54 protein-coding genes and 1 riboswitch (1 of these 55 running past the window's edge) are annotated in these 57,239 nt (G+C 56.9%); of the genes, 24 read left to right on the top strand and 30 right to left on the bottom strand.

Annotated features, from left to right (window positions below):
* Positions 1 to 65 precede the first annotated feature (65 nt).
* A complete protein-coding gene (locus CPJ18_RS15500; RefSeq protein ID WP_103659269.1) occupies positions 66 to 977 on the bottom strand; it encodes a PhzF family phenazine biosynthesis protein in 912 nt (303 codons plus the stop codon).
* A 209-nt stretch (positions 978 to 1,186) separates the two neighbouring features.
* Between CPJ18_RS15500 and CPJ18_RS15495 the strand changes: the two genes are divergently transcribed.
* Both CPJ18_RS15495 and CPJ18_RS15490 read left to right on the top strand, forming a co-directional pair.
* Positions 1,187 to 1,960 carry an NAD kinase gene (locus CPJ18_RS15495; protein ID WP_103659344.1) on the top strand — a complete coding sequence of 258 codons (774 nt, stop codon included), beginning with the start codon at positions 1,187 to 1,189 and terminating at the stop codon, positions 1,958 to 1,960.
* A gap of 11 nt (positions 1,961 to 1,971) precedes the next feature.
* Entirely contained in the window at positions 1,972 to 2,460 is a 489-nt protein-coding gene (locus CPJ18_RS15490; protein WP_407026471.1) for a hypothetical protein, read from the top strand.
* Here CPJ18_RS15490 and CPJ18_RS15485 read toward each other — a convergent pair.
* From CPJ18_RS15485 to CPJ18_RS15470, 4 genes are all read right to left on the bottom strand, one after another.
* Positions 2,457 to 2,927 (bottom strand): isochorismatase family protein, encoded by a 471-nt coding sequence (locus tag CPJ18_RS15485; protein WP_103659342.1) that lies wholly within the window; start codon positions 2,925 to 2,927, stop codon positions 2,457 to 2,459. The genes CPJ18_RS15490 and CPJ18_RS15485 overlap by 4 nt on opposite strands.
* A 75-nt stretch (positions 2,928 to 3,002) precedes the next feature.
* Positions 3,003 to 4,134, bottom strand: a protein-coding gene (prfB, locus tag CPJ18_RS15480; protein ID WP_167397914.1) for a peptide chain release factor 2 whose coding sequence is annotated in 2 segments (ribosomal slippage) — positions 3,003 to 4,064 and positions 4,066 to 4,134 — 1,131 coding nt in all. Because the reading frame shifts where the segments join, the coding sequence is not laid out codon by codon here.
* A 111-nt stretch (positions 4,135 to 4,245) separates the two neighbouring features.
* Complete coding sequence (locus CPJ18_RS15475; RefSeq protein WP_077100694.1) at positions 4,246 to 6,681, bottom strand: penicillin-binding protein 1A; 2,436 nt, start codon at positions 6,679 to 6,681, stop codon at positions 4,246 to 4,248.
* A 333-nt stretch (positions 6,682 to 7,014) separates the two neighbouring features.
* Positions 7,015 to 8,172, bottom strand: coding sequence for an N-acetylmuramoyl-L-alanine amidase (locus CPJ18_RS15470; RefSeq protein ID WP_244554088.1), 1,158 nt, complete (start codon positions 8,170 to 8,172; stop codon positions 7,015 to 7,017).
* Between the two features lie 761 nt (positions 8,173 to 8,933).
* Here CPJ18_RS15470 and CPJ18_RS15455 point away from each other — a divergent pair.
* Both CPJ18_RS15455 and CPJ18_RS15450 read left to right on the top strand, forming a co-directional pair.
* Complete coding sequence (locus CPJ18_RS15455; RefSeq protein ID WP_103659267.1) at positions 8,934 to 11,876, top strand: Rne/Rng family ribonuclease; 2,943 nt, start codon at positions 8,934 to 8,936, stop codon at positions 11,874 to 11,876.
* 404 nt (positions 11,877 to 12,280) lie between these two features.
* Positions 12,281 to 12,664, top strand: coding sequence for an NUDIX hydrolase (locus CPJ18_RS15450; RefSeq protein WP_342588096.1), 384 nt, complete (start codon positions 12,281 to 12,283; stop codon positions 12,662 to 12,664).
* 181 nt (positions 12,665 to 12,845) lie between these two features.
* On the opposite strand, the gene dksA is transcribed toward CPJ18_RS15450, so the two are convergent.
* A complete protein-coding gene (gene dksA, locus CPJ18_RS15445) occupies positions 12,846 to 13,265 on the bottom strand; it encodes an RNA polymerase-binding protein DksA (RefSeq protein WP_067644141.1) in 420 nt (139 codons plus the stop codon).
* A 307-nt stretch (positions 13,266 to 13,572) separates the two neighbouring features.
* On the opposite strand from dksA, the gene CPJ18_RS15440 reads away from it, so the two are divergent.
* From CPJ18_RS15440 to CPJ18_RS15425, 4 genes are all read left to right on the top strand, one after another.
* Positions 13,573 to 14,043 carry a SixA phosphatase family protein gene (locus CPJ18_RS15440; protein WP_245445417.1) on the top strand — a complete coding sequence of 157 codons (471 nt, stop codon included), beginning with the start codon at positions 13,573 to 13,575 and terminating at the stop codon, positions 14,041 to 14,043.
* 104 nt (positions 14,044 to 14,147) lie between these two features.
* A complete protein-coding gene (locus CPJ18_RS15435) occupies positions 14,148 to 15,623 on the top strand; it encodes a YcjX family GTP-binding protein (protein ID WP_103659340.1) in 1,476 nt (491 codons plus the stop codon).
* On the top strand, positions 15,620 to 16,693 hold the full coding sequence (locus tag CPJ18_RS15430) for a YcjF family protein (protein ID WP_103659266.1): 1,074 nt from the start codon (positions 15,620 to 15,622) through the stop codon (positions 16,691 to 16,693). The genes CPJ18_RS15435 and CPJ18_RS15430 overlap by 4 nt, the downstream gene beginning before the upstream one ends.
* Positions 16,694 to 16,822: 129 nt before the next feature.
* Positions 16,823 to 17,377, top strand: coding sequence for a hypothetical protein (locus tag CPJ18_RS15425; RefSeq protein WP_077100682.1), 555 nt, complete (start codon positions 16,823 to 16,825; stop codon positions 17,375 to 17,377).
* A 14-nt stretch (positions 17,378 to 17,391) separates the two neighbouring features.
* On the opposite strand, the gene folK is transcribed toward CPJ18_RS15425, so the two are convergent.
* Genes folK through folP form a run of 3 tightly spaced genes read right to left on the bottom strand, consistent with a single transcriptional unit; the run spans position 17,392 to position 19,065 of the window.
* The gene (gene folK, locus CPJ18_RS15420; RefSeq protein WP_103659339.1) at positions 17,392 to 17,907 is read right to left on the bottom strand and encodes a 2-amino-4-hydroxy-6-hydroxymethyldihydropteridine diphosphokinase; all 516 of its coding nucleotides are present in this window, start codon (positions 17,905 to 17,907) and stop codon (positions 17,392 to 17,394) included.
* Positions 17,908 to 17,911: 4 nt separating this feature from the next.
* Positions 17,912 to 18,277 (bottom strand): dihydroneopterin aldolase, encoded by a 366-nt coding sequence (folB, locus tag CPJ18_RS15415; RefSeq protein WP_077100680.1) that lies wholly within the window; start codon positions 18,275 to 18,277, stop codon positions 17,912 to 17,914.
* On the bottom strand, positions 18,274 to 19,065 hold the full coding sequence (gene folP, locus CPJ18_RS15410; protein ID WP_103659265.1) for a dihydropteroate synthase: 792 nt from the start codon (positions 19,063 to 19,065) through the stop codon (positions 18,274 to 18,276). The genes folB and folP overlap by 4 nt, the downstream gene beginning before the upstream one ends.
* Positions 19,066 to 19,313: 248 nt before the next feature.
* Between folP and CPJ18_RS15405 the strand changes: the two genes are divergently transcribed.
* Positions 19,314 to 19,940, top strand: a complete 627-nt coding sequence (locus CPJ18_RS15405) for a DUF922 domain-containing Zn-dependent protease (protein WP_103659264.1) — start codon at positions 19,314 to 19,316, stop codon at positions 19,938 to 19,940.
* A gap of 282 nt (positions 19,941 to 20,222) precedes the next feature.
* Here CPJ18_RS15405 and CPJ18_RS15400 read toward each other — a convergent pair whose 3' ends face one another.
* On the bottom strand, positions 20,223 to 20,543 hold the full coding sequence (locus CPJ18_RS15400) for a 2Fe-2S iron-sulfur cluster-binding protein (RefSeq protein ID WP_103659263.1): 321 nt from the start codon (positions 20,541 to 20,543) through the stop codon (positions 20,223 to 20,225).
* A gap of 122 nt (positions 20,544 to 20,665) precedes the next feature.
* Entirely contained in the window at positions 20,666 to 21,034 is a 369-nt protein-coding gene (locus tag CPJ18_RS15395) for an Hpt domain-containing protein (protein ID WP_077100672.1), read from the bottom strand.
* Between the two features lie 480 nt (positions 21,035 to 21,514).
* Here CPJ18_RS15395 and CPJ18_RS15390 point away from each other — a divergent pair, with 480 nt between their 5' ends.
* Complete coding sequence (locus tag CPJ18_RS15390; RefSeq protein WP_103659262.1) at positions 21,515 to 28,414, top strand: apolipoprotein A-IV repeat region-like domain-containing protein; 6,900 nt, start codon at positions 21,515 to 21,517, stop codon at positions 28,412 to 28,414.
* Positions 28,415 to 28,595: 181 nt separating this feature from the next.
* Positions 28,596 to 29,033 carry a PACE efflux transporter gene (locus tag CPJ18_RS15385; RefSeq protein ID WP_103659261.1) on the top strand — a complete coding sequence of 146 codons (438 nt, stop codon included), beginning with the start codon at positions 28,596 to 28,598 and terminating at the stop codon, positions 29,031 to 29,033.
* A gap of 103 nt (positions 29,034 to 29,136) precedes the next feature.
* Here CPJ18_RS15385 and CPJ18_RS15380 read toward each other — a convergent pair whose 3' ends face one another.
* The 4 genes from CPJ18_RS15380 to CPJ18_RS15365 form a co-directional block, all read right to left on the bottom strand.
* Positions 29,137 to 29,700: an ABC-type transport auxiliary lipoprotein family protein gene (locus CPJ18_RS15380; protein ID WP_371479339.1), complete on the bottom strand. Its 564-nt coding sequence runs from the start codon at positions 29,698 to 29,700 to the stop codon at positions 29,137 to 29,139.
* A gap of 70 nt (positions 29,701 to 29,770) precedes the next feature.
* Positions 29,771 to 31,141 carry an MlaD family protein gene (locus CPJ18_RS15375; protein ID WP_077120957.1) on the bottom strand — a complete coding sequence of 457 codons (1,371 nt, stop codon included), beginning with the start codon at positions 31,139 to 31,141 and terminating at the stop codon, positions 29,771 to 29,773.
* Between the two features lie 3 nt (positions 31,142 to 31,144).
* Complete coding sequence (locus CPJ18_RS15370; protein ID WP_077120955.1) at positions 31,145 to 32,005, bottom strand: ABC transporter ATP-binding protein; 861 nt, start codon at positions 32,003 to 32,005, stop codon at positions 31,145 to 31,147.
* Positions 31,986 to 33,146 (bottom strand): ABC transporter permease, encoded by a 1,161-nt coding sequence (locus tag CPJ18_RS15365; RefSeq protein WP_103659260.1) that lies wholly within the window; start codon positions 33,144 to 33,146, stop codon positions 31,986 to 31,988. Before CPJ18_RS15365 ends, CPJ18_RS15370 begins: the two co-directional genes overlap by 20 nt.
* A 143-nt stretch (positions 33,147 to 33,289) precedes the next feature.
* Here CPJ18_RS15365 and dgcA point away from each other — a divergent pair, with 143 nt between their 5' ends.
* A complete protein-coding gene (dgcA, locus tag CPJ18_RS15360) occupies positions 33,290 to 34,273 on the top strand; it encodes an N-acetyl-D-Glu racemase DgcA (protein ID WP_103659259.1) in 984 nt (327 codons plus the stop codon).
* A gap of 3 nt (positions 34,274 to 34,276) precedes the next feature.
* On the opposite strand, the gene CPJ18_RS15355 is transcribed toward dgcA, so the two are convergent.
* Entirely contained in the window at positions 34,277 to 35,104 is an 828-nt protein-coding gene (locus CPJ18_RS15355; RefSeq protein ID WP_103659258.1) for a UDP-2,3-diacylglucosamine diphosphatase, read from the bottom strand.
* A gap of 216 nt (positions 35,105 to 35,320) precedes the next feature.
* Between CPJ18_RS15355 and CPJ18_RS15350 the strand changes: the two genes are divergently transcribed.
* Positions 35,321 to 37,636: an NADP-dependent malic enzyme gene (locus CPJ18_RS15350; protein ID WP_103659338.1), complete on the top strand. Its 2,316-nt coding sequence runs from the start codon at positions 35,321 to 35,323 to the stop codon at positions 37,634 to 37,636.
* 119 nt (positions 37,637 to 37,755) lie between these two features.
* Positions 37,756 to 38,916, top strand: coding sequence for a DUF2865 domain-containing protein (locus CPJ18_RS15345; protein WP_245445416.1), 1,161 nt, complete (start codon positions 37,756 to 37,758; stop codon positions 38,914 to 38,916).
* A 256-nt stretch (positions 38,917 to 39,172) separates the two neighbouring features.
* Here CPJ18_RS15345 and bluB read toward each other — a convergent pair whose 3' ends face one another.
* Positions 39,173 to 39,859 carry a 5,6-dimethylbenzimidazole synthase gene (gene bluB / locus CPJ18_RS15340; protein ID WP_103659257.1) on the bottom strand — a complete coding sequence of 229 codons (687 nt, stop codon included), beginning with the start codon at positions 39,857 to 39,859 and terminating at the stop codon, positions 39,173 to 39,175.
* 74 nt (positions 39,860 to 39,933) lie between these two features.
* Positions 39,934 to 40,114: riboswitch (cobalamin riboswitch) on the bottom strand.
* A 103-nt stretch (positions 40,115 to 40,217) separates the two neighbouring features.
* On the opposite strand from bluB, the gene CPJ18_RS15335 reads away from it, so the two are divergent.
* The 3 genes from CPJ18_RS15335 to CPJ18_RS15325 all read left to right on the top strand — a co-directional run bounded on the left by CPJ18_RS15335 (position 40,218) and on the right by CPJ18_RS15325 (position 42,697).
* Complete coding sequence (locus CPJ18_RS15335; RefSeq protein WP_077120932.1) at positions 40,218 to 40,406, top strand: hypothetical protein; 189 nt, start codon at positions 40,218 to 40,220, stop codon at positions 40,404 to 40,406.
* Between the two features lie 113 nt (positions 40,407 to 40,519).
* Positions 40,520 to 42,022 (top strand): phospholipase D family protein, encoded by a 1,503-nt coding sequence (locus tag CPJ18_RS15330; RefSeq protein ID WP_103659336.1) that lies wholly within the window; start codon positions 40,520 to 40,522, stop codon positions 42,020 to 42,022.
* Positions 42,023 to 42,106: 84 nt separating this feature from the next.
* Positions 42,107 to 42,697, top strand: a complete 591-nt coding sequence (locus CPJ18_RS15325) for a carboxymuconolactone decarboxylase family protein (RefSeq protein WP_103659335.1) — start codon at positions 42,107 to 42,109, stop codon at positions 42,695 to 42,697.
* Between the two features lie 58 nt (positions 42,698 to 42,755).
* Here the strand turns inward: CPJ18_RS15325 and CPJ18_RS15320 are convergent, their stop codons facing one another.
* The 4 genes from CPJ18_RS15320 to CPJ18_RS15305 form a co-directional block, all read right to left on the bottom strand.
* Positions 42,756 to 43,592: a response regulator gene (locus CPJ18_RS15320; RefSeq protein WP_077100639.1), complete on the bottom strand. Its 837-nt coding sequence runs from the start codon at positions 43,590 to 43,592 to the stop codon at positions 42,756 to 42,758.
* A gap of 137 nt (positions 43,593 to 43,729) precedes the next feature.
* Entirely contained in the window at positions 43,730 to 44,107 is a 378-nt protein-coding gene (locus CPJ18_RS15315; RefSeq protein WP_103659256.1) for a response regulator, read from the bottom strand.
* Positions 44,108 to 44,282: 175 nt separating this feature from the next.
* Positions 44,283 to 44,987 (bottom strand): SDR family oxidoreductase, encoded by a 705-nt coding sequence (locus CPJ18_RS15310; RefSeq protein WP_103659255.1) that lies wholly within the window; start codon positions 44,985 to 44,987, stop codon positions 44,283 to 44,285.
* Between the two features lie 87 nt (positions 44,988 to 45,074).
* Positions 45,075 to 46,232, bottom strand: a complete 1,158-nt coding sequence (locus CPJ18_RS15305; protein WP_188348541.1) for a pyridoxal phosphate-dependent aminotransferase — start codon at positions 46,230 to 46,232, stop codon at positions 45,075 to 45,077.
* Positions 46,233 to 46,402: 170 nt separating this feature from the next.
* Here CPJ18_RS15305 and CPJ18_RS15300 point away from each other — a divergent pair, with 170 nt between their 5' ends.
* The 6 genes from CPJ18_RS15300 (at position 46,403) to CPJ18_RS15275 (ending at position 50,743) form a co-directional block, all read left to right on the top strand.
* Positions 46,403 to 47,170 (top strand): DsbA family protein, encoded by a 768-nt coding sequence (locus CPJ18_RS15300; protein WP_077120927.1) that lies wholly within the window; start codon positions 46,403 to 46,405, stop codon positions 47,168 to 47,170.
* A gap of 180 nt (positions 47,171 to 47,350) precedes the next feature.
* Positions 47,351 to 47,788 (top strand): type II 3-dehydroquinate dehydratase, encoded by a 438-nt coding sequence (gene aroQ, locus CPJ18_RS15295; RefSeq protein WP_077100629.1) that lies wholly within the window; start codon positions 47,351 to 47,353, stop codon positions 47,786 to 47,788.
* Between the two features lie 26 nt (positions 47,789 to 47,814).
* Positions 47,815 to 48,294 carry an acetyl-CoA carboxylase biotin carboxyl carrier protein gene (accB, locus tag CPJ18_RS15290; RefSeq protein WP_077120923.1) on the top strand — a complete coding sequence of 160 codons (480 nt, stop codon included), beginning with the start codon at positions 47,815 to 47,817 and terminating at the stop codon, positions 48,292 to 48,294.
* Positions 48,295 to 48,305: 11 nt separating this feature from the next.
* Positions 48,306 to 49,649, top strand: coding sequence for an acetyl-CoA carboxylase biotin carboxylase subunit (gene accC / locus CPJ18_RS15285; RefSeq protein WP_103659253.1), 1,344 nt, complete (start codon positions 48,306 to 48,308; stop codon positions 49,647 to 49,649).
* 3 nt (positions 49,650 to 49,652) lie between these two features.
* Complete coding sequence (gene aat, locus CPJ18_RS15280; protein ID WP_103659252.1) at positions 49,653 to 50,282, top strand: leucyl/phenylalanyl-tRNA--protein transferase; 630 nt, start codon at positions 49,653 to 49,655, stop codon at positions 50,280 to 50,282.
* Between the two features lie 74 nt (positions 50,283 to 50,356).
* Positions 50,357 to 50,743 carry a hypothetical protein gene (locus tag CPJ18_RS15275; protein ID WP_103659251.1) on the top strand — a complete coding sequence of 129 codons (387 nt, stop codon included), beginning with the start codon at positions 50,357 to 50,359 and terminating at the stop codon, positions 50,741 to 50,743.
* Between the two features lie 19 nt (positions 50,744 to 50,762).
* Here the strand turns inward: CPJ18_RS15275 and CPJ18_RS15270 are convergent, their stop codons facing one another.
* The 5 genes from CPJ18_RS15270 to gatB form a co-directional block, all read right to left on the bottom strand.
* A complete protein-coding gene (locus CPJ18_RS15270) occupies positions 50,763 to 51,206 on the bottom strand; it encodes a DUF2155 domain-containing protein (RefSeq protein ID WP_103659250.1) in 444 nt (147 codons plus the stop codon).
* Positions 51,207 to 51,334: 128 nt separating this feature from the next.
* On the bottom strand, positions 51,335 to 51,733 hold the full coding sequence (locus CPJ18_RS15265) for an NADH:ubiquinone oxidoreductase subunit NDUFA12 (protein WP_103659249.1): 399 nt from the start codon (positions 51,731 to 51,733) through the stop codon (positions 51,335 to 51,337).
* A 111-nt stretch (positions 51,734 to 51,844) separates the two neighbouring features.
* Positions 51,845 to 52,318 (bottom strand): GNAT family N-acetyltransferase, encoded by a 474-nt coding sequence (locus tag CPJ18_RS15260; RefSeq protein ID WP_103659248.1) that lies wholly within the window; start codon positions 52,316 to 52,318, stop codon positions 51,845 to 51,847.
* Entirely contained in the window at positions 52,315 to 52,812 is a 498-nt protein-coding gene (locus CPJ18_RS15255; RefSeq protein ID WP_103659247.1) for a GNAT family N-acetyltransferase, read from the bottom strand. Before CPJ18_RS15255 ends, CPJ18_RS15260 begins: the two co-directional genes overlap by 4 nt.
* Before the next feature lie 70 nt (positions 52,813 to 52,882).
* Positions 52,883 to 54,385: an Asp-tRNA(Asn)/Glu-tRNA(Gln) amidotransferase subunit GatB gene (gene gatB, locus CPJ18_RS15250; protein ID WP_103659246.1), complete on the bottom strand. Its 1,503-nt coding sequence runs from the start codon at positions 54,383 to 54,385 to the stop codon at positions 52,883 to 52,885.
* Between the two features lie 149 nt (positions 54,386 to 54,534).
* On the opposite strand from gatB, the gene CPJ18_RS15245 reads away from it, so the two are divergent.
* Entirely contained in the window at positions 54,535 to 54,867 is a 333-nt protein-coding gene (locus tag CPJ18_RS15245) for a DUF1294 domain-containing protein (RefSeq protein ID WP_103659245.1), read from the top strand.
* Here the strand turns inward: CPJ18_RS15245 and CPJ18_RS15240 are convergent.
* The 4 genes from CPJ18_RS15240 to CPJ18_RS15225 all read right to left on the bottom strand — a co-directional run.
* Complete coding sequence (locus CPJ18_RS15240; RefSeq protein ID WP_103659244.1) at positions 54,849 to 55,358, bottom strand: GNAT family N-acetyltransferase; 510 nt, start codon at positions 55,356 to 55,358, stop codon at positions 54,849 to 54,851. The two genes, CPJ18_RS15245 and CPJ18_RS15240, sit on opposite strands and share 19 nt — an antisense overlap.
* Before the next feature lie 71 nt (positions 55,359 to 55,429).
* The gene (locus tag CPJ18_RS15235) at positions 55,430 to 55,849 is read right to left on the bottom strand and encodes a DoxX family protein (protein ID WP_103659243.1); all 420 of its coding nucleotides are present in this window, start codon (positions 55,847 to 55,849) and stop codon (positions 55,430 to 55,432) included.
* A gap of 24 nt (positions 55,850 to 55,873) precedes the next feature.
* Positions 55,874 to 56,344 (bottom strand): SRPBCC family protein, encoded by a 471-nt coding sequence (locus tag CPJ18_RS15230; RefSeq protein ID WP_103659334.1) that lies wholly within the window; start codon positions 56,342 to 56,344, stop codon positions 55,874 to 55,876.
* Positions 56,345 to 56,433: 89 nt separating this feature from the next.
* A protein-coding gene (locus CPJ18_RS15225; protein WP_103659242.1) for an RNA polymerase sigma factor crosses the window boundary here: on the bottom strand, positions 56,434 to 57,239 show its 3' portion. The gene runs 442 nt beyond the window's last position; the window shows 806 of its 1,248 coding nt (coding positions 443–1,248); its start codon lies beyond the right edge, outside the window; its stop codon occupies positions 56,434 to 56,436.

Below are 57,239 nucleotides of genomic sequence, written 5' to 3'. Positions count from 1 at the left end.
CGCCGAAAATCGTTAACGGACCTTCACAAGCCCGTTACTCGATCCGCTGATGGCTGTGAAAGCCTTCAAATATCGAAGGTGCCGGTTGCGACACGTATGGCATGACCGCCTATACGAGCCCGGGCAATCTCTCTTTCCTTAACATCCATGTTGAGATGGATATGGGAAGGTCTGCCCATTTCGATGCCTTGCTCGATCAGGATTGGGTAATGCCCATCCGCCAGACTATCGAAATGATGGATAGCACCGGAAAAAGCCGCTGCGGCAGCACCGGTGGCCGGATCTTCCGATATGCCCATGCTGGGCGAAAACATCCTCGTATGAAACTTCGCTGCGTGATTGACGCCGCCTCGACAGTAAAGATAAGCCGAAACCAGACGGCCTTCCACCAAGGGTGCCAGCTTCAGCCATAATGTTGGGTCGAAATCCACCTCCTGCATTGCGGAGAGGTTTTGCACTGGTATCGCCAGAAAAGGAACGCCAGCCGTCCATATCGACGGGACGTGATTTTCGAAACCAAGCTGTGACTCTGCCAGGCCGATGGCATCGGCAATTTGTGCATGGTCGAGCGGCAGGCTCACGCGCGCGGATTTTCTGGGCAGATCGAATTCGGCAAAGCTTGCTTCGCCGGTGCGAATGCGAATGGCGCACCGCACCGGTCCAACCAACTCCTCCAGTACCGAGACCATGTCGGCCTCACCGTCTGTATGATTGCGCTCCGCGATCGCGATGGCAGCGCCGACCGTTGGGTGACCGGCAAAGGGCAATTCGGATGCGGGTGTGAAAATGCGCAATGACGCTACATAAGCGGGATTATCGGATTTTCTGACGAAGACTGTTTCCGACAGGTTCATTTCCCGAGCAATGGCCAGCATCGTCGCATCGTCGAGGCCATCTGCGCCAAACATCACGGCCAGCGGGTTGCCAGCCAGTTTTTGGCGCGTGAAAACATCGTAGATACTGTAACTTATCGCCACGCCTCACACCTTCCGCATCGATGTTGGTTTTTGCAAACTGCCCGACCTCACCGACCTCCGCAACCCCGATTCATCAGGTGCCGCCAAGAAGCTGTGGACTTTGCCGCAGCGAAGTCTCGGGGCGAGGCCTGACGATGCCTGCTCCTGTGAAAGAGCTTGTCCTGACCGGACTTCTTCATGTACCACAGACCGTCAACAGGGGTGACGGCATGTCGCGTTCAACTGATCATCTATGTTTCGTAGCCTCGACCACCGATGAAGCGCAAGCTGCGCGGGACACGCTCATCCAGCAATATGGGAATACCTCTTTTGAAGAGGCAGGCATCATCATCGTTCTGGGTGGTGACGGGTTCATGCTGCAAGTGCTGAATGAAACGATGAATTCCGGCAAGCGGATCTATGGCATGAACCGCGGTTCGGTCGGCTTTCTGATGAATGATTACCGGGTCGAGGGTCTAGCCGAGCGCGTGGCCAAGGCGACCGCAAATGAATTCCACCCTTTGCGCATGACGGCCATCGATGCCAATGGCGAGGAATTCACCGCCCTTGCCATGAACGAGGTCAGCCTGTTCCGTCAGTCGCATCAGGCTGCAAAGCTGAGAGTGGATGTGGATGGAAAGACGCGGCTGGAGGAACTGATATGCGATGGCATGATGGTGGCAACGCCCGCCGGTTCCACCGCTTACAACTTTTCCGCCCATGGCCCCATTCTGCCGCTCGAATCGCCTTTGCTGGCACTCACGCCTGTCAGCGCCTTTCGCCCTCGCCGCTGGCGTGGTGCGCTTCTGCCGAATAAGGTAACGGTCGATATCCACGTTCTTGAGAGTGAAAAACGCCCCGTTAACGCCGTGGCTGACCACATCGAGGTCAAATCGGTGCAGATGGTGCGGATTGCGCAATCCAAGGATAGAACCGCAAAAATCCTGTCGGACCCGGATCGGTCATGGTCGGACAGGGTGCTTGCCGAACAATTCTCGAATTGATGAAGACGATGATGATCAAAACGCTCCTCGCTACCACGTTTCTTGCAGCCAGCATCTGTTGCGCACAGGCGCAGACATCCGACATCGATACCCTGCCCGCCTCGGTGATTTTCGTTGCCAGCAGCGGAATGTGGGAGCAGACGGCCAAGGTGCCGGAAGGTGCGACAGCCCCGCAGACGAATAGCGGCGAGCCGACTCGCGGATATTACAAGGTCGTTGCCGTTCGTCAGGGTGATGGCACTGCAAAGATCTATCTTCAGCAGCTTGCCTATACCGCCAACGGCCCGAGCCTCGTGGAGACGGTGGAACTGGAAGAATTTACCCAGATGAAGGCCTATGTTACAGACATCAGGCCCGAAAGCTCATCTGGCGCATCCGATGTTCCGGGCCTTTTCATAACCGTCCATCTCAAAACTAACCCTACCCAGAAAGAAGCGGATGCCTGGACGGTTCTGATCGATGAGTTGGGTGATATGAAGATCGAAAAAGCCTCGAATTAAAGGCCCAAGTCTTCAGGACTATCAAGCACGGCACCAAAATGATGCTTCCAGAGGCGTGCACCCAGAGCGCCGGAACGGTCTAGGCTCGAGCCAACCGTCAACCATGGAACGAGTGTCGGCTGTAATCCGGCATCGAAGAACGAAAATCCGGCAGCCAGTACGCAGGTATCGGCCTGAATACCGCAAACCAACACCCGGTCGACGTTGAGCGACCGCAGATAGTCCACAGCCTCTTTCGGCGGTGCATAGCCGTGTTTGATGAAAATGCGATCTGCGGGAACGAGAGAATCGTCTGATGGTCCCGGCTTCCAGCCAAGCTGACGCTCGAACGGTGTGACGCTTTCATTGTGCCGCTCGACGCTGGCAACGCTCGGTAATTGTCTGGCAAGGGCCGTGATCTCAGTAACGAGTTTAGCGGGTGGGCTGAAACTCGGCTGGACGTCGACAATATAAAGCACCTGCTTCACGCTCACCTCCAAAACAAAAAGCCTCCCGCAAACCTAATGCGAGAGGCCAATCTTTTACCGACGTTTCCCGGGGGATCAGTCGATATCGGCAACCTCGACATCCGCACCACCGCTGATGCGGTGGGCAAGGGCTGCTTCCATGAATTCGTTCAGTTCGCCGTCCAGCACATTGCCTGGAGCCGTGCTTTCAACGCCGGTGCGCAAATCCTTGACCAACTGGTAAGGCTGCAACACGTAGGAACGGATCTGGTGACCCCAGCCGATATCAGATTTGGAGGCAGCCTGCGCATTCGCCGCAGCTTCCCGCTTCATCAACTCGGCCTCATAGAGACGCGAACGCAGCATTTCCCACGCCTTGGCACGGTTCTTGTGCTGGGAGCGCTCCTGCTGGCAGGCAACCGCGATGCCGCTTGGAATATGCGTGATACGCACAGCCGAGTCCGTGGTGTTGACGTGCTGTCCACCGGCACCCGAGGAGCGATAGGTATCGATGCGGCAATCGCTTTCGTTGATATCGATCTGGATCGAATCATCGACCACCGGATAAACCCAGATGGAGGAGAACGATGTATGACGACGCGCATTGCTGTCGTAAGGCGAGATACGCACGAGGCGGTGCACGCCTGATTCCGTCTTCATCCAGCCGAAGGCATTATGACCCTTAACCAGAATGGTCGCCGATTTGATGCCGGCTTCTTCGCCATCGTGAATTTCAAGGATTTCCACCTTGTAGCCCTGGCGCTCGGCCCAACGGGTGTACATGCGCAGCAGCATGTTAGCCCAGTCCTGGCTTTCGGTACCGCCGGCACCCGAATGCACTTCGACATAGGTATCATTGCTATCGGCTTCGCCTGAGAGCATCGCTTCCACTTGACGGCGGTTGGCTTCGTTTCTCAGCGCCTTCAAGGCATCTTCGGCTTCCTTGACGATGTCAGCATCGTCTTCGGACTCGCCCATTTCGATCAACTCGATGTTGTCATTGACCTGCTGCTCGAGCAGCTTCACGCCATTGATGGATTCATCAAGCTGCTGGCGCTCGCGCATCAGCTTCTGGGCCTCAGTGGCGTCATTCCAGAGGTTGGGATCCTCGGCCTTGTTGTTCAACCAGTCCAGTCGTCTTATCGCCTGGTCCCAGTCAAAGATGCCTCCTCAGCAGGCTTATGGCCTGCTTGATTTCGTCGACGACGTTCACGATCTCATTGCGCATTTCGCAGATACTTCGCTTTCATTGATAAACTAGGCTTGAAACTGGATGGCTGAATAAATGCGAGGGGCGCGGATGTAAAGACCGCGCCCCTCGTCCTGTCCGCAAATGCGTTTAATAGAGGCCGCCGCCGCCGCCGGTAATGGCCTGCTGGGCCTGCGGCGAAGCACGCAGAATATCTTCCTGAGACATCGCGCCATCCATGCCGATAACCGAGAAGCTGCTGGCCGGACCCGTACCGGGCTTAAAGGCTTCCATGATGGTGTCAGGCTCACCTTCGTTTGCAGCCATACCGGTCTTTCGGTTGACAGCCACGAACTGCATTCCATCAGGCACGATGAACTTGCTCTGCGGCAAATGCTTTGCAGCTTGGGCAATGAACTCGCCAAAGATCGGTGCCGCCAGCGATCCGCCGGTGCCACCACGTCCCAGCGGTGCCGGGCTGTCGAAACCGATGTAAAGACCTGCAACCAGATCTGGCGTATAGCCTACGAACCAGGCGTCCTTTTCATCGTTGGTCGTGCCAGTCTTGCCCGCAACCGGCAGATCGACCTTGATTTTGCCCGCAGCCGTGCCGCGCTGAACGACGCCCTGAAGCATGGATGTGGTCTGATAGGCGGTCATAGGATCGAGAACCTGTTCACGGTTATCGACAATCGTCGGCTCGTCCTGGTTCTGCCAGCTTGGCGCATTGCAGCTCTCGCAACCGCGCTCTTCATGGCGGAAGATCGTCTTGCCGTAACGGTCCTGAATGCGGTCGATCACCGTTGGATTGATCTGCTTGCCACCATTCGCGATAACCGAATAGGCAGAGACCATACGCATCACGGTGGTTTCACCGGAACCGAGCGACATGGCCAGAAGCGGTGGCATCTTGTCATAGATGCCGAAGCGCTCCGCATATTCAGCCACCAGGTTCATGCCCATGTCCTGCGCAAGCCGCACAGTCATGAGGTTACGGGATTTTTCGATGCCGAGACGAAGTGTGGATGGGCCAGCCACCTCCCCGCCGTAGTTCTGAGGGCGCCAGACCTGTCCGCCGGAAACGACTTCCAGTGGTGCATCCATGACCACGGAAGCAGGCGTATATCCATTGTCCAAGGCAGCGGCGTAAATGAACGGCTTGAACGAAGACCCCGGCTGACGCATGGCCTGCGTTGCACGGTTGAACTCCGACTGACCGTAGGAGAAGCCGCCGACCATGGCCAGAACACGGCCGGTATGCGGGTCCATGACCACCATGCCACCCTGCACCTTGGGAGGCTGACGAAGGCGATAATCATCACCCTTTGCAGACAAAGGCTCGACGTAAACAACGTCGCCAGCCTTCAAAACAGTGGCAGGCGACTTGGCCGTCGCGCGCTGGCCCTTGGCATCGCGGTAGGCCCATTTCATGTTTTCAGGCTTGATGCGACCACGGCTGCGCAGATCAGGATTTTCCGCATCGCCATCCGGGCGAAGTCCAATATCGACGCCATCAGCAGTCGCAGACAGAACAACGGCCATTTTCCACTCAGGGACGTCGCGGAGCGGTCTCAGCTTCAACAGCGCTGCAACCCAGTCTCCAGAGGTATCAACCTGATCGATGGCTCCATGAAAACCACGGCGCTCGTCATAATCCAGAAGACCGTCTTGAAGCGCCTTGCGGGCTTCCATCTGGATGTCTGGATCAAACGAGGTACGAACCGAAAGGCCGCCTTCCAGCAATGCCTTTTCGCCGTATTTCTCAACGATCTGGCGGCGCGCTTCCTCGGAGAAGTAATCCGATGCCGCAAGACGTGCGCCGCCGGTGCGGATATTCACGCCCAGCGGCTGGGTTTTGGCATCCGCAGCATCGGCTTGCGTGATGTAGCCATTCTCCGCCATGCGGTCGATAACCCAGTTACGGCGCTCGACAGCTGCCTTTTCACGACGCAGCGGATGATAGTTCGCCGGACCCTTTGGCAGAGCGGCGAGATAGGCTGTTTCGGCAATCGTCAGCTCGGTGACTGACTTATTGAAATAGGTCAGCGCAGCACTGGCGATACCGTAGGAATTTAAGCCGAAGAAAATCTCGTTCAGATAAAGTTCGAGGATCTTGTCCTTGCTGTAGGCCTGCTCGATGCGGAACGACAAAACGGCTTCCTTGGCCTTGCGCTCCATTGTCTGTTCGTTGGTCAAAAGGAAGTTCTTGGCAACCTGCTGGGTGATGGTCGAACCACCTTGTGTCGGGCCACCTGTCACGAATGCCACGGCCGCGCGGGCAAAGCCAGTCACGTCAATGCCGGGATGCTGATAGAAATTCTTGTCTTCGGCGGAAAGAAATGCCGCCTTCACGCGGTCAGGGACTGCCTGGATCGGCAGGAACAGGCGGCGCTGCTTGGCGTATTCCGCCATCAGCGCACCATTGCCAGCGTGAATGCGGGTCGTCACCGGCGGCTCGTAACTGCTCAGGACTGCATAATCGGGGAGATCCTTCGTGATCGTCACCAAATAGATGGCAACACCACCAGCCACCACAAGGAACAGCATGCTGGCCAAGCCGAAGAAATATCCAATAAGTCTGATCATATTAAGCTACCGATACTTCGAATCGCGAAGGGTTGCGCCCGCAGTTATGCGCACATTCTTGCATATAGCGTGCCGTTTTGCACACCGCTTCATCGATGACAAGCTGCCAATAGAGGCATTCTCCGATATGTTATCGCGAACCACCTCTTCTGCTCAATGAAAAGAAGCAGCCCTAACCATCGAATCTCGTCTCCGAATAACGTGGGGAATGTGAGTAAAATAGGGCTTCCGCACCATTTACTCGCAAGGCTGCACAAGAGTTGATTGCTTTTCAAGCGAAGGGCGCATGGATGTCACAGCTCGCGTCGGTTATGCGGAAGCGACATAGTTCCGTCAGCCACCATTAGCCAAAGCTTGCTCTCTGTAACGCGTCACGGCGGTGGCCAGTGTATCGGCAACTTTTGCGCGCCATGTTTCGTCCAGCAACAGTTTTTCATCGTCCGGATTGGACAGGAAACCGAGCTCCAGAAGAACGGACGGCACATCATGGGCGCGCAGCACCTGAAAGCCTGCGTAGCGATGGGGATTATTGATGAGGCCGACCTGCCCTTCGAAGGATTTCACGATGTTTTCTGCGAGCGTCACGGAAAAAGCCTGCGTCTCACGCCGGGTCAAATCGAGCAGAATGTCGGCCACCTCCGGCCTTTCGTGCTGCACGGCCACGCCCGCAATCTGGTCCGATAGGTTCTCGCGCTCGGCCAGAGCCTGTGCCATTCTGTCAGAGGCACGATCGGAAATCGTATAGACCGTCGCCCCGCGAATGCCCTTTTGTTTCAACGTGTCGGCATGAACTGAGATAAAGAGATTGGCATTTTGCTGACGGGCCAATGTCACGCGCTCCGAGAGCGCCAGAAACGTATCATCATCCCGGGTAAGGAATGCTTTGACGCCGGCAATCTTGTTGAGGCGGTCGGCCAGTTGCTTGGCAAAGGTCAGCGTGATGACCTTTTCGTCCGTCCCAGACACGGCACCCTTGGCACCGGCATCGATTCCGCCGTGGCCCGCATCCACCGCGATGACGAACTCGGACTGGCGGGAGGTTTTGGGCATAACATCCGTCGTCACGGAGGCAGTCGTTGCGGGTGCGAGAGCCTGCCAACTCTGATTCTTCAACAGATCGGCGAATTTCTGCTTCGTCGCCATTTCCGTATCCAGCACGAACCGGAAAGTCTTGCCGCCGTCATCTGACTTGCTTTCAGCAATCACCACCTGCGCGGGCTTCTTGGCTGTCAGCACGAGACGCGCACTCCCCTCACCCATGCTGCCGAAGCGGATATCGCTGAAAAGCCCGGTCGGGGCTAGATCGCTGGTCGGAAAGGAAAAGCCAACGGCTGGAAAATCCACGACGATGCGCGCAGGCGAATCCAGATAGTGGACCTCGAATTCCGGTTCCTGATTGAACTCCATGACGATGCGCGTGCGAGCCTCATCGCCGATAATACGTGCTTTGGTCGCGACGAGCGTGGGTGCCTGCTCATTGGCATGGCTCATCTCAAAGCCCGCCAGCACAGCCAGCAACGCCAAGGCGAAAATGCGGCTGATTCGTGCAATCGAAATCCAAATTTGTGACACGTTCATGCCGTCGATCGATGTTTTGATGGTCGCCAAGGTCGTTTCCGTATTTATCGTCTTTTAACAAAACAAGCTGCGCGTTTCAGCCAAATTCCGTCATTTCCACCCGTCAGAATGGCCTGATTTGCACTGCCGCGCAACAATCGCAGCCCTTGGTGAAGCAATTCTTAATTGCGAAATTCCACCAATGATATGGCATATTTAGCCACCCTATTGCTATTATGACGGATAAAACATACAACGTGAATGAGGGTTAAAAGTGTTGACGGGATAGATGCCCGCCGGCTGCCAATCGACAAAGACGCTGGCGCTGTAAATTCGGGCAATCATCTGCCGTCGCTGCATTTTTCTCCTGAAACTGGATCAATTCCGGCCGTGGCTGGAACAATACCCGGTGGCATGCCACCGCGCGCTCGAAGAGAGCATTTTCATCGGACCTTACGGGGTCTATTTATTAAAGTCGTTCTCGCTTGGCCAATGATGTCGTTGCAGCAGCTTTCAAATCAACCGGATACCAAGAGCAGGCATCATGCTTTGCCAGTTATCCGGATGCTGCCAGTTAACAGACGCCGGGCAAGAAACTTCATTTCCGGCACACCCTTGAAAATAGATGAAAGGCCTGTCCTCGCGGCGGGCCTGCTCTCGTATATGACAAGGCTGCGCCGAGGAGCACAGCTTACATGGCAGACAAAATGCTTATCGACGCGTCCCATGAAGAGGAGACGCGCGTTGTTGTAGTCCGTGGAAATCGAATTGAAGAATTCGATTTCGAGTCGGAACACAAGAAACAAATTCGCGGCAATATCTATCTTGCCAAAGTTACCCGTGTGGAGCCTTCCCTCCAGGCAGCTTTCGTGGATTACGGCGGCAATCGCCACGGTTTTCTCGCTTTCGCGGAAATCCACCCCGATTATTACCAGATTCCCCTGGCAGACCGGCAGGCCCTTCTAAGAGCCGAAGCTGAAGATCACCGTCGCAACGACGACTTCGAGTCCGCCAACGACGCGCCAAATGAGCCAACATCGTCAGCGGTCGATCTTTCGCAGGTTGATCAACCCGATATCGGTATCGTTGCGGCAACAGCAGCGGAAACGGCCGTTGAAGAAGCAGTAACCACTGACACTGCGTTAGAACCGGTCGAAACCGAAGTTGAGGCTGTCGAAGCCTTGGCTGAGGACGTTCCAGCCGAAGACGAAAAGCCCAAGAAGCGCGTTCGTCGTCCCCGCACGAAGAAAAAGACAGACGACGTTTCTGCCGATGCGGCCGCCTCTGACGAAAGCTCGGAAGACGATGGCAGCAAGGGCGGCGAAATGGCTGCCATGGTCGACACCGACACGATTTCGGAAGAAGTTGAAGGTCTTGGCCGTCGCGATAATGATGACGACGATGATGATGACGACCATCACGAAAAGGAAGTCATCGAATCCGTTGGTGCCGAAGATGCGATGGAAGAAGTTCCAGACCGCGTTTCGCGCAAGCCACGCAAGCAGTACCGCATTCAGGAAGTCATCAAGCGTCGCCAGATTCTTCTGGTTCAAGTTGCCAAGGAAGAACGTGGCAACAAGGGTGCCGCGCTGACGACCTATCTGTCGCTCGCCGGTCGTTACTCGGTTCTGATGCCGAACACGGCGCGTGGCGGCGGTATTTCCCGGAAGATCACCCAGCCGACGGACCGCAAGCGCCTAAAGGAAATCGCACGCGATCTGGAAGTGCCGCAGGGCATGGGCGTTATCCTTCGCACAGCCGGTGCCAACCGCACCCGCGTCGAAATCAAGCGCGACTTCGAATATCTGATGCGTTTGTGGGAGAACGTTCGCACACTCACGCTGAATTCCACGGCTCCTTGCCTCGTTTACGAAGAAGGTTCGCTGATCAAGCGTTCGATCCGTGACCTTTACAACAAGGACATCAGCGAAATCATCGTGTCCGGCGAAGAAGGCTATCGTGAAGCGAAAGACTTCATGAAGATGCTGATGCCGAGCCATGCAAAGGTGGTTCAGCCTTACCGCGATATTCACCCGATCTTCTCGCGTTCGGGCATCGAAGCGCAGCTCGACCGCATGTTGCAGCCACAGGTGACTTTGAAGTCCGGTGGTTACCTCATCATCAACCAGACGGAAGCGCTGGTTGCTATCGACGTGAACTCCGGTCGTTCGACCCGCGAACACTCCATCGAGGAAACCGCCGTTCAGACCAACCTGGAAGCCGCCGAAGAAGTGGCACGCCAGCTGCGTCTTCGCGACCTTGCCGGTCTCGTCGTCGTCGACTTCATCGACATGGAAGAGAAGCGCAACAACCGCTCCGTCGAGAAGAAGCTCAAGGATTGCCTGAAGAACGACCGCGCCCGCATCCAGGTCGGCCGTATCTCGCATTTCGGCCTTTTGGAAATGTCGCGTCAGCGTATCCGCGCATCGGTTCTGGAGTCGACCACCCAGGTCTGCTCGCATTGCGGCGGCACGGGCCATGTTCGCTCCGAATCCTCCATCGCGCTGCATGTTCTGCGCGGCGTCGAGGAATACTTGCTGCGCAACACCACGCATAACATTACCGTTCGTTGCACACCTGACACGGCGCTTTACCTGCTCAACCACAAGCGCGCGACGATTGTCGATTATGAAGCCCGCTTCGGCGTTGCCATCATCATCGCAGCTGATGAGAGCGTCGGTGCGCAGCACTTCGCGATCGATCGCGGCGAAGCTGTCGAGAATCCGGTCAAGATCGAAAGCCTCATCCAGATGCTTCCTGACTTCGAGGAAGAGGAAGATGACATCATCATCGAAGCCGATGAGGATGAAGATGAGGAAGAAGTCGTTGTAAAGGCTGAGAAGACCGAAGCCCGTCCTGCACAGGCCGATACCGGTGAAGATGGCAAACGCAAGCGCAAGCGTCGTCGTCGTCGTCGGGGCAAGAACGGCGGCCAGAACGGCGCCGAGGCAAACGGTGATGCGGAAGACGATACATCGTCTGACGATCAGGATGATGATGCAGAAGCAGATTCCGATGACGAGGCTTCCGCCTCGACACCGGAAACAGGCGACGGCACGACATCTGACGATGGCAAGCGTAAGCGCCGTCGCCGTGGCAAACGTGGCGGACGTCGCAATCGCGATGAGAACGGCAACATCATCGAAGAGGATGGCTCTGAGCCTGAAACATCCGAGGGTGTTGAAGATGGCGCTGCTGCCGCTGCGATAGAGGGTGTCGAAGAACCCGCTGTTGTCGAAGCAGTTGAAGCCGAAGCACCGACGCCGACCGTGGAAGAAACGGAAAAGCCGAAGAAGCCACGCCGGACCCGCAAGGCCAAGGAAACAGTGACGGAGGAACCCGTAGCACCTGCTGCTGCTGTTCCGACCCATCCTGCCGCTCCTGCCCCTGTTGAAACGGTAGAGCCTGTCGTGGTTGAGGTAACCGTCGCAGACGTTGCTGTCGAAGAAGCTGGCGAAGCTTCTGCCGACCTCGGAAACGACGCAGCTGAAACGACGAAGCCTGCCCGTGCCAACCGCGGTGACAAAGTGTCGTCCTCGGAGCCCGTCGTCACCTCCCCATCCGGTGAAGGTGCAGAAGGCGGCGATCAGTCCAAGCCCCGCAAGGGCGGCTGGTGGCAAAGACGCGGCTTCTTCTAAAAAGCTGCCATCCACGCTGATATGACCAATGATTGAGGCTCCGTTTTACGGGGCCTCTTTTGTTTTGTGGTGGTACAGAGGTGGAGGCGAAGGCTCTACGGAACAGCAGGCAATGATACGAAATACTGGCTTTGCAGCCATGAGAGCGCTTCACATTGTCCCGAGCATAACGCGGGAGCGAAGAATTGATCGACCATCGCTTCGCCCACAGAACGCTTGATCATGAGCTTTTGCGGTGAGTTTATAAGAAAGTTATACTCCCTGAATTCAGCATTCAGGCAAGCTGCGCTGATCTGTTGCGGGAAGGTCACGATTGCGATAGTTGGAAAAAATGACAACTATCTCGAAATCCGGTTTGATCCGCATCAAAGCTCTCGGCCTACATTGGCGAGGCCCCCGGGCTCTTGGCATTTGAGGTTCGCGATCATAACGGGCAGCTAAAAGGGGTTCGTCCGCTTGGCGGTAGCGTCGAGTTTGGCGAGTCCGCAAAAGATGCGGTAATCAGGGAGTTTAAAGAGGAAATCGAGACTGATGTTTCCATTCTCGCAGGGCCTATGGTGCTGGAGAATGTCTACGTCCACGAGGGCGAACGCCGCCACGAAATCCTTTTCATTTTTGATCTGGCATTTCCTGATGGAGCTTTTGAAGGTCAAGAACACATTCGATTTAAGGAAGATGATGGCACCTCGATGGTGGCATCTTGGTATGATCTGCGAGAGCTAGATACTGACGGAAAACCAGAGCTTTATCCACAAGGCCTTAAATCTCGACTCATCAGTCGACGATAGCGCTGGCGCTCTGCGACCATCTCCGTCTTGGCAGCAGTGTTCGAAAAAGCACAATCTACTTGGTCGAGGTGCGAGGGCACGAAGTCCTTGCGAACCACATTTTCCCTGCCTTTTCACAAACTGAAAAGCCGCATCGTTTCCGATACGGCTTTTGAATAAAAGACTTATAGGGACCGATCGCTCACTCGTCGCGATATACCTTTTCACGGCGCTCGTGGCGTTCCTGGGCTTCGATGGACAAGGTTGCAATGGGGCGGGCGTCCAGTCTTTTGATGCCGATCGGCTCGCCTGTCTCTTCACAGTAGCCGTATGTGCCTTCGTCGATCCGCTGGAGCGCTGCGTCGATTTTCGAGATCAACTTTCTCTGGCGGTCGCGAGCGCGAAGCTCGATGGCGCGGTCTGTCTCGGACGATGCTCTGTCGGCAAGATCCGGATGATTGGCGCTTTCTTCCGCGAGATGACCCAGCGTCTCGCGCGCTTCTCTCAGAATGTCGTTCCTCCAGCCGACCAGCTTTGCCCTGAAATAGGCCTTCTGGTTGGCATTCATGAACTCATCGCTTTCCGAGAGCACATAATTGCTAAGATCGATCTTCTCACTCACGCGATTCTCCTCGAAGAACATCTCATATGGCGCGGGTATACTCCAATGCCATACGCCCATTCAAGTCCGCAAAACAGTTTTTAGGCATTTTTAAATCTGTCACAAAATTCAGCTAAATGGTTATTTTTTATGCTTTATTCCCGAATCACGAATTATTTCTTCAATCACGTTATAAGAACTTGGTTATACAGGGCTCCACTTGCGGTGCCGCCGCCTGTTCCTGTAAAGCTTGCCAACGATGTTTACACCTGCATGGGATGCTCCGGAAATGCCAGTGCTCCAACCACCACCATTCCGGATCTATCTGATGCGACATGCGCGCGCGGCGTGGCCGGCTGGCGGTGAGCGGGACTTCGACAGGCACCTGGATGACGTGGGCTATGCGGAGGTCGAAGTTGTCGCCGCACATGCAGCGGACAAGGGCTATCTCCCAGATGTCGTCTTGAGCTCGACAGCAACGCGTTGCCGCGAAACGGCGCAGTCGGTGCGGCGGGCATTCAACGACGCATTCGACATCGCCTATGTCGATGAGATGTACAACGCTCAGCCGGAAACCTATCTCGCATTGATCGCTGCGCAAGCACCAAGCCGTTCCGTGATGCTGATCGGCCATAACCCGACGCTGGATGCGGTTGCTGAGGCATTTCTAGGACAGCGGAAAATGGAAAGCCTGTTGCCATCTGGCTTTCCCACGGCAGGCCTTGCGATACTTGACGCAAAGCTGGACGGTAATGGTAACGTCGCTGAATGGCAGATGCTCGAATTCCTCGGACCGTAAGGCCGAACGTCGCCCGATGAAAACTTTCCATGGCCCGCTTCTTTTTTAAGCAGACGTCAGACCTATATATTTTCATGAAGCGAAATATTTTGTGGAAACGTTCATTGTCGCCATCCCTTACGTCTGTCACCGATAGCGCATTGATTGCCATAGACAATCTCACAGATCGCGCCAGCGCCCTGACCAACCCGACTTTACGGCTGGGCGTCACTGGGCTTTCGCGCGCGGGCAAGACTGTCTTCATCTCTTCCTTGGTCCACAATCTGCTGAATGGTGGCCGTCTTCCCCTTTTCGAAGCGCTTCGCTCCGGCAGAGTATCCAACGTGCGGCTGGAGCCGCAGCCGGATGACGCGATTCCACGTTTTCAATACGAAGACCATATTCAGGCACTGGTGCGCGACCGCATCTGGCCGGATTCGACGCGTGCCATATCCGAATTGCGCATCACGCTGGATTACCAGAGCGCCAGTGGCTGGGGCCGATGGTTTTCCTCTGGTCGTCTCGCCATCGATATCGTTGATTACCCCGGCGAATGGCTGCTTGACCTCCCACTGCTGACGCAGGACTACAAGACCTTTAGCGATAACACGCTGTCACTTGCCACTCAGGGCGTGCGCGCCGAACTGGCGCGAGAATGGCTGGAAATCGCCACCTCGGTCGATATGGATGGCCCTGCCGACGAAATGACGGCGCGACGTCTGGCGGAAAGTTTCGCCACCTATCTTCGTGCCTGTAAATCCGATGAGCGCTCGCTGTCCACTTTGCCACCCGGTCGTTTCCTGATGCCGGGCGACTTGGAGGGATCACCTGCCCTCACCTTTTCGCCTCTTCCCGGCTTGAGCGATGTGAAGGCACCGAAGGGCTCGCTCAGAGCCATGATGGAGCGGCGTTACGAGGCCTATAAGTCCATCGTCGTGAAGCCGTTTTTTCGGGAGCACTTTGCGCGGCTCGACCGCCAGATCGTGCTGATCGACGCGCTGCAAGCCGTTAATCGCGGGCCGGAAGCGGTGCAGGATCTTGAACGGGCGCTGGGTGACGTTCTGGCATGCTTCCGACCGGGCAAGAACAGCCTGTTGTCGTCTCTGGTGCGCCGCCGCATCGACAAGGTGCTGGTCGCGGCAACGAAGGCGGACCATCTGCACCACGAAAGCCATGACCGCCTTGAAAACCTGACGAGACGCCTTGTGGATCGCGCCATCACCACCATCGGCATGAGTGGTGCGGGCATCGAAGTCATGGCTCTAGCCTCCGTGCGCGCTACCAAAGAGGCCAGCGTCCGTCAGGATGGCCACTCGCTTCCCGTCATCGTCGGAACACCGATTGCAGGCGAGAAGATCAATGGCGAAATCTTCGATGGCAATCGCACGACCGCCATTTTTCCCGGCGACCTGCCGGAAGACCCGGAACCCTTGTTTCGTGCACTGGATGCCGAAGGTGAAAAGGCCGACCTGCCAGATGTGAACGTTGTCCGTTTCCGTCCACCCAAGCTGGAAGAAACAAGCGGTGGCATCAAGCTATCCGTGCCGCACATACGGCTGGACCGCGCCATGCAGTTCCTGTTTGGAGACAAGCTCGCATGAAAGACGAGATCAACACGCCCAACCGACGCCCAGCGGCATTTACGCTGGAAAGCGAACCTGCGCCCACTCCGCAAACGGATATCAAGCGATCACCGCGCAGCTTCGACGCGGATATTTCGATGACGCCGGATGAGGAAGACCCGTTTCTGACCCCAGAAGAAATCGACAAGGCTGCCCTGCCCGTCGCGGCGCCGCGCAAGCGCCGTTTTTCCTTTGGCAAACTGGCGATGGGCGCTGTCGGCGTGCTGTTCTCGCTGGCCTTCGGGCTTTGGGCCGACCAGCTCATTCGCAATCTGTTTTCACGTTCGGACTGGCTGGGTTATACCGCCAGCGTCGCGCTTGCCATCGCCGTCTTTGCCGTTTTTGCGCTGGTGGCACGGGAAGCCATCGGCATCATGCGGCTGAACGCCGTTCAGTCCTTGAAATCAGACGCGGAAAAAGCGGCGCTGGAGAAAAAATCCTCTGCTGCGCGTGCCGTCATCGTGCGACTGAACGCCGTGCTATCGCACCGGGCCGAAACAGCAAAGGGTCGTGCCGCGCTGAAGGATACGGAAAACGATGTGATCGATGGTCGACACCTCATCGAGCTTGCGGAGCGTGAGCTGTTAAGCCCGCTAGACCGTCAGGCACGCGCGTTGATCATGAATTCCTCCAAGCGCGTCTCGGTCGTTACCGCCGTCAGCCCACGTGCCGTCGTCGATCTTGCCTATGTCCTGTTTGAGGTCACAAGGCTGGTGCGCACCATGGCAGAGCTTTATGGTGGTCGGCCCGGTACACTGGGAATGCTGCGGCTGCTGCGGGATGTCATTGCACATCTGGCTGTCACAGGGTCGATTGCGGTGGGTGATGGGCTCGCCCAACAGTTACTGGGCCACGGCATTGCGTCGCGGCTTTCGGCGCGGCTGGGTGAAGGGGTTATCAACGGCCTCATGACGGCGCGAATCGGCATCGCAGCCATGGATCTTTGCCGTCCGCTGCCCTTCAGAGCCTTGAAACGGCCCGGCATCAGCGACTTCGTCTCCGACCTCACACCTGATTTGACAAGCCGTAAAACTGATGAGAAGCCCTGAAACATAGGGCTTCTCTATGTCAAAAGGTTACGATCGACGAAGCTAATCTTGGCCAAATAAACCAAGCATTAACCATTCGCGACATAGATTGACCCTACACAAAGCGGCCATTTCGCCAGGGAAAGTATCATGTATTCGCGCTTCTTTTCGCTACTGGGCGGACTTGCCGCCGTTATGTCCGTCAGCGGCGGACTTGCAGTTTCCGACGTTCAGGCCGCCTCTCGCGATGACGTCTTTTTTGGCTCCGTTGCTGGCGTCTGGTCTGGTCCGGGCGAGATCGTCGCCGGAAAATACAAGGGCACGAAATTCACCTGCGACCTCACCGGCGAACCGCTGGGCGACAAGGAAACCGGCATCAAGCTGGGCGGTACGTGCCGCGTCGGCGTGTTCAAACAACCAATGTCTGCCGTCATTGCCAAGAAAGGCAACAGCTATGAGGGCAAGTTCCTCGATGGCTCCGAGGGCAAGGGACTGGATATCGTGTCCGGTCAGGTCAGCGGCGATAAGGTCGTCGTCGGCATCAACCGCGCCAAGCTGAACGGTGCCATGGTGGCCCGCGTCACCAACAACACTTCGATGAACATCACCATCTCCGTCAAGGTTGCGGACCAGATGGTTCCGGTCATCGGCCTGACGCTGGCGCGTAATGTCGACCAGATGGCGGTTGGATCGATCAAGCCATAAGGCTTCCTAAAAAATCATTCGTTTGAGAACGGGAGTGTCCACCACTCCCGTTTTTTGTTTGCGATACGGATGCCGGTCTTATCGGCCTCTTCCAGCCAGTCGGCAACCGGCCTACCATTGACCAACATCTGCGGTGCAATGTCAGCCAGTGGCATGAGTACGAAGGCACGCTCCGTCATGCGTGGGTGCGGAATTTCCACCCGCTCGGTCTGGATCGTCTCCTGACCGTAAGTCAGCACATCGATGTCGATGGTGCGCGGCCCCCAGCGCTCGCTGCGCACCCGCTTCATGCCGCGTTCGATGTCCAGACAGAGATCCAGCAGTTCTTCTGCCGAAAGCGGGGTTTCGACCATCGCGCAGCAATTGAAGAAATCGGCTTGATCCGTCTTTCCCCATGGCGGTGTGCTGTAAAGCTGAGAGACAGCCAACAGGCGACAGCTCTCGTGATTTGCAAAAGCATTGAGCGCCTGCGCCATTGAAGCGGGCGGATCGCCAATATTGCCACCCAAACCCAGCGCCGCAAGAGTCATGCCATCAGCCATGCTGTTCGACGCTCACCTGTGCGTAGTCGAGAATACCCGGTACGGGTGCCGATGGTTTGCGCACGGTGATCTTGACCCGCACGATTTGCGGATAACGTTTGCGCAGTGCGGTTGCGATGTCGTTCGCCAAGGCCTCGATCAGATAGCGACGCTGGCCGACGACGATCTTCTCGATCACCGCAAAGGCCACGCCATAATCAACGGTGTTTTCGATGTTGTCCGTTTCCAGCGCGTTTCCGGCTTCGACGTCCATTTCCGCATCTACGAAAAACCGCTGACCCAGCGCTTCCTCCTGCTCAAGCAGGCCATGACGGGCGAAAAACGAACAGTTCTTCAGCACTATCGTATACAGGCTCATGATCGCCCTTCCCCATTATTTTTCTTTTGTCTCAGAACGGCGTCGGCAATGGCCAAAGCATCTCTGGTCATTGCCACATTGTGTACACGAAAAACGATCGCTCCCGCTAGACGAAGTATTGCGGTGGTAGCGGCAGTTGCGACGTCGCGGTCTTCCGCCTCATCCTGCTGCGTCAGAGCACCGATAAAACGCTTGCGCGACGTTCCCGCCAGAATAGGCAGGCCGAAGCGGGAAAGCTCATCGAAACGCGACATCAACAGGATATTTTCATCCGTGTCCTTGGCAAAACCAAAGCCGGGATCGAGCATGATGGCATTGCGGGAAATACCGGCATGTTTCGCGATGTCCAGAGAGCGGTTGAGAAAGGCGAACTGGTCCTCAATGGCATCTGGCAGTTTCTGCCGCTCACGGCCGGTATGCATGATGCAAACCCCTGCCCCGGTTTCTGCCACCACGCCTGCCATCCCGGCATCTTTTTGCAAGCCGCAGACATCATTGACGATATGGGCACCCGCCTCCACTGCCAGCTTTGCCGTCGAGGCGCGGTAAGTATCGACGGATATCAAGGCGTCCGTCGCAGCAGACAGTCTCTCGATAATCGGCAGGACACGGTCCTGCTCTTCCTGCTCGCTCACGACAGCTGCACCCGGCCGGGTCGATTCGCCGCCGATATCGATGATGTGGGCACCGCCCTCTATGCAGGACAAGGCATGCGAGAAGGCCTGATCGGCAGCCAGATACCGCCCGCCGTCGGAAAACGAGTCCGGGGTTGCATTGACGATAGCCATAATAAGGCCATCCCCATCAAGTTTCAGGGAACGCCCATGCGCGACTTGCCACACATTGTCACTGGCTGTTATCACGTAACATCACGCCTTTTCCGGAATAACGGAGTGCCCGCCATTTATATCGTCTTCACTCCGCCTGCACCACAGACCTTAAAACCGGACGCGATTTTGGCAGAACATTGTGCGCATAGTGGAAGCATTGGCTCTATGGCGCAATCACCTTTCAAGTTCAACTGGAAGGCTGGCAAATGAAGCACCTCTCCCGCATGCTTTGCGCCGTGATAGCAAGTGCTACTTTGCTGTCAGCACCACTGGATGCAAGCGCCGAAACCGTGCTGAGCAAATCCTTCTCCTATTTCAAGGTCGGTGGACGCACGGCTGAAGATCTGGATCGCGAGCTTTCCCACCACGGGCCAATGACAAAATCCACTGGCGCGCGTCATCCGGGCGCCACCGAGATCAAGTTTGGTGGCGAATTGACCTATGTCGAACAGAATGGAAAATGCGGCGTGGGAACCGTCAAGGTGACGCTGAACACCAAAATTCTGTTACCCAGATGGACGAACCGGCGTCGGACCAGCGCAGAGCTTGGCCTGATCTGGGATACTTTGTCCGCCGATATCAAACGTCACGAGGAGCGGCATGCGGAAATCGCCCGCACCTATGCGCGCACTCTTGAAAAGCGGCTGCAATCCCTTCGCCCGCAGGCGGATTGTGAGCAGATGCAGGCGCTTGTCACCAAGACCACACAGCAGGTGATGGCCGCGCACGACAAGGACCAATTTCGTTTCGACGTCGTGGAATCGAAGAATTTCGATGCCCGTATGACCCGCTTGCTGAAATACCGCATTCAGCAGAACACATCGAACCGGTGATGTGCCACTACGAACGCCAAGTCGCGTAAGCTGGGGCGTTTCGTCGGATAATGATCATTGAGTTCTAGTCGTGGATGGAGTGCCGCGACTCGCGTATCATCGCACGTGAAATACCCGAGACCCATGCACTGTGCTTGAGTTCCCTTATCGGCTCTCCCCGGCGCATCTAGAACCGCAGGCGTTTCCTCCATCGCCTGCTGGTGATGTGCCCACCTCGCCTCGCTTGTTCCGCAAAACGGAAGGCGAGGCTTTTTGTGGCTGAGAAGAGCTGACGGGTGCCGATCAGCCCTGACGTTCCGGTACGTGTACGACCAGACCATCCAGCGCATCGGACATCTTGATCTGACAGGACAGCCGCGATGTGGGGCGAACATCGAAGGCGAAGTCCAGCATGTCCTCTTCCATCGGCTCGGGCGGGCCGACCCGCTCCGACCATGCGTCATCGACATAGACATGACAGGTGGCGCAGGCACAGGCACCACCGCATTCGGCGTCGATACCAGGGATGGAACTGCGGACGGCAACTTCCATGACTGTGGAGCCGTTGCTCACATCAAGATCATGCTGCGTGCCGTCGAAGGCAACGATGGTCAGTTTTGTCATGTCAGGCAATCCAGGAACGTGTTGAGAATGTTTCTAAACAAATAGAAAGACCGGCCCCACTTGGCAACCCGTGAATGCGGTTGCCAGGCGAAACCGGCCTGAAAAGATGTGTGCAGATAAGACTAGCGGCAGAGCTTCAGAATGAAATTCTCAGCTTCGATAACCGTCGTCGCCACCTTGGAAAGGGCTGCCACATCGCGACTGCCGTTTTCAATGGCTTCGGCTGCCGCCGCAACCTGAAAAGCGCCCACGGCATCTGCGGAACCCTTGAGACGGTGCGCGACGCCCTTCATCTCAATTTCGTTGACAGAGGCGAGGTCGTGCAGCAGGGTACGCGCATTGCGCGTGAAGAGCTGGAGGATCTCGATCTCCAGTTCCTTGTCACCCATGGTCTGGCGCGCCAGATGGGCGAAGTCTATGGGCTTGCTGCTCATCTGCGATGCACCGCCGAAATTGTCTGGGGCATCAAATGCTATACTCACCGCTGCCATTTTAAAAGTTTCCTCGGTTGGGTCATGTTTCTTGTTTTGAGGCACATATGTGCTGGTTCTAAGCAGATAGGCCTAGGATGAGATGAAAATGGGGCACGGGAACGGTGGAAATCTTCCGCTATGGTTAATTTATGGTAAGCTTATATGAAACAAGGCGTTCGGCCTGCTGTCAGAGTTTAAAAACTGTTAACAAACCGCCACTTGGCCAATGCTCTCTTGTGGCTTAATTGTTTAAAAGCCTCGAATGTGTCACTACGGTACTTCCGTCTCGCATGACCTCAGTCCGGTTACGTGAATTTCGGTGCGTAAATGTGTTTTGTCTGGGTGCCTGAAAACCGGCTCTCAGGGAATTGGTAAGAAACGAGGCACTATATACCGGCAAGGTATCGTGTCTTGAGGCATGATGGCGGATATCCCTGAGCAGGCGGCGATGGGATGCACGGCATGAGGCCGGGCGTATATGTAACGAGGCGTAACCGCATGGCGAACAATAAGATCAGCGACTCGATTGACGAGACTGCGTTCCAGGCACTTGAAGATGCCTTGCAACTCGGCGCGTACGAAACCCAGCCGGAGCCTCGCAAGAGGTCCTCTCCAAAGTCTGCGGAGGCCAGAGTGCCAGAAAAGCCAAGAGCGCCTGAAAGAGAAAAACAACGCGCCGCTGAACCGCCACAGCAACAACGACTTGCCGCTGCCGAGCAAGCACCGAGATCGCCATCTCTCGAAGCTGCCAATGACGGCTCCAAGCGCAGTCCCGCCATGATCCTGAAATCGCTGGATGCTGGCTCCGTGACCGGTGCACTGCGCAATGCGAGCATTGTTTCGGTTTTGTGGGCCATTGCCGGTGCCGGCCTCGCGCACGTTCTTTACGGAAACCTGCTCTGGAACGTCAGCTCCATTGCGGAGCTGTTTGCCGTCCCTGGCGTCATGGCGATCATTGTCGGCGTCATCGTTCCGATCATGCTGTTTTTCGCCTTCGCCCTTATGATGGCGCGCGCCCGCGATCTGCGTAATGCTGCCCGCTCCATGGCCGAAGTCGCCCTTCGCCTTGCAGAACCGGAAACCATCGCGTCCGAACGCATCATGTCCGTCGGTCAGGCCGTTCGCCGCGAAGTGTCGGCCATGAACGATGGCATCGAGCGCACCATTGCCCGCGCCACGGAACTCGAAACGCTCGTTCATTCCGAAGTCAACGCTCTCGAGCGCAGCTATGCCGATAATGAAACCCGCGTCCGCAGCCTCGTTGAAGAACTGAGCGCTGAGCGCGACGCCATCATCAATCACGCAGAGCGCATTCGCTCGTCCATCATGGGCGCGCAGGACCAGATCAAGGAAGAGCTCTCCATCGTCGGCGAAGAGCTTTCGATGCGTTTGGCAACCAGCGGCGAAGCCTTCGCCTCGTTGATCGACACACGGTCTGCCGCGCTGCTCGAAAAGTCGCGCGTATCATCGGAAGCCATGGGTAGCCTCATTGCCTCCAAGACCGACAATCTTCTCAAGGCACTGAATTCTTCCGGCGCTGCCATTTCGAACGAATTCGATCTGCGCCTGCACGATCTCAGCACAACGCTGGATGATCGCGGTCGCCTGCTTCTGGACCAGTTCGCCACACAGGCTTCCAATATCAGCACGGGCACGGAAAACCTCAACAAAACGCTTGAGGAGCGCACACGCCTTCTCAACGATACGCTATCCAAGCGCACACTCGAACTGGGTCAGAACATCGATCGCGGCCAGGCCATCATCGGCGGCTCGCTGGATAATGTTCTCGACAAGCTGACGACCACGCTCGAAGAAAAAGGCCTGTCCTTCCGCCAGAACCTGCAAAGCTCTGCCGATGACGCGATCATGGATCTCGATCTGCGTTCGGGTCTGTTCGAAGAAAAGCTTCAGACCACGGTTGGCCTCGTCAACTCCGCTTTCGACGAGCGCGTAGCTGAGTTCACCAGCGCCTTCGATCAACGCGCAGGCAGCCTCGACAGCAAGCTAATGGAAAGTCTTGCCCGCATCAACGAAACCGTTGCGGGTGGTACCGACAGCATCGATGGCACGCTGAATTCCGGTATCGAACGCCTCAGCACCGCCCTCACCGATCAGTCCTTTGCGCTGGCAACGGCACTTGGCACCAGCCAGGAAATGCTGGAAAGCACGCTCGAAAACCACACCCGTGATCTCAGCGACGCCATCGGCGCGCGTACGGCGGAAATTACCGGCGCATTCAGCACCACCCATCAGAATATCGACGCCGTCTTCCAGGAACGCAGCAACGCCCTGTTCAGCGCGCTCTCTGCCAGCCAGGAACGTTTCGACAGCGCGCTGGCCAGCCGCACGGAAAGCATCACCGGTTCCGTCTCTGGCTCCGCCGAACACCTTGCAGCGCTGCTCGATGAGCGCGCAGCCGCTATCAACAGCATTGTCGCCGATGTCGAGCGCCGCCTGACGGAAACACTCGACAGCCGTGCCGCCGCCATCACCGGCGCCGTTTCGGGCGTCGAAGAACGTCTGGCCGATACGCTGGATGTCCGCACAGCCGCGATCCACCACGCCGTTGCCGGTGTGGAAGACCGTATTGCCGACACGCTGGAAAGCAGAACAGCTGCTCTCGCCAATGTCGTATCGGGTGCCGAAACCCGCATTGCAGAAACCCTGGATAGCCGTACCTCGGCTCTCAGCGACGTCGTCTCCGGCGTGGAAGAACGCATCGCTGATGCCCTCGACAGCCGCACAATGGCGCTGGACATGGCGTTTTCGACGGCGGAAGAACGTCTTGCCGAAACCATCGACAGCCGTACTGGCGCGCTGACCAGTGCCGTTTCCGGTGTTGAAGAGCGGATCGCAGACACGCTCGATAGCCGCACCATGGCCATCGACATGGCATTCTCAAGCGCTGAAGACCGTCTGGTGGAAACGCTTGACTCCAGAGCCGCCGCACTCAACACGGTTGTGTCAGGCGTCGAAAGCCGTATCTCCGACACCATTCACAACGGCACGACGGCACTGACAAGTGTCGTCAGCGGCGTTGAAGACCGCATTGCCGAAACGCTCGATAGCCGCACTGCTGCCCTGAGCAGCGTTGTAGCAGGTGTCGAAGAGCGGATCGCGGACACGATGGACAGCCGTACGATGGCCATCGACATGGCCTTCTCCACTGCGGAAGAGCGTCTTGCTGAAACAATGGATAGCCGCACGAGCGCACTCAACAACGTCGTTTCCGGCGTCGAAGAGCGCCTTGCGGACACGCTCGACAGCCGCACCATGGCCATCGACATGGCATTTTCGGGTGCGGAAGAGCGCATCGCAGAAACTCTGGATTCGCGCACAGCAGCACTTTCCACGGTCGTTTCAGGTGTTGAACATCGTATCGCTGAAACCTTGGACAGCAGAACAGCAGCACTCAACAGCGTCGTTTCCGGCGTTGAAGAACGCCTTGCCGACACACTCGACAGCCGCACCATGGCCATCGACATGGCTTTCTCTGGTGCGGAAGAACGCATCGCAGAGACACTGGACTCCAGAACAGCTGCGCTCAACACCGTTGTGTCAGGCGTAGAAGAGCGCATCGCAGACACACTCGACAGCCGCACCTTGGCGATCGACATGGCTTTCTCTGGTGCGGAAGAACGCATCGCGGAGACATTGGACTCCAGAACAGCTGCGCTCAACACGGTTGTATCAGGCGTAGAAAACCGTATTTCAGAGACGCTTGACAGCAGAACTGCAGCGCTCAACAGCGTGGTTTCCTGTGTCGAAGAGCGCATCGCAGACACGCTCGACAGCCGCACCATGGCCATCGACATGGCCTTCTCCTCTGCCGAGGAGCGTCTTGCCGAAACCATGGACAGCCGCACGATTGCGCTCACCAGCGCAGTCTCAGGCGTTGAGGGACGCATTGCTGATACGCTGGACAGCCGTACCGTTGCCCTCGCCAACGCCGTTTCCGGCGTGGAAGAACGCATCGCGGACGCACTCGACAGCCGCACGATGGCCATCGACATGGCAATTTCTGGTGCTGAAGAACGCATGACCGAAACGCTGGACAGTCGTACGGCGGCTATCACCCAGTCAGTAACAGATGCTGAACAGCGTCTGGCATCCACAGCAGCGACCATCGATGAGGCGCTTTCTGTCGGTCATCTTCGTCTCGACACCATGCTCGGTGTTCAGGCCAATGCCATTACCAGAACAGTCGAGCGCAACGGCGACCTGATCGAACAGACTGTCGCCACTGCCGCGACCCGCATCGAAACCGCGATCGAAGGTGGCGCAGGCCGCTTCTCCGACACGATGGAGAGCGGTGTATCGCGCATGGAAAACAATCTCTTTTCCTCGCACGACCAGCTTCGCACGACGCTTGACCAGCACCATGGCGCACTGAGCGACACGCTTGGTGCTGCTCAGGAGCGTATGAGCGATCTCCTGTCCGAACAGGCAATGTCCATCGGCACCACGATCGCTTCGAGCGCCAGCATGCTGGAAATGTCTCTCGAAACACAGCAGGAAGCGCTTCAGCAGACCATCGATACCAGCGGTGCCAATCTGGAAGAGCGGCTTCGCAACAGCGCCAGTGACGTCGTCCTCAAGATGGGCGATGCAGCCCGTGAGATCGGCAGTGCCGCTGATGCCCTGTCCTCGCGTGTCGAGCAGTCTGTCAGCCAGGTGTCCACGCGTCTCGATGAGACAGGTGCGCGCCTTGAGAGCAATATCGGCGACTTGCAGACCCGAATCCAAACAGACCTCGGTAACGTCAACACATCCATTGAAGATGCCAGCCGCAAGATTTCCGAGACGTTGGACGGCAAGACGAAGATTTTCGTTCGTACCAGCGACGACGCAACGCAGCGTATCGCTGGCGTCTTCGACAGCGGCACAGCCCGCATCGATGAGCGCCTCGGCACGATGGATCGCGCGCTGAACATCGGCCTCGAAAACGTCAACCGCACAATCGAAGGCAAAGCGACGGGCCTCGCCGTTAGCTTGCGTGACGCCGTTGTCAATGCTGCGGAAACGATGGATGGCGAAGCCAACCGCTCGGCTGAGCGCCTGGCCAAAACCGGTTCGGAATTTGCCGATCAGGTCAAAGCGCGCAATGACGAATTTGCCAGCGCCATCGAGCAGCGCTCGAATGAAATCGTTGGCCGTATTTCGGATGCACAGGGACGTCTCTCCGGCCAGGCTGCAGCCGTCGCTCAAACTTTCTCGGAAGCGGGCAACGCCATCGTCAACAAGGTGGCCGAGGCCGAGGCTATCGTCCGTTCGCAGGTTGGCGCTATTTCCGAAACGCTCTCCGGCGTAGAAAGCTCACTCGATGCGCGTGGCGAGTCCATTCGCTCGACGCTCGATACCCGCACCCGCGAACTCAACTCGATGCTGGCAAGCCGTTCTGCCGAACTGTCCCGCCTCATCGAAGAAAAAGCCAAACCTATCGTCAACGAATACGCGACGATTGGTCAGAACGCCGCCGAAAAGATCGTCACCGCCGCACAGCAGAGCGCAAACCTGCTTGCCGAAAGCAACAGCGGCATGGCGCAGCTCGTGGAGCAGGCCATTGGCGATTATGCCAAGGCTGGCAATGACGCAGCCGACAGGCTTGTAGAAGTCACGCGCCAGAGCACGGCGAAGCTGTCGGAAACCCATTCCGGCATGGCGAATGTCGTGTCCGACGCGGTCGATAGCCTCAACGTCGCAGTTGTTCGTGCGTCTAAGGAACTGAGTGCGGCAGACCACTCGCTCAACAATGCAGCATCCAGCTTCTCCGAATCCGCATCCCGCGCAGCTGATATGGTTTCCAGCTCCAGCCGTTTGCTGGAAGGAAAGATCGATCGCCTGTCGAATATTTCCAGTCAGACACTTTCGCAGGTCGCCGGCATCGTCGGGCGCTTCGAGGAACATTCGACTGTCCTGTCCCAAGCCTCCGAATTGCTCAGCGCCGCACAGACCAGCCTCGTCGGCACGCTGGACGAACGCCAGGAAGCTTTGCGGACACTCTCCGTCGGCCTCTTGACACGCTCCGAAGAGATCGAAACCTCGATGCGGGGCGTCATGGGCGTGGTCGAGCAGACGTTGGCTGAGGCAGAACAGCGCTCCGCAAACGTCGCTGGCAACCTTCGCGAAAATCTCGGCTCTACCTTCGAGCAGATCGGCCAGTCGCTGGATGAAACCGAGCAGAGAGCACAGTTGGCAGCGCAGAATATGCGTGGCGCATTGCTATCCGCCGGTCAGGATGCCAGCAGGTCCATTGAAGGAACGATGGCAAACGCGCAGAAATACTCCGACGAGCTGGTCAACCGTCTTCGCGGCGGCGTCGCCTCCTCGCTTTCGGATGTCGACAAGCTGCTCGGAAGCGCTACGGACAAGTCCAGCGCGGCCGCTGCGGTGATGCGCGAAACATTGCGCGAAGCCGTCGAAGAAGCGGTCAGCCGCTTTGCCGGTGCCACGGATGAGATCCGTCGCTCTAGCTTCGATATCCGCAAGGAACTGGATTCGACCCGCGCAGAACTGAAGCGCGGTGCCTTCGACCTGCCGGAAGAGGCGAAGGAAAGTGCTGCCGCCATGCGCCGTGCGGTTTCCGAGCAGATCAAGGCATTGCAGGATATCTCTCAGCTCGTCGGTCGCTCCACGCAACAGCTGGAAATTTCTGAGCCAGCAGCCCGTGCCATTGCCGCTACCAAGCCTGCCCCCGTTCAGCCGCAGCAGCCGCCACGCGCCGAGATGCGCGAGCAGCCAGCGCAGGTATCAGCACCGGTTGTCGCGCCTGCGCCTGTCGCTGCCCGCCCAACCCCGCAGCCGCAGCCACCAACTCCGGTCGTCGCTTCTGCGCCTGTTATCCGCAACACGGTGCCGGTAGAAACCCGCGCCGTTCCGCCACAGGCCGGTTTTGCCGCACCTGCCCAGCGCCGCGAAGAAGGCGGCGGCTGGATCAGCGATCTCCTGCGGGGTGCCTCGCGTGACGGTCAGGATACGGCGGGCCAACCGGTACAGACACCGCGTGCAGCTCAAGAGCCACAGACCCGCGCCACCGATAACCGCAATCCACGTCATGTCGTGGAATCGCTGAACTCGCTGTCGGTGGATATCGCCCGCGCCATCGATCATGACGCTTCGGTGGAACTCTGGGGACGCTACCAGCGCGGCGAACGCGACGTGTTTACGCGCCGCCTCTACACGCTGAAGGGCCAGCAGACGTTTGACGAGATCAAGCGAAAGTACGAGCGCGAGACGGAATTCCGGACCGCTGTCGACCGCTACATCTCCGACTTCGAAAAGCTGCTTGCCGACGTCGCCAGAACGGATCGTGACCGCACCGTCACTCAGTCTTACCTCACCTCGGATACGGGCAAGGTCTATACCATGCTTGCCCATGCGGCAGGACGCTTCAGCTAAAAGCTGTCGCATTCGCTAAAAATCAGCCCTTCCGGTTTCACCGGGAGGGCTTTTTCTTTTATGGGGACGCCGCAGGCTTGAAGAAAACCGGCCCAGCTTTTATATGGGGGGTTGCGAGGACGACCTCGACCATTCAGGCTACAACAGACGGGACGGCCCGGCTTTTTTACGGGAGTACCCCATGCGCACCATCGCCGATCGTATTCGTCACGCGCTCAGCTTTGAAGTCATCGGTCTCATCCTCATCATCCCGCTGGGTGCCTTTGTTTTCGACATGCCAAGTGAAGACATTGGCGTCGTCGGCATCGTCAGCGCCACGGTAGCAACGGCCTGGAACTATCTTTACAATCTCGGCTTCGATCACGTCATGCAGCGTGTGAGACGCACGACACAGAAAACCACAGCCATACGTGTGTTACATGCCGTACTGTTCGAGTTGGGCCTTCTGATCGTCCTCATGCCCTTCATTGCCTGGTATCTCAATGTCAGCTTCACACATGCGCTGATCATGGACGTGTCGTTCGCACTCTTCTACGTGGTCTACGCTTTTGTTTTTAACTGGTGCTATGACAGGTTGTTTCCATTGCCGGAATGGAAGACGGAGGAAGCAGCGAAATAGCGAGCGTCCACAGCTTCTGAACTGCGGGGTCGGCAAAACCTCACCACGAATCAAAACGCCGTGCGTCTTTCAACGCACGGCGTTTATTTTTGTCTTTCAGCGCTTAGAGCGAACGCAGCGTCCAGGCGACGATCTCACGGGATGTCGATGCGAACGCGCTGTCCAGCGCCTTGACGAAATTCGCGCTGCCAGAGCCGCTAACGCGGGCGGTGGAGCGGAAGACTTCCTGAGCTTTCACGGTGCCATTCTTGTCGTTCAGCAACTTCACCGATATTTCGATGGTCGCAAGATTCTTGGCTGTATCGACTTCGAAGGCGCGGATGTCGGTCACGACCTGATAATCGATAGCCAGCCCCTGCCCCGGACGACCGACGCCGCCCAGCTTGCCGGTGTCTTCGAAGGCTTCGACTAGCTTGGACTGGACCATGCGTGGCAGGCGGTCGCTCCACTGCGAATTGCCGAGATACTGCACTTCGGAGCCGGATAGCCGCACCACGATGTTCTCGCTGTCCAGCGCCTTCAGAGCGGTTGGCTCAGCGATAAGCAACTGGCGTGAGCGGAACGATGGCGTCTGAGTCACTGTGCCTGATGATACGGACAGATCGAACGTATCGTTTTTGGCACTACCGCAACCGGCCAGCAGGCCAGCCATCAATGGCAGCATCATTACAATTTTGGTCGGAGCCGGGGCAAAACCCTGCCAGCGCATCAGCGAAACCTTCAATGTCCTACCCCCGTCAACGCCTTGTCCGGCCGTCATACTGTTTCACGTTCTCGCCGCCGAAGATCAGGCGCTGCGGATCGCGATCGAAATTTGTGATCGTGTTGTTCAGATTGTCGACTGTCTGGCGTGTCGTCCCAATCAGCGTCTGGAGATCTTTCAGACCTGAGCTGGAGAAGCGTGCCAGATTGTCGGCGATAGGACCAACGCGCATGTTGATATTGTCAGCGACGGCCTTGAAGGACGCCAATGTTTCACGCGCCTTTGAGAAAAGCGAATTCGCATCATCGGTTCCCAGCAGACCGTCAACTTTCGCAAGAATACCATCGACGCGGCTGGAAGCCGCATTCAGCTTGCGCGACATATCGGTGAAATCGGCGATTGCCTGGTCGATATCCGGGCGCCGTGTGCCGACATCATCCGCAATCTGACGGAAGGTCGAGATCGCCTGGCGAACATCGGACGTTGCCGCAGCCACGTCTTCGACGGCGTTGCTGACCTTGCCGGCATCAACCGACGCCAGCAACTGGTCCGCGCGCTTCACGACAGTCTGGACTTCCGAACTCGCCTGCTCAAAATTGCGCGACGTGCGCTGGACCGTTGCCACCACATCCTGGATACCACCCGAGGATTCGGCAACATCAGACGTCACCTTGTCGACATTGGTCAGGATTGAATCGATCTTTTCCGCATCCACGGACTTCACCAGTCCCTCGACTGCCGTCAGCGTGCCGTCCAGACGAACAGAAACGGATTGCACCGTTGTCGAAAGAGAGCTCAGGCTTTCCAGAAAGTTCTCGATACCGTCGGAATTGGATGCCAGAGCATCTGAGAATTTCTCGGCGTTGCGAACGGTCTGGGTCAACGGCCCACGCGCATCCTGCACGAAGCCCTGAAGCTCCCCAATGGCGCCATCGGCGCGTTTCAATATCTTGTCGGCCGTTGCCAGAAGGTTGGTAACGCTGGAAAGATCGGCTGTCAGTTCCGCAGGGACGCCGGTGTCGAACGCCTTTTGCAAAATGCGCTCTTCATTGTTGCGACCACCGGAAAGCTCGATATAGGCAGCACCCGTCAGGCCCTGAATTTCCAGCACCGCACGCGTCGACGGAAAGACGGGGGCGTCGGCCTGCACTTCGGTAAAGGCAATCGAATAGGCCGGGTCATCACGGTCGATCGAAAGACCGCGCACGGTGCCCACGGGAATGCCGTTGAAGCGGACCGGCGAGCCGACCGAAAGCCCGTTTGCGGAGCCTGGAATGCGGATCGTCAGCTGTGAGGTCGGTCCACCGCGCCCGAATTCGGCCATCCAGTAGACGAAACCGAAAGCGGCAGCGATCACGATCAGCGTGAAAATTCCCACAATGGTGTAGTTTGCCTTGGTTTCCATGACTTACCCGTCACTCCCCGGAATGTGTTGCGTGCCGTCTGGAAGGACGACGGCGCGTGCCCGCTTTCCGCGGAAATATGATTGAACCCAAGGATCGTCGCTTTCGAACATTTCCTCGAGCGTGCCTTCAACGGCAACTTTGTTGTTGCCCAGAACGGCGATACGGTCACAGACCGAAAACAGACTGTCGAGATCGTGAGTCACCATATAGACGGTCAGACCCAGCGAATCGCGTAGACGTGCGATCAGCATATCAAATTCTGCAGCACCGATGGGATCGAGACCCGATGTCGGCTCGTCCAGAAAAACAAGATCCGGATCGAGAGACAATGCGCGGGCCAAGGCTGCGCGCTTGATCATGCCACCGGATAGCTCGGACGGGTATTTGTCCGCCGCATCTGCTGCCAAGCCGACCATTTCGATCTTCAGAGCGGCGAGTTCATCCATCAACGACTGCGGAAGATCGAGATATTCGCGCATCGGCAGCTGAATGTTCTCTTTCACCGTCAGACCGGAAAACAGCGCACCCTGCTGGAACAGCACACCAAGGCGGGTGTCGAGCCCCATGCGCTCTTCGTCTGTCGCCTTGTCATAATCGGTTCCGAGAATCTTGATCGTGCCGCCCTGACGTGGGAGCAGACGCAAGATTGCGCGCATCAAAACGGATTTTCCAGCGCCGGAGGGACCGATGAAGCCGAGGATTTCGCCCCGGTAGACATCGAGATCGAGATTGTCGAGAACGACCTTGTCCCCGAACGACACGGTCGCGCCTTCCACCGAGAGGACGACCTCGCGATCCTTGTTTTTGCTTTTCGTTGTTTGCTGATCCTGCAACAGCCTCTCCTTAAAAATCGATGGCTGCATAGAAGATGGCGAAGACGCCATCGACCAGGATCACGACGAAAATGGATTTCACCACGGATGATGTGACGTGCTGACCGAGAGATTCGGCACTACCGCCCACCTTCATGCCCTCGACCGCCGCCACGATGCCGATGATCAGCGCCATGAAGGGTGCCTTGATCATGCCGGACGCAATGGTGGAAATTTCCACGGCAGAATGCAGGCGGGCGAGGAAGACCTCGAATGTGATGCCGGAATAGAGCAGCGAGACCACGGCAGCCCCGAACAGCGCCGCGAAGTTGGCGATGATGGTCAGAAGCGGCAACGCAATCGTCAGCGCCACCAAGCGCGGAAACACCAGCACACCAACAGGGTTGAGGCCGATGACCTTCAGCGCGTCGATTTCCTCACGCATTTTCATCGAGCCGATTTCGGCGGTGATCGCACTTCCAGAACGGCCAGCGATCATGATGGCGGTCAACAACACGCCGATTTCGCGCAATTGCAGAATGCCGACAAGGTCGACCACGAAGACCTCAGCACCGAAATACCGAAGCTGGAACGCGCCCTGCTGGGCAATGATTGCGCCGATCAGGAACGACATCAGCAAGATGATAGGGACGGCACGAACGCCCATATGGTCGATCTGGTTGACGATGGCAGCTGGCGAAACGCCGCGCCCTCGCCCCAGCTTCATCTGCGCGCCGCGCACGGCGGAGCCCAGAATATACATGCCTGCCAGAAAATCCGCGCCCGCCTGCACGACGTTCTTGCCGACAGGCGAAAAAATGCGTTCGCTCAGACTGTGTTTTGTCGTGTCTTTCGGTGGCAGAGGCGCTTCGTCCGGTAGAGAGGTTATGATCCCCTCGACCTGCTCATTGCCCTCGAATGTCACCTGCCCACCGGCTTTTTCAAGCCTGTGACGCATGCGCTGCAACAGCCACGCGCCTGTCGTATCGATGTTATCGACCCCAGACAGATCGACCATGATCGAACCGTTGGCACCGGATTTCTCGATTTTTTCAATGTCGCCGAGAACCGAGCTGACGTTGGCATTGCGCCATGAGCCCGTTAGAACGTAACGCGCAGAGCCGCCCTTCGCGTCGTTATCCGCCGATATCGCTGCCGGTTGCGCCGGTTGCCGTGCTTCAGGTTCTTGCATCTTGCTCCAAGCGAATGCAGCTTATTAAAGATTCCGTAACGATTCATATCGATTGACGGATCACCAAGCCACAGACATCCGGCGCGATTCCGTAGATTTATTGTCAGTTACCGTGTTTTACATCCAACTAAAGGGTAATTTCGATGGGCCGTTACCTCGAAGCCACAGCTGAAGTCTTCCCGGTTGCGGGCAGCTTCACCATTTCCCGCGGAAGCCGCACGGAAGTGGTGGTCGTCGCCTGCTCGATTACCGAAAATGGCGTCAGAGGTGTCGGTGAATGCGTGCCTTACACCCGTTACGGCGAATCAATCGACGGCGTTCTGGCAGACATACGGGCAGTTTCGGACGCTGCATCCCGTGGTCTCGATCGGTCGCAATTGCAGCACGTCATGAAGCCGGGTGCGGCCCGCAACGCGGTCGATTGCGCGTTGTGGGATTTGGAGACAAAGCTGTCAGGGACAAGCGTTGCATCCAAGGTTCTGACTGTCTTACCAAAACCCATCTTCACCGCCTATACGATTTCTCTGGGTGAGCCTACCGTCATGGCTGCCAAAGCTGCCGAGAACGCCATGCGTCCACTTCTGAAGATAAAGGCAGGCACGCAAGATGATGAGGCGCGCTTGCGCGCCGTTCGGGCTGCCGCACCACAGGCAACCATTATCGTTGATGCCAACGAAGGTTGGACGGAACAGAACATCGAGCATCATTTCGCCGTGGCGAAAGATCTGAACATCGCGCTCATCGAACAACCCCTGCCCGTCGGCAAAGATGGTATTCTGTCCCGTATCGAAAGACCGGTCGCCATCTGCGCCGATGAGAGTGTGCATCTGACAGCCGATCTTGCTGCACTACGCGACCGTTACGACGCCATCAACATCAAGCTGGACAAGACCGGTGGCCTGACCGAAGCACTCGTCATGAAAAGAGAGGCCGAGCGGCTGGGTTACACCATCATGGTGGGCTGCATGCTCGGCACCTCGCTTGGCATGGCACCTGCGCTGATGCTGGCGCAGGATACCGCCTATGCCGATCTCGACGGACCGCTATTGCTAGCACGGGACCGCGTTCCTAGCCTGCGGTATGAAGGATCGCTCGTTCATCCGCCAGAACCGGAACTATGGGGCTGAAAATCAGGCCGCCTGTCTGCTGAGCAATCCAGCGATATTCACCGGCTCGAGCGCACGCACCGCTGTCTCTGCCTGATCATCGGACTTCATCCATGTGATCAGTTCGAAAGTTCCGTCCGCGTTTTCGGCAACCGCCGTGCAGCTTTCCACCCAGTCACCCGTATTGATGTAGCGAATACCGTCCATATCCTCCATGACAGCATGGTGAATATGGCCACATATGACACCATCGACATTGTTTCGGCGGGCTTCATCGGCCACCACACGCTGGAATTCGCCAATGAAGTTGACGGCGTGCTTCACCTGCAGCTTTGCCCAGGCAGAAAACGACCAGTAGGGCAAACCGATGCGGCGGCGAACGGCAGCCAGCAGCACGTTGATGGCAATTGCCGCATCATAGGCCCAGTCACCGAGATAGGCGAGAAGGCGGGCGTTGCGAACCACGACGTCGAACTCGTCACCGTGGATGACAAGGTATTTCTTGCCATCCGCAGCCTCGTGGATCATCCGCTCCGCCACCTCGATACCGCCGAAGTGCGTGCCCGGAAACTCCCGCAGGAATTCATCGTGATTGCCGGGTATGTAGACGATGCGTGTACCCTTGCGGGCTTTGCGCAGCAGCTTCTGGACCACATCGTTACAGCCTTGCGGCCAGTACCAGTTGCGGCGCAGGCGCCAGCCGTCGATGATATCGCCGACGAGGATAATCGTATCGGCTTCATGGTAACGCAGGAAATCCAGAAGGAAATCCGTCTTGGCCGCTTTTGAGCCAAGATGCACGTCGGAAATGAAAAGTGTTCTGAACTGTCTGGCTTCGGTTTGCGCGGCCATGGAATTCTTCCCCCTTGTCTCGGCAACTTTCATCCCCTGCCAAACCAGACTCGTGTTTCAGCAAGATGACAGCGGGCCATTTCTGAGGGAAACTCTCGTTTTAAGCAGTATCGAAAGTACCGTTTTTGAGCTGCGCAGATAAAATAAACGGCTGTACGCACCTGCCGATTGTTGTATGCAAAGGCCTCCAATAAACTTGAAATAAACGGTGATAGAATGAGTTCTCAGGACACGGGCAAGACGCAAGACAAAAACGCCAATGCGGATCTGGAAGAACAGGCACTTTTCTACCACCGCTATCCGCGCCCCGGAAAACTGGAAATTCAGGCGTCCAAACCCCTTGGAAACCAGCGCGATCTGGCGCTGGCCTATTCCCCGGGAGTTGCGGCCCCCTGCCTTGCCATTCACGAAAACCCGGAAATGGCTGCCGAATATACTGCGCGTGCCAATCTCGTTGCCGTCATTTCCAACGGCACTGCCGTTCTTGGCCTCGGCAATATCGGCCCTCTCGCCTCCAAGCCGGTCATGGAAGGCAAAGCGGTTTTGTTCAAGAAGTTCGCTGGCATCGACGTTTTCGATATTGAAATCGATGCGCCTGGTATCAACGACATGGTCTCCACCATCTCGGCGCTGGAGCCGACCTTCGGCGGCATCAACCTTGAAGACATCAAGGCACCGGAATGTTTCGAAGTGGAGCGTCAACTTCGCGAGAAGATGAACATTCCCGTGTTCCACGACGACCAGCATGGCACCGCCATCATCGTCGCCGCTGCCGTCACCAACGCACTTGAGCTTGCCGGCAAGTCGCTGTCCAGCGTCAAGATCGTTGCATCAGGCGCAGGTGCTGCGGCCCTTGCCTGCCTCAACCTGCTCGTCGTTCTCGGTGCCAAGCGCGAAAACATCTGGGTCCACGATATCGAAGGTCTCGTTTATGACGGCCGCAACAGCCTGATGGACGAGTGGAAGGAAGTTTACGCGCAAAAGACAGACAAGCGCGCCCTGAGCGAAACCATCGATGGCGCAGACGTCTTCCTCGGCCTGTCCGCTGCCGGTGTACTGAAGCCTGAACTTCTGGCCCGCATGGCTGAAAAGCCGCTCATTCTGGCGCTCGCCAACCCCAATCCTGAAATCATGCCGGAACTGGCCCGTCAAGCCCGCCCGGACGCGATGATCTGCACGGGTCGCTCGGACTTCCCGAACCAGGTCAACAACGTGCTGTGCTTCCCCTATATTTTCAGGGGCGCGCTGGATTGTGGCGCGACTACCATCAATGAAGAAATGAAGATGGCCGCCGTTCACGCGATTGCCGAACTAGCGCGTGAGGAAGTCTCCGAAGTCGCGGCGAAGGCCTATAGCGAAGAAACGCCCGTCTTCGGCCCTAATTATCTCATCCCATCACCGTTCGATCCGCGCCTCATCCTGCGCATTGCGCCAGCCGTTGCGCGCGCAGCCGCCGCAAGCGGCGTAGCCGCCCGCCCGATTACCGATTTTGATGCCTACCTCGACCAGTTGAACCGCTTCGTCTGGCGCTCCGGCTTCATCATGAAGCCGATCTTCAACCTGGCAAAGACAGCGGAAAAGAAGCGCATCATTTTTGCCGAAGGCGAAGACGAACGCGTGCTGCGCGCAGCCCAGGTGCTGCTGGAAGAAGGCACCGGCGTTCCGATCCTCATCGGTCGTCCGCAGATCATCGAGACCCGCCTCAAGCGTTTCGGCCTTCGCATTCGCCCGAATGCAGACTTTGCCGTGGTCAATCCCGAGGATGATCCGCGCTACCGTGAATATGTCGATGACTACTTCGCGCTGGTTGGTCGCGCCGGTATCAACCCGGAAGCAGCCCGCACCATCGTTCGCACCAACAGCACCGTCATCGGCGCGTTGTCCGTCAAGCGCGGTGAAGCGGATGCGTTGATCTGCGGTCTCGAAGGCCGCTTCGACCGGCATCTGCGTGACGTCAACCAGATTATCGGCAAACGTGAAGGTGCCCACACATTCGGCGGCCTCAGCCTGCTGATTACCCAGCAAGGCGCGATCTTCCTGACCGACACTTTCGTCAATTACGAACCGACGGCGGAAGATCTGGCCGAACTTGCGATACTGGCCTCTAAGGAAATCAAGCGCTTCGGTATCACGCCGAAAATCGCGCTGGTCAGCCATTCGAATTTCGGTTCGCGCGATTCGGAAAGCGCTCGCAAGATGCGTCGTGCGCTTCAGATCGTGCGCGGTGCTGCACCGGAACTGGAAATCGATGGCGAAATGCAGGGTGGCTCTGCCCTGTCTGAAATCCTGCGCAAGCGCGCCATGCCCAACAGCGCCTTGTCGGGCGAAGCAAACCTTCTGGTCTTCCCGAACCTCGATTCGGCCAACATCACGCTCGGCGTCGTGCGCACCATGACCGAAGGCCTGCATGTCGGCCCGATCCTGCTCGGCTCGGCCCTGCCCGTCCACATCCTGTCACCAACGGTGACATCACGTGGTGTGGTGAACATGGCGGCCCTTGCAACGGTTCAGGCCTCACACCCTTCGGTGTAAGGCCGGGTTAACATAATTTTGAACTGGCTCTTGCCGCTTTGCGGCACGGGCTTATGTTATCCTGAACGCATAGACATGCTTCGCATCCCGCGGACGATGATCAACAGGATATGACCTGCATGATGGCAGGGCAGGAAACGGACGGACCATTGATCCCGCGCCGCCGCCGCTTGATCGGCACATTTATCACCCTCATGCTCGCAGCGCCCCTGTCGGCGCAGGCCAGTGTCGTCTGCGATGGGCTGCGCCAGCAACTCGCCCAGCCAACCCGCATCATCGGCAACACCGCCGAGGTGCGACGCTACGCCAATGCGCTGGCGCAACAGAATATTCTCATTCGGCGGATCAAGAACGATATGCGCGGCTACGGCTGCTCGTCTGGCAGCGTGATTGTCTATGGCAATCCCAATGCTCAGCTCTGCGGTGAAATCGGCGATGCGCTGGTTCAGGCCGAATCTGACCGTGACATGATTTCGGAAGATCGTGACCGCATGCTGGCCTCGCAGCGCGATGATAATGTGCAGGACAACCGCGAACGCATCATGGCCGCGCTGGATGCGCAAGGCTGCTTCGATGAGCAACCGCCATCATTCACCTCGACCGACCCATCGCAAGATCAGACTATGGGCGGGACAGCGGATCCCTTCGACAACCCTGACAATCAGGACTACCGCCCCTCGCCCGATATGCCCATGCAAGGTGGCCTCAGAACTCTTTGCGTGAGAACCTGCGACGGCGCGTTCTTCCCGATTTCCTCGAATGCCACGCCTTTGGATTTCCGCGCTCAGGCCGCTCAATGCGAGCGCATGTGTCCCGGCACCCAGACCGAACTGTTTTACCATTCGCTTGAGGGCCAGGAAAGTTCGGACATGGTATCCGCCAAAACCGGCCAACCCTACGCCTCCATGCCGACAGCCTTTGCCTATCGTAACAGCCCGAGCACCAGCCGCCCGCCATCCTGCAGCTGCAACATGGCCGCCTATCACGACGAGATGAAAAAGCAGGAAGATCAGGCAAAAGCACCGCAATCGACCCCGTCACAGGACATGTCGAGCATCACGACCATTACGTCACCGAAGAGTGACACGATGCCGAAACCTGCTGACATCAAGCCAGCAGAGCCGAAACCGGTGGAGAAGGCAGAGCCTGTTCCTGAGCGGGACTACGACCCCAACAACAGCAAGGTCCGCATCGTCGGCCCGCAGTTCCTGCCCGCAGAAACGAGCCGCATCGATCTGAAAAATCCGGCTTTGAAGGGCGCACAGCCGCAGCAGCAGTAGAGCATGTTCCGTAGAGGTGGGCAGCTTTTGCCGCACTACACAGCCTCTTTCTATTCGATCCACCCACCGTTCCTCATCCCTGTGCTTGTCACAGGGATCCAGCCGACGCGCGTCCGCGCGGCGAAAGACTCTCCTCAACCCAAGGACTTGGGTTGACTGGATTCCTGTGACAAGCACAGGAATGAGGAGCGTGAGGCATCCCCAATAAAAGACCTTGATGTCATGGCCTGTGACATCTGAAACACCGCAAAATATCTCACCGTGTACCCCAACGATCCCGAAACACGAGGTCTTCCAATGGCAGCCGCTGCCGCCAGCCTTTGACCGCCAGTTCCGGCTCGCCGTAGAGCATATCGACCTTGCCAACGCACAGCCATGCGACGATTTCGATGTGCTCGGGAATGGCGAGGATATCGCGGATATCGGCGTCGTGGAAAATGCTGACCCAGCCGACGCCGATGCCTTCCGCCCTCGCCGCCAGCCACAGGTTTTGTATGGCACAGACGGTGGAGTAAACATCCATGCGCGGATTGTGGGTGCGCCCCAGCACCACGTCGCCGCCACGCGTCGGGTCGCAGGTCACGCAGATCGATAGCGGTGCCTTGCGGATGCCTTCGAGTTTCAGGCTGCGGTAAAGAACCTGTTGGTCCTCCCCGAACATGTCTGCCGCCTCCGCATTGGCGCGGGAAAACGCTTCCCAGGTGCGCTGCCTCAAGGCCTTATCGGTTACGAGCGTGAAATTCCATGGCTGCATGAAGCCGACAGAGGGCGCCGCATGGGCAGCCCTCAGAAGCTTTTCCACCAGCGCGTCGGACAGTGGCTCGGCCAGAAACTGGTCCCGCACGTCGCGGCGGGTTTCGATGGCGCGGTAGACGGCGCTCTTATGGTCGTCAGAAAATTCATGCGCTGGCACAAGCCCGCGCTGTAGGTCATCAGGTCGCATCGTCAATCCCCAACAATGCCGAGGCCGGACACGTGTGCGCCCAGCATCTCGAAAAACCTTGCGCTGTCCATGCGGTCGGTCCATTGCATCAGGCCGGTCTTCTGACTTGGCTTCGCTCGCATGTTGCCGCCTTCCCGATCTCTCAGTGGCCTATGGCAACACGCGTCCACCTTACAGCGTTGGGCACGTCGCGGAATTTCACCGCGTTCCCGATTCTCCCGCCGCAAGGCAGGCACCTGATGCAGGCGTTATCGCGAGGCAAACGCGAAGAAGCAAGACAATCCCGTGTCATTTGCCAATTGATGCCGGAACCCTCCACCCCGTTACCGCATTCTCCCTGCACAATGGAGGACACCTTATGGACAATTACGCCGAACTTCGCCAACGCATCGGACAGGATCTCGATACGCTGAAGAAAACCGAGAACCCAAAATCCATTTTTGAAATCGCAGAAGATTATCTGCTCGGCGACCCGGCCCTGAAGCGACAGCTCGTAGAAGACATCATCAAGGAAGAGGCCGACAAGCGAAGCATTGAAATCCATTGATCCAGACCAGATATCTGACCAGACATAGTCAATGAAAAGATGCGGGTGATACCATCGCTGTGAATGCCACTGTCGCTATCGCGATCCTTATCGTACTCGTCATCGTCGCGGGTATGGCTTTGGCCACGCGGCATCGCGACAAAATCATCATCAAGATCGCATCGACTGCTCTTCCCAAGGACGATGACAAGACACCGCTTGATCGACACTGGGCAGACATTCATCGTGATCACGCGGAACCCAACGCCCTCTCCCTAATTCAGTCGAATGTCGGCGCTTTCGCAGCACGGGTGGGCTCAGCGCGAGCGGCTGGGCGTAGTCTCGACCTCATGTACTACATGTGGAATGCTGATCTGACCGGCCAGCTCGTCATGCGTGAGGTGATCGCCGCTGCCGATCGCGGCGTGCGGGTACGTCTGCTGCTGGATGATCTCGGCGTGTCCATTTCCGACCGCGCCTTCCACGCCATAGACAGCCACCCCAATATCGAACTGCGCCTGTTCAACCCTACCAAGGCGCGTGAGAACGTCTTCAGACGCGGCATAGAGATGGTGTTTCGGTTTCGCAGCGTAAACCGGCGGATGCACAACAAGGCTTGGATTGCGGATGGCCGGGTTCTGATCGTCGGCGGGCGCAACATCGGCGACGCCTATTTCGACGCTGCGGAACAGGCAAATTTCCGGGATTTCGATGTCATTGCCTACGGTCAATGTGTTGCAGAAGCCGAAGAGATTTTCGACGATTACTGGAACAGCGCCGTCGCCGTTCCCGTTAAGTCGTTGCTGTCTCGCAGGCCCAGCAAGCTTACAAAACTGCGCCGACGTATGGACATTCTGGCTTCCAGCGAGGCCGCACGGCCCTATCTTGAGCAGGTGGAAAGCCAGCATCACTCAGGCCAATTCCTGATGTCGGACAATCTCCACTGGGTGGAAAGCGCGCAGGTGGTGGCCGATCCACCGGAAAAGGCGGCAGGAAAGCGCAGGAGCGGTCATAACTTCCTGATGGAAACCCTGCTTCCCATCATGGAGGACGCAAAGCGACAGCTTAAGATCACCTCGCCCTACTTCATTCCTGGCCAGAAAGGCGTCGAGACGCTTTCGCGTCTTTCCGCGGAGGGTGTCTCCGTCAACGTCCTCACGAATTCCCTGGCCGCAACCGATGTGGCAGCTGTTCACGCCGGGTACTCGCGTTATCGAAGACCGTTGCTGGTCAATAATGTGAAGATTCATGAGTTGCGCTCGCTTGCTGACCAGCACAAATCCTTTTCGCTTAGAGGCTCAGGCCAAGCGAGCCTGCATACCAAGGCCTTCACAAGAGATGGGGAAATTGGTTTTATCGGCTCGCTGAACTTCGATCCACGCTCCATCTCGCTGAACACCGAAATGGGCGTCCTGTTTTCATCGCCCGGCCTCGTGACAGCAATGGACGAAATCTTTGCGGACGAAATCAGCCGACAGATGAGTTTCGAACTGACGCTGAATAAGCGGCGGCGTTTGGTATGGACAGGGTTGGTGAAAGGCGAACCACGCCACTATACACACGAACCCTTCGCCAGCTTTAGTCGCCGTGCATTGGTTATAGCGATGGGATTGCTGCCTCTGGAATCGCAGCTTTGATGTTTTTGCAGAAAAAGCGACTGCTAAACTGATCCAATCGGCTGCTCACGCATTTCAGAAAGAGTTGAAATGCAGGAGAAGCCCATGTTTATCGCCCCGCCAGAACCGACCGCGAGCCGCAAGATTGCGGAAATGTATCGCGGTGCCAGGGACACTTACGGATATCTCCCGAATATGTATCTTGCATTCGGCCACCGCCCCGAGGTGATGGAAAGCTGGAGCGCGCTCCTCGTCAGTCTACGCGGCAACATCGAGCCCCGCCGGTATGAGCTGGTAACGCTCGCCGCGGCGCGCGAACTTCGCTCATCCTACTGCATGCTGGCCCATGGGGCAGTGCTGGTGCGGGACGGCGTATCTGGCGACGAGCTGGAATCCATCGTTGAGGGTGCTGACGATGCGCCTTTGAACGAGCAGGAGCGCGCCATCATGATCTTCGCGACCAAAGTGGTGCGCGACGCGACCTCAATCACCCAGGCCGATATCGACGCCCTGAAAACCCACGCTCTGACCGATGCAGAAATCTTTGATATCGTGGCTGCGGCTGCCGCCCGTTGCTTCTTTTCCAAAACGCTGGACGCGCTCGGCACATCGCCCGACCAGACCTATGTGGAGAAGCTGGGTCCAGACCTTGCGCAAAAGCTGGCCATGGGTCGCCCTGTGGAACAGGAAGCCTGACGTCGAACGAGGATGATGAAGGCGGCGGCATCAAGAGAGTGCCACCGCCTCGCCTAGTTCAAGCGGCAGCTTTACTGGCGACCAATTTGGCCGCTTGAATCTGTACCAGCGTGTCCAGGTTCTGGTTGACGCGGCAATAAAACTCTTCGTCAATGAAGGGGCGCAACATGAAGTCATTTCCGCCAGCCTTCAGGAATCGAGCGGACAGAAGGCGGTTGGTCGAAGACGAGACACCGATGATACGCAGTTCGTGCGAACCGCGCATTGTGCGAATCCGGCGCGTCAATTCGAAGCCATCGATGTCGGGCATGTTATAGTCAGTGACGACAAGACCGATATCACGATTGTTCTTGAGAATATCGAGGGCCTTCGCGCCGTTGTCTGCGAGGCTGACGCGGAAATTGTAGCGCTTCAGACGGCTGGAAAGCAGTGCACGAGCGGTCGGGCTATCATCCACGATCAGCACGTGATGGCGGTGGTTGGTCAGGAAGCGGCAGACCGATTCCGTCAGCATATCCACCGCAAAGACGTTGTCCTTGAGAATATAGTCGACCACTTCCTTGGTGATCAGCTTCTCGCGCGTATCTTCATGGAACGTGCTGGTAAACACGATGGTGGGAATGGAGAGATCGACCAGATATTCCAGTGCTTCACCGTTTTCCGCACCGGGAAGATTGATGTTGGAGATCGCCAACGTCACCTCTTCCGAGGAACGCTCGTAGCATTCCTGCAATTCTTCGAAGTTGCGGCAGACTTCGACAGACAGTCCAAGCAACTCCTTGAGACGCGCGCCGATCATCTGGGTAAAGACGTTTGAGTCTTCGGCCAGCAATATTCTTATGTCGTGAAATGGCACGCCAGAATACTGCATGCCCGTAATTCCCAGAAAATTCATAGTGCCCCCAAATACCCATAAAGCTTTGAGAGCGACTATAACTCCTGATATTTTCAGAATAATTAATCGGGAAAACAGTGTATGAACTATGGTTACTTATTCGCAAACCACAGTCTTGCTCCGCAACGCGAAGCAAATCATACCGTCATCATCCGCAACGTATCGACGACCTTCGTAAAGTCATAGGGCTTGCGAAAAAACACGCTTCGTTCCGGCAAAACGTCTTCTGACGGGTTCTGGTGCCCAGACGTCAGCACGATACCAAGTGGTGTGTGGGCCCTGTAGGCCCAGTTTGCCAGTCCGACGCCATTCATGCTTCCGGGCATGTCGATGTCCGTGAATAGCACGTCGATATCTGGACGGCTGTCGAGAATTTCCATTGCCTCATCAGCACCGCAAGCCTCAACGGCGTCAAAGCCTGCATCTTCTACGAGATCGACCGCCATCATGCGTAACAGAGGGTCGTCTTCAACGACGAGGACCACTTGTTTTGCGTATGCGTTGCGTTGTCCCATTACTGGCTACCTGCTTTTACATCCAAGCGTCGTGTTTGTGAAAACTTTTGACCTTGGATTGAACAACGCCACGCAGCCATGCAAGTTCCTTTGCCGCATCTAGAATACGACCTTATCCACGCGATAAAATTGAACCGCGTGGGACACTATAAATCATTTGGGGCAGGAATAGTGTTCACACAGAACGGGTTAGGCCACCATCCACCCGCAGGTTTTGGCCGGTAATATAACCGGCACCTTCCGACGCCAGAAACGCGACGGTCGCTGCGATTTCCTCGCTTTTACCGTAACGTTGCATCGGCACCATGTCGCGCCGGGCATCGGTTGCGGGCAGGCTATCTATCCAGCCCGGCAGAACATTGTTCATGCGCACATTGTCTGGCGCATAGGTGTCGGAGAAGATTTTGGTGTAGGCGGCAAGGCCCGCCCGAAACACGGCCGACGTTGGAAACATCTCGCTGGGCTCGAACGCCCAAGCGGTCGAAATATTGATGATGGCACCGGACTTTTGCGACACCATCGTCGGCGTTATGATGCGTGTTGGGCGGATGACGTTCAGCAGATAGACATCGAGACCCGTGTGCCATTGTTCGTCGGTTATTTCTAAAATCTGCGCGCGCGGGCCGTGGCCGGCGCTGTTGATCAGCACGTCGATCCGGCCAAACTTTTCGAGCGTCAGATCGGCAAGCCTCTGGAGATCGTCAACGGACTGGTTCGAACCCGTAACACCGATGCCACCCAGCTCTGCGGCCAGCGCTTCCCCTTTGCCGGAGGATGACAGGATCGCGACCTTGTAGCCATCTGCGGCCAGACGTTTTGCCACAGCAGCGCCCATGCCGCTGCCACCTGCCGTTACCACCGCCACTTTTTCTGCCGACATTTTTGTGCTCCCATGATGCTTGAAGTTCGAGCCTAACCGGTTTTACCAGCAAGTTCGAACCAAAATCATTGATGGGAGATGACAGCTTTATTTCAACCAGCCGCCGATCCGACCGACCGCCTCGGCGATATCGGATACGGAACCGGCATAGGAAAACCGCAGCGCGCGGTGGCCTTCCAGCGGGTCGAAATCCAGCCCCGGTGTGGCCGCAACATCGATTTCCGCCAGCATTCGCTTGGCGAAATCCATGCTGTCATTCGAATAGCGGCTTGTGTCCACATAAGCATAGAACGCGCCGTCCATGGGTGATGCCAGCGGCAGACCCAGTTCCGGAAGACGGCTCATCAGAAAATCGCGGTTGGTGCGGTAGCTTTCCTTGTAGACATCGAGCTCGTCTTCCGCAGAAAAGGCAGCCTTGGCGGCGAGCTGCGAAAGCTCAGGCGCTGAAATATACATGCTCTGCGCAAGACATTCGACCGGCCGTATCAGCATCTCAGGCAGCACCATCCAGCCGATACGCCAACCCGTCATGCAATAATATTTCGAGAAGGAATTGATGACGACGACGTTTTCGCTGATTTCGGCAGCACTCGTTTCCTCGCCGACGAAAGTCAGGCCGTGATAAATCTCATCCGAAATAAACGCGATGTTGCGGCTGTCGCAATAATTCACCAGCCGCTTTAGCGCCTCGCGACCCGTCACCGTACCCGTCGGGTTGGCCGGGCTTGCCAGAAGCACGCCCTTCAACTTGCGGCCGGCTTTGGTTTCTGCACGTTCAAGGCTGGCAGGCGTGAGCGTATATCCGGTTTCCGCAGTGACCGGCACCTCCACCACGTGAAGACCGAGTGCCTTCAAAATATTGCGGTATGCCGGATATCCCGGACGTGCAATCGCCACGGCATCGCCGGGATCGAACAGAGCCAGAAATGCCAGATTGAAGGCCGCCGAAGACCCCGTCGTCACCGCAATACGGGCGGGATCGATAATGGCACCGTGGCGAAGGCGGTAACTGGAGGCAATGGCTTCCCGCAGATCGCGCAAGCCCAGCGCATCGGTGTAGCCGACACGTCCGTGTTTCAGCGCTTCGTTGGCCGCATCCAGAGCCGCCCTGGGCGCGGGGTGTGACGGCTGGCCAACAGCCATAGAGATCACCGGTCGTCCCGCTTGTCTCAGACGGTTTGCTTCTGCCAAAATATCCATCGCATGGAATGGCTCGACCGCGCTTCGCTTGGACAACGTTATCAAAAGCATGCTCTTTCTATCAAACTGTCGGAGATTTGCCGTATTATTGCGGTCTTCACAATGGCGAGATCGCAATGGGCAGATTTATTATGCGATATGGCAATCGCATTAAATTAGGGTAATTGCGTGGGACAACAGAATCACCACTCTGCAACAAAACGATGAGGACCGACATGGCACTTTCCCTTAAATCCACGGCTTTTGCCTGCCTGACGGCCCTATCCACGGTTTTCGTGTCCCTGCCCGCTCATGCACTGGATGACCAGCAGAAAAAAGAATTCGGTGCTTTCATCAAGGAATACCTGATCGAGAACCCGGAGATCATGCTGGAGGTTCAGGAAGCCCTGGAGCGCAAGCAATATGACACGCGCAATGCCAAAGCCGCCGAAGCGGTAGCGGACAACCAGAAAACCATCTTCCAGTCCAAATACGATCTGTCGCTGGGCAACCCAAATGGTGATGTGACACTGGTCGAGTTCTTCGACTACAATTGCGGTTATTGCAAACGCGCCATGAGCGACGTCGACGCCATCTTGAAAACAGATAAGAACGTCCGCTTCGTTTTGAAGGAATTCCCGATTCTCGGACCGGAATCACTGGAGGCCCACAAGGTTTCCAACGCTGTCAAACTCTTGGCACCTGAAAAATACCCTGAATTCCAGCGCACACTGCTGGGAAGCACGGGCCGCGCAAACGAGGCAAGCGCCATCGAGGTCGCGGAATCGCTGGGAATCAAGGAAGCCGATATCCGCAAATCCATGGCCGCGAACCCCAACGACGCCCAGGTCAAGGAAGCCTACCAGCTCGCCACCAACCTCGGCATCACCGGCACCCCTTCTTACGTTATCGGCAACGAAGCCATTTTCGGCGCAGTCGGCACGACGCCGCTGAAGGAGAAGATCGCCAACATGCGCACCTGCGGCAAGGCGACTTGCTCGTAATAACACGCCGTCATCTCATTCTTGGAAACGCCAGCCACGTCTTCGGAGATGGGAAATACACCAAAAAACATCGTCAAACCCCACAAGATTAAGGACAATCCCTGCTTTGAGCGCTTCGGGGCTTTTCCTTCGCGGTTGTGCGGTCTATAGGTGGCGCTGATTTTCTGGCGGAAGTTTCGAATGAGCAACACGATTTTTGTCCTCAACGGACCCAATCTCAACATGTTGGGAAAACGTGAGCCGGGCATTTATGGCGGCAAGACGCTGAAGGACATCGAGAACGACTGCATCAAGGCGGGCGAAGAACTTGGTTTTGTGGTCGAGTGCCATCAGTCCAATCATGAGGGCGCGCTAGTCGACCTCATGCATGAGGCTGGTGAACGCGCCATCGGCGTCATCATCAATCCTGGTGCCTACGGCCACACGTCGATCGCTCTTCATGATGCTATCAGAGCCATTTCAGTTCCGGTCGTGGAAGTGCATATTTCCAACATCCACGCCCGTGAGGAATTCCGCCATAAATCGATGATAGCGCCCGCGGCAAAGGGAATGGTCTGTGGCTTCGGACCATACGGCTACATCATGGCGCTCAACGCTTTGAAGAATATCACGGCATAAAAGAAACAATCAGAATAGGGTTTGTCATGTCTGAAAAGAAACACGGTATCGACAAGGAACTGATCCGCGACCTCGCGAACATTCTCAACGACACCGACCTTTCCGAGATCGAAGTCGAGCAGGACGATCTGCGTATTCGCGTTTCTCGTGCAGCACCTGCGCCGGTTTACGCAACGGCTCCCGCCCCACAATACGCCCCTGCTCCTGCAGCCGCCGCGGCCCCGGCTGTCGCACCCGGTACGGCAGCACCTGCGGCCCCTGCCCGCAACCCGGCCAACACCGTGACTTCGCCAATGGTCGGTACCGTCTACCTGTCGTCCGCTCCCGGCGCGCGTCCTTTCGTTGAAGTCGGCGCAACCGTCAAGGAAGGCCAGACGCTTCTGATCGTTGAAGCCATGAAAACCATGAACCAGATCCCGGCACCAAAATCCGGCAAGGTTACGGAAATCATCGTCAACGACTCGCAGCCCGTAGAGTATGGTGAAGCCCTCGTGGTCATCGAATAAGGGCGAATTACATGGTATCCAAAATCCTCATCGCCAATCGCGGCGAAATCGCCCTTCGCGTGCTGCGCGCCGCCAAGGAACTGGGCATCCCAACGGTTGCCGTGCATTCCACGGCGGACGCAGATGCCATGCACGTGCGCCTTGCCGACGAAAGCGTCTGCATCGGCCCGCCGCCTTCGCGTGACAGCTATCTCAACATCCACCAGATCGTTGCGGCCTGCGAAATCACCGGTGCGGATGCCGTTCACCCTGGCTACGGCTTCCTGTCTGAAAATGCCAAGTTCGCGGATATTCTCGACGCACACGGCATCACCTTCATCGGACCGACCGCAGATCACATCCGCATCATGGGTGACAAGATCACCGCCAAGCAGACCGCGCAGGAACTCGGCATTCCCGTCGTTCCCGGCTCGGATGGCGAAGTAAAGCCTGAAAACGCGCTGGAAATCGCCCGCAAGATCGGCTTCCCGGTTCTCATCAAGGCGACCGCTGGTGGCGGTGGACGTGGCATGAAGGTCGCGAAAGACGAGTCGGAAGTTGAAGAAGCCGTTTCCACGGCCCGTTCCGAAGCGCTCGCCGCTTTTGGTAACGACGCCGTCTACATGGAAAAATACCTCGGCAAGCCACGCCACATCGAAGTGCAGGTGTTTGGTGATGGTGAAGGCAAGGCCATCCATCTGGGTGAACGCGACTGCTCCTTGCAGCGCCGCCACCAGAAGGTTCTGGAAGAAGCCAACTCGCCAGCGCTGACCTTCGAGCAGCGCATGAAGATCGGCGAAATCTGCGCCGATGCCATGCGCAAGCTGAAATATCGCGGTGCCGGCACCATCGAGTTCCTTTACGAGAACGGCGAGTTCTATTTCATTGAAATGAACACCCGTCTTCAGGTGGAACATCCGGTCACGGAAGCCATCACCGGCATGGACCTCGTGCAGGAGCAGATTCGCGTTGCTTCCGGCCAGGGCCTTTCGGTTACGCAGGATGAGGTGAAGTTCAATGGCCACGCCATCGAATGCCGTATCAACGCCGAAGACCCGCGTACCTTCGTGCCGTCTCCAGGTACGCTGACCTACTTCCACACACCCGGCGGTCTTGGCGTTCGCGTCGATTCCGGTGCGTATCAGGGCTACAAGATCCCGCCTTATTACGACAGCATGATTGGCAAGTTGATCGTGCATGGTCGCAATCGCGACGAATGCATTCGCCGCCTTCGCCGCGCGCTCGACGAGTTCGTCGTGGACGGTATCAAGACCACCCTGCCGCTGTTTCAGGATCTTCTGCAAAACGAAGACATTCTGAAGGGCGACTACGACATCCACTGGCTGGAAAAATATCTGGCCGGCGACGCGAAGTAAGAGATGGGACGGCGCGGCAGAGATAGCGACATCGACGTCGATATTCTGCTGCGCGCCTACTCCATCGGCCTGTTTCCCATGGCCGATTCGGCCGATGATCCGGAGCTTTTCTGGGTCGAGCCCGAAATGCGGGGCATAATCCCGCTTGATGATTTTCACGTTTCCAAAAGTCTGGCCAAGGCCATCCGCAAACGCCAATTCGACATCCGCTTTGATACGGATTTCGATGGTGTCATGGCTGGATGCGCAGCAGAAGCACCGGATCGTCCCAGCACCTGGATCAATAAGACGATCCGAAAGCTCTATGTCGAACTCCACGAGATCGGCCACGCTCACAGTGTCGAAGCCTGGGAAGGCGACGAACTCGTCGGTGGTCTCTACGGCGTCTCGCTGGGCTCTGCCTTCTTTGGCGAAAGCATGTTTTCTCGACGCACCAACGCCTCGAAGATCTGCCTCGTCCATCTGGTCGAGCATCTGCGTGAAAAGGGCTTCACCCTGCTGGACACGCAATTTACCACCGAACATCTCAAGACATTCGGTGCAATCGATGTGCCGAAGGTTGAGTATGCGAAGATATTGGATGCGGCAATGCGCTCGGAACATCTGGATTTCGATGGGAATCAAAATCGATGACGGGCGATAGTTCGCAACTTGCCCTACGCAAAGCCCTGACCTAATTTTCAGGCGAATGTCTAAACAGGGTTGTCATGCCGCTACTCGCATTCATTTTCATGACTGTTTTTACGACCGTTGCAGCCATTGCTGCACCGTCGGCCCAAGATCAAGATGTTATTTCTTGGAAAAGGCAACTCGCCAGTGAACTAGTCCCAATAATAAACAAACCGGAATTAAAAGAGTTGGCGACCGGTGAGTTGCAGATGCTCTACGTTCGGTTTCGGATCGACGGGAAGGGCAAAGCGCAGTCGATTTCATTCACGGAAAATACCAAAGCAAGACCTGAATCAAAAGTCGCTGTTTATCACCTGATTGAAGAGACAAACTTTCCTGTCCCGCCCGCAGCTATCGCTGGTGAGTGGCTTATACTACCACTTTCCATCCAACCCAAAGTCGCCGGTGAAAATGGCAGCGATTAGAATATCAAGGTGATTAGGACTAGTTCGTCTTTGCCGCAGAAGACGGAGCAGGCACGTCCGATTCCTGCTTGCAGCCGGTTAGCCACACGTCGTAGATCGGGTGCTCGACGGCGTTTAGGCCGGGGCTATCGGCAAACATCCAGCCGGTGAAGATGCGCTTGATCTTACGGTCAAGCGTAATTTCATCGACTTCGATGAAGGCGTCGATCTTTTGCGCTTCGGTGTCATCGCGGGAATAGCAGACCTTCGGGGTCACCTGAAGCGCGCCGAATTGAACCGTCTCGTTCAGGTACACGTCAAAGGAGGTAATGCGGCCTGTGATCTTGTCGATGCCAGAAAAGACCGCTACGCGGTTCTCGATGCGGGCGGCAGAGGCGGAGGAGACGAAGCCGGTCATGGGCAAAAGCGCAACAAAAGCCACAGCCAGTGCACGCAAAGAAGTCTCTCGCGTGAATTTTCCCATATCGAACCGTCTCCAGAAAGATTTCCCGCGCCAACTCAGCGAGGGTTAAACGCCTACAGGCGGAATGTGGCGAAAACGGGTGGTGTGCCGGCACATAGAAAGGCCATGCACGCGCCACCCAAACGCAATCAGTTGCCGGGTGTCCAGGCGTCGTAGTCACCGGTCACGCGTGGGCGTTCACCGGGAACAGCGAGCGAGCCCTGCGGACGGTAAGCCTTGGAAGAACCGGTCATGTTTGGCAAATGCGGCTTTTCCCATTCGCGCGCCGCGTAGCTTTCCTGGCTTGGCGGAACGTCGGTGCGATAGTGCATCCAGCCATGCCAGCCAGGTGTGATCGCTGATGCGTCCGCGTAACCATTATAGGTGACCCAACGACGCGGCATGCCCCAGGATGTGGTGCCACCTTCATAATAGGTGTTACCCAACTCGTCCTGTCCAACCTTCTTTCCAAAACGCCATGTGTGAAAGCGCGTTCCGATCGTCTGGCCGTTCCACCAGGTGAAGATTTGCGTCAGGAGAGTCTTCATTATCCATTCCTCGGGGCTTGAATGCACTGCGGCGATTTGGATTGCGCAGCACAGCACAAGCTTATGCCGCTCCATGCGTCAATTGTCCAGTATTTCCCCTGCCACCAGCTGCTATTTCAGTGCCATGCTGAAACCGAAATGGCGCTTCTCGAAGCCGAGACGGTCGTAAAACCGGTGCGCATCGACCCGCATCATGTTCGATATCAACTGGATGTTTTTGACACCGCGTTTTTGAGCATCATCGATGCAATAACGGATCATGATCGCACCAATGCCGCGACCGCGCATATCGTTGCGGGTTTGCACCGCCTCTATCTTCATCGAGGTTGCGCCACGACCTACGAGCTTGGTGAGAATCACCGTTTGAAAAGTCCCGACGACCTCACCATCCAGCTCCGCGACATAGAGCGTCTCGTTGGATGATTGTTCGATGGCGCGAAATGCAGAGAGGTAATCCGGCAGTGCCGAAACGTCGGTCGTATCGCCGTGACCACCGAGCTCGTCCGCGGCGAACATTGCTGCGAGCGCAGGCAGATCACCCTCCCGGGCGCATCGAATAACCAGGTTTTCGAGTGTCGCGCTCATCGGGCCAACGTCTTTTCCATCGCGATACCCGGAAGACCTTCAACGCCTGCCATGCGCTCGACATGCCCAACCTCGGTAAAGCCCAGACCTTCGTAAAAAGCGACGGCGACAGTGTTTTTAGGCTCGACCTCAAGGCGCATGATATCAGCGTCGGGAAAGCACGTTTCGAGCTCAGCAAAAATATCGCGCCCAACGCCCTGTCGCTGAAAATGCGGGTCGATGTAAAGCTGGTGAAGCAAAGCCGTCTTCGGCATCTTGGCTGACATCGCCGCATAGCCCATGCCACCGATGCGTTTGCCATCGTCAGCCACCAGAAACTCGCCACCCTTTTTCTGGACGCGCTCTTTCATGGCCGAGGGAGAATGCCACTCGGTAATCAACTGACTGACCCGCTGCGCACCATAGATCGAATCATAGGTGGCATGCCAAGTCCGGGCCAACAACGCCCTCACCGGCTCGATATCACGCTCACTGGCGGTGCGAATGAAGAACACGATTCCCCCCTTAGTCTTGAAATAGAAAAGCCGGGAGCAATCCCGGCTTCGACGTCACCGATAGGAGCGCTTACTCCTCAAGACCAAGCTTCGCCTTGACCAGTTCCTGCACCGCCTGCGGGTTGGCCTTGCCACCCGTGGCTTTCATGACCTGACCGACGAACCAGCCGGCGAGTGTCGGCTTTGCCTTGACCTTATCGACCTGATCCGGGTTGGCAGCGATAATCTCGTCCACGGCCTTTTCGATGGCACCCGTATCCGTGACCTGCTTCATGCCGCGGCTTTCGACAATCTCAGCCGGGTTGCCGCCCTCGTTCCAGACGATTTCGAAAAGGTCCTTGGCGATTTTGCCCGAGATGGTGTTGGCCTTGATAAGGTCGATGATGCCGCCGAGCTGGTCAGCGGAAACGGGTGTCTCTTCGATACCCTTACTGGCTTTGTTCAGCGCGCCGAGCAAATCGTTGATGACCCAGTTGGCGGCAATCTTGCCATCGCGGCCGTTGGCGACCAGTTCGTAATAATCGGCAATCGCCTTTTCCGACACGAGGATCGATGCATCATAGACGGACAGGCCGAGTTCGCTGACGAATCGTGCCTTTTTGTCGTCAGGCAGTTCCGGCAAATCCTTGCTCATCCGTTCGATGAAGGCATCGTCGAATTCCAGAGGCAGCAGATCCGGGTCCGGGAAGTAGCGATAGTCATGCGCGTCTTCCTTGGAGCGCATGGACCGCGTCTCGCCCTTGCCGGGATCGAACAGGCGGGTTTCTTGATCGATGGTGCCACCATCTTCCAGAATGGCAATCTGGCGCCGGGCTTCGTATTCGATGGCCTGACCGATGAAGCGGATAGAGTTGACGTTCTTGATTTCGCAACGCGTGCCGAAAGCCTCGCCTGGCTTGCGCACGGAGACGTTGACGTCGGCGCGCATCGAACCTTCGTCCATGTTTCCGTCGCAGGTGCCGAGATAGCGCACGATGGAGCGAAGCTTGGTCATGTAAGCCTTGGCTTCGTCGGAAGAGCGCATGTCCGGCTTTGACACAATTTCCATCAGCGCCACACCGGAACGGTTCAGGTCGACATAGGACATGGTCGGGTGCTGGTCGTGCATCGACTTGCCGGCATCCTGTTCCAAATGCAGACGCTCGATGCCGATTTCGATATCCTCGAAATTGCCCTGACGGTCCGGCCCCAGCGAAATGACGATCTGGCCTTCACCAACAATCGGGTCCTTGAACTGCGAAATCTGGTAGCCCTGCGGCAGATCAGGGTAGAAGTAGTTCTTGCGGTCAAAGATGGAGCGCTTGTTGATCTGCGCCTTCAGGCCCAAACCGGTGCGCACGGCCTGTGCCACGCATTCCTCGTTGATCACGGGCAGCATGCCAGGCATGGCAGCATCCACCAGCGAAACGTTGGAGTTCGGGGCATTGCCGAAGGTGGTGGAAGCACCGGAAAACAGCTTGGAATTGGAGAGAACCTGGGCGTGAACCTCCATGCCGATGACGATTTCCCAATCGCCGGTCGCGCCGGGAATGAAGCGTTTCGGGTCTGGTGTGCGCACGTCTACAAGGGTCATATCAAGCTCTTAATATACGGAATTTCTGTCTATGGTGAGGTAGAACAATTGGCACCGTGGCGCAAGGCTTGTCGCGTCAAAGGCATGAAGACCAAAATTTTTGGCGAGCCTGAGAATGTTTTTTTACAATTCTGAATTTTAATGGAATCATGATTACACTTGCTCTGGCCTTCGCCACATATCTTGCCTTCAACCTTCTCGTTTTCCTCATCTACTGGTGGGATAAGGAGGCGGCCAGGAATGGCGAATGGCGTGTCAGCGAAAGTACGTTGCTTTGGCTGGCCTTTCTGGGCGGCAGCGCAGGTGCCGTGCTCGCGCAACGTTTGCTGCGCCACAAAACGCGAAAAGAGCCCTTCCGCAGTTATTTGCTCTTCATCATCGTCCTACACATCGGGATTGGTCTCTCCCTCATCATCATGCCGCAATGGCCACGAACGACGCTTACGTTCCTGGAAACAATGGCTCAAAAACCGAAGCCATAGCCACCTGTTTCCATCGTCACCAGCTGCTTTTGAAGACCCATGGATTGCACGTCGCGGTCCAGCTTTGCAGAATATTTCATGGAAAACCAACTGACGGCGTATCCATGTTTGCGAAAAAACGAGACCGCCTGATGGTTCTGGGCATGGCTTTCCAGCATACCGACCGGAAAACCGCGGTCCACGATCTGCCGCTCGATCTCGCTTAAAAGCGCAGTACCGACGCCTTGGCGCTTATAGACCCGATCGATCCAGAAATCCGTAATGGTCTCATCGAAATGTTCGCGCGCGGCCCAGCCAGCGATTGCGCCATCCACCTCAGCCACAGTGATGGCGAGCCTCGACGAATGCGTGAAATTCTCAAATGCGGCCCGCGCATTTTCGCGCAACTCTTCCGTCACCCCCAGAGCCGATGTCGCGTTTGCCCACGCCCGCAAACCGATGGCCGCCAGCACCGCTGCGTCTCCTTCTCTCGCCGGGCGAATACTGATCAAACAACGTCCCCACAACTACCGCAAATAAAGCACCGGAAGCGTGATTCGACCAGCACACCCTCATTTACAGCCTAGTGTTTACCACGCAATGGAATGAGACGTCTCAGCGCTTCAGACCGCAGATAGAGCCCACCCCATGCCAGCAGCCCGAGATAGACACCGAAGAACATGTGGGTGAACAGCGGACTTCCGACACGCAGATGGGTTGCGATTGCACCGCCCAGCAGCCCCGTCATCAAAATTGCGCCGAGCAAGGATGTACGGGGAATGGCATAAAGAAGCGCGATAGCGAGCGTCATGACGCCAAGGCCACGCGCCAGCGACGGGTCAACCGAATATCCAAGCGCAACCATCGTTTCCGTCACGGGCGCAATGGGCGCGAGTTTGATGGCACCGTCAAAAATCAGAAAAGCCACGATAAGACCGCTCATCACGGACCCTGTCAGCCTCTGCCAGCGCGGCAGAGGCATTGGAACAGCAACGTCAGGCATCAGGTGATTCCTCCCCTTTTCGCGTCAGAGCGTTGCAACGAGGGTAGCCAGTTGGTCAGCGGCCATTCCCCAACCTTCATGGAAGCCCATCGCCTCATGGGCCGTTTTGTCTTCTGCCGTCCAGTGCCGCGCAATCGCGGTATATTTCGTGCGGCCATCGCCCATATCTTCGAACAGAACGATGCCGGTCATGAACGGTTTTTCGGCAGGCACCCAAGCACTGGTATAAGCATCGGTGAAGACGAGTTTTTCATTGGCAACGACTTCCAGATAGACGCCACGATTTTCGACCACTTCGCCATTCGGCCCAGCCATGACGATGAGGCTTGCGCCACCGGAACGCAGATCCAGTTCGGCATGGGACACACCCCAGGGCTTGGGGCAGAACCATTGCTTCAACAGTTTGGGGTCGGTCCACGCTTCGTAGAGCTTTTCACGCGGAGCATCGAATTCGCGTATGAGAACCAGATCGTGGGCACCGTGATGATTGTTCATGGTCGTTTCCTTTCGCTTGGTTTGGTTCATCTCTATGATGATGCTGCAAGGACGTCTGAGCAGACAACCACACGACACACACTCAAAAATTATTTCGTATTTTCCAGCGCAAGCTTGTCCAGCTGCTGGCGGATATGCGCGGCTTCGGCCGGCGTATTGGCAAGGGCGATGGCCCGGTCGAAGGCTTCGCGGGCTTCAGCCGCCCTGCCCGCCTGCATCAATAGCCCACCACGAACGCCGTGATAGTAGAAATAGGCGTCCAGCTTTCCATCCAACGTCTGAAGCACGGCAAGCGCCGCCTCCGGTCCATCCATTTTCGAAACGGCGACAGCCCGGTTGAGCGTGACGACGGGTGATGGCTGGAGATGCTCCAGCGCCTGATACAACAGGTCGATGCCGAACCAGTCGGTATCCTTCGCCGTGGCTGCCCGCGCATGCAGAGCAGCAATGGCTGCCTGAAGCTGGTAAGGGCCGGGTTTGCGGTGGCGCATCGCCTTGTCCAGCAGCGCCAGCGCTTCATCGATGATCTGCCGGTCCCAGCCGTCGCGGTTCTGATCTTCCAGCAGAATGATGTCACCATCCGGTGAAAACCGGGTGTTGCGACGCGAATGCTGCAACAACATCAGGGTCAGAAGCCCCATGATCTCAGTTTCGGATGGAAATATGCGCAACAGAATGCGCGCAAGGCGGATCGCCTCTTCACACATCGTCATGCTGTCCGGGTTGGAGATAGCCGACGAATAGCCTTCGTTGAAAACGAGATAGAGCATGGCGCAGACCTTGTCCAAACGCTCCTGCCGCTCCCATGCGGTCGGGTTCTCGAAGGGTACACCGGCTTTGGCGACACGCCCTTTGGCGCGGGTAATGCGCTGCTCCATCGCGGCGTCCGTCACCA

It is taken from the genome of Agrobacterium rosae (assembly GCF_002915175.1).
Taxonomy (GTDB): domain Bacteria; phylum Pseudomonadota; class Alphaproteobacteria; order Rhizobiales; family Rhizobiaceae; genus Agrobacterium; species Agrobacterium rosae.
This window is presented reverse-complemented; position numbering and strand designations above follow the sequence as displayed.

Bases quoted from the DNA above. Each gene is read 5' to 3' on its own strand.
- CPJ18_RS15385 (WP_103659261.1), top strand. From the start codon at position 28,596: ATGCGCACCATCGCCGATCGTATTCGTCACGCGCTCAGCTTTGAAGTC.
- bluB (WP_103659257.1), bottom strand. From the start codon at position 39,859: ATGCGACCTGATGACCTACAGCGCGGGCTTGTGCCAGCGCATGAATTT.
- CPJ18_RS15365 (WP_103659260.1), bottom strand. From the start codon at position 33,146: ATGCAAGAACCTGAAGCACGGCAACCGGCGCAACCGGCAGCGATATCG.
- accC (WP_103659253.1), top strand. From the start codon at position 48,306: ATGGTATCCAAAATCCTCATCGCCAATCGCGGCGAAATCGCCCTTCGC.
- CPJ18_RS15230 (WP_103659334.1), bottom strand. From the start codon at position 56,344: ATGAACAATCATCACGGTGCCCACGATCTGGTTCTCATACGCGAATTC.
- CPJ18_RS15495 (WP_103659344.1), top strand. From the start codon at position 1,187: ATGTCGCGTTCAACTGATCATCTATGTTTCGTAGCCTCGACCACCGAT.
- CPJ18_RS15395 (WP_077100672.1), bottom strand. From the start codon at position 21,034: ATGGCAGCGGTGAGTATAGCATTTGATGCCCCAGACAATTTCGGCGGT.
- gatB (WP_103659246.1), bottom strand. From the start codon at position 54,385: ATGACCCTTGTAGACGTGCGCACACCAGACCCGAAACGCTTCATTCCC.
- CPJ18_RS15380 (WP_371479339.1), bottom strand. From the start codon at position 29,700: ATGATGCTGCCATTGATGGCTGGCCTGCTGGCCGGTTGCGGTAGTGCC.
- folP (WP_103659265.1), bottom strand. From the start codon at position 19,065: ATGGCTATCGTCAATGCAACCCCGGACTCGTTTTCCGACGGCGGGCGG.
- accB (WP_077120923.1), top strand. From the start codon at position 47,815: ATGTCTGAAAAGAAACACGGTATCGACAAGGAACTGATCCGCGACCTC.
- CPJ18_RS15425 (WP_077100682.1), top strand. From the start codon at position 16,823: ATGTATTCGCGCTTCTTTTCGCTACTGGGCGGACTTGCCGCCGTTATG.
- CPJ18_RS15375 (WP_077120957.1), bottom strand. From the start codon at position 31,141: ATGGAAACCAAGGCAAACTACACCATTGTGGGAATTTTCACGCTGATC.
- CPJ18_RS15405 (WP_103659264.1), top strand. From the start codon at position 19,314: ATGAAGCACCTCTCCCGCATGCTTTGCGCCGTGATAGCAAGTGCTACT.
- CPJ18_RS15245 (WP_103659245.1), top strand. From the start codon at position 54,535: ATGATTACACTTGCTCTGGCCTTCGCCACATATCTTGCCTTCAACCTT.
- CPJ18_RS15275 (WP_103659251.1), top strand. From the start codon at position 50,357: ATGCCGCTACTCGCATTCATTTTCATGACTGTTTTTACGACCGTTGCA.
- CPJ18_RS15235 (WP_103659243.1), bottom strand. From the start codon at position 55,849: ATGCCTGACGTTGCTGTTCCAATGCCTCTGCCGCGCTGGCAGAGGCTG.
- CPJ18_RS15370 (WP_077120955.1), bottom strand. From the start codon at position 32,005: ATGCAGCCATCGATTTTTAAGGAGAGGCTGTTGCAGGATCAGCAAACA.
- aroQ (WP_077100629.1), top strand. From the start codon at position 47,351: ATGAGCAACACGATTTTTGTCCTCAACGGACCCAATCTCAACATGTTG.
- CPJ18_RS15320 (WP_077100639.1), bottom strand. From the start codon at position 43,592: ATGAATTTTCTGGGAATTACGGGCATGCAGTATTCTGGCGTGCCATTT.
- CPJ18_RS15455 (WP_103659267.1), top strand. From the start codon at position 8,934: ATGGCAGACAAAATGCTTATCGACGCGTCCCATGAAGAGGAGACGCGC.
- CPJ18_RS15475 (WP_077100694.1), bottom strand. From the start codon at position 6,681: ATGATCAGACTTATTGGATATTTCTTCGGCTTGGCCAGCATGCTGTTC.
- CPJ18_RS15325 (WP_103659335.1), top strand. From the start codon at position 42,107: ATGTTTATCGCCCCGCCAGAACCGACCGCGAGCCGCAAGATTGCGGAA.
- aat (WP_103659252.1), top strand. From the start codon at position 49,653: ATGGGACGGCGCGGCAGAGATAGCGACATCGACGTCGATATTCTGCTG.
- CPJ18_RS15430 (WP_103659266.1), top strand. From the start codon at position 15,620: ATGAAAGACGAGATCAACACGCCCAACCGACGCCCAGCGGCATTTACG.
- CPJ18_RS15270 (WP_103659250.1), bottom strand. From the start codon at position 51,206: ATGGGAAAATTCACGCGAGAGACTTCTTTGCGTGCACTGGCTGTGGCT.
- CPJ18_RS15335 (WP_077120932.1), top strand. From the start codon at position 40,218: ATGGACAATTACGCCGAACTTCGCCAACGCATCGGACAGGATCTCGAT.
- CPJ18_RS15490 (WP_407026471.1), top strand. From the start codon at position 1,972: ATGATCAAAACGCTCCTCGCTACCACGTTTCTTGCAGCCAGCATCTGT.
- CPJ18_RS15470 (WP_244554088.1), bottom strand. From the start codon at position 8,172: ATGAGCCATGCCAATGAGCAGGCACCCACGCTCGTCGCGACCAAAGCA.
- CPJ18_RS15260 (WP_103659248.1), bottom strand. From the start codon at position 52,318: ATGAGCGCGACACTCGAAAACCTGGTTATTCGATGCGCCCGGGAGGGT.
- CPJ18_RS15390 (WP_103659262.1), top strand. From the start codon at position 21,515: ATGGCGAACAATAAGATCAGCGACTCGATTGACGAGACTGCGTTCCAG.
- folB (WP_077100680.1), bottom strand. From the start codon at position 18,277: ATGAGCCTGTATACGATAGTGCTGAAGAACTGTTCGTTTTTCGCCCGT.
- CPJ18_RS15300 (WP_077120927.1), top strand. From the start codon at position 46,403: ATGGCACTTTCCCTTAAATCCACGGCTTTTGCCTGCCTGACGGCCCTA.
- CPJ18_RS15355 (WP_103659258.1), bottom strand. From the start codon at position 35,104: ATGGCCGCGCAAACCGAAGCCAGACAGTTCAGAACACTTTTCATTTCC.
- CPJ18_RS15330 (WP_103659336.1), top strand. From the start codon at position 40,520: ATGGCTTTGGCCACGCGGCATCGCGACAAAATCATCATCAAGATCGCA.
- CPJ18_RS15350 (WP_103659338.1), top strand. From the start codon at position 35,321: ATGAGTTCTCAGGACACGGGCAAGACGCAAGACAAAAACGCCAATGCG.
- CPJ18_RS15400 (WP_103659263.1), bottom strand. From the start codon at position 20,543: ATGACAAAACTGACCATCGTTGCCTTCGACGGCACGCAGCATGATCTT.
- dgcA (WP_103659259.1), top strand. From the start codon at position 33,290: ATGGGCCGTTACCTCGAAGCCACAGCTGAAGTCTTCCCGGTTGCGGGC.
- CPJ18_RS15440 (WP_245445417.1), top strand. From the start codon at position 13,573: ATGCGACATGCGCGCGCGGCGTGGCCGGCTGGCGGTGAGCGGGACTTC.
- CPJ18_RS15345 (WP_245445416.1), top strand. From the start codon at position 37,756: ATGATGGCAGGGCAGGAAACGGACGGACCATTGATCCCGCGCCGCCGC.
- CPJ18_RS15265 (WP_103659249.1), bottom strand. From the start codon at position 51,733: ATGAAGACTCTCCTGACGCAAATCTTCACCTGGTGGAACGGCCAGACG.
- folK (WP_103659339.1), bottom strand. From the start codon at position 17,907: ATGACTCTTGCGGCGCTGGGTTTGGGTGGCAATATTGGCGATCCGCCC.
- CPJ18_RS15310 (WP_103659255.1), bottom strand. From the start codon at position 44,987: ATGTCGGCAGAAAAAGTGGCGGTGGTAACGGCAGGTGGCAGCGGCATG.
- CPJ18_RS15315 (WP_103659256.1), bottom strand. From the start codon at position 44,107: ATGGGACAACGCAACGCATACGCAAAACAAGTGGTCCTCGTCGTTGAA.